At 66.6% G+C, this 56,220-nt stretch carries 53 protein-coding genes and 1 tRNA gene (2 of these 54 running past the window's edge); 22 read left to right on the forward strand and 32 right to left on the reverse strand.

Features of this window, described 5'->3' with window-relative positions; translation table 11 throughout:
• Positions 1-673 carry the 5' portion of an NAD(P)/FAD-dependent oxidoreductase gene (locus SH591_RS10885; RefSeq protein ID WP_324749142.1) on the reverse strand. It extends 662 nt beyond the left edge of the window, so 673 of the gene's 1,335 nt are visible here — the first part of the coding sequence; the start codon lies at positions 671-673; its stop codon lies beyond the left edge, outside the window.
• Positions 674-871: 198 nt separating this feature from the next.
• Here SH591_RS10885 and SH591_RS10890 point away from each other — a divergent pair, with 198 nt between their 5' ends.
• Positions 872-1,057 (forward strand): hypothetical protein, encoded by a 186-nt coding sequence (locus SH591_RS10890; protein ID WP_324749144.1) that lies wholly within the window; start codon positions 872-874, stop codon positions 1,055-1,057.
• 290 nt (positions 1,058-1,347) lie between these two features.
• Here SH591_RS10890 and SH591_RS10895 read toward each other — a convergent pair.
• The 12 genes from SH591_RS10895 to SH591_RS10950 form a co-directional block, all read right to left on the reverse strand.
• Positions 1,348-1,423 (reverse strand) — tRNA-Phe (locus tag SH591_RS10895).
• Between the two features lie 39 nt (positions 1,424-1,462).
• Entirely contained in the window at positions 1,463-1,669 is a 207-nt protein-coding gene (gene yacG, locus SH591_RS10900; RefSeq protein ID WP_322831533.1) for a DNA gyrase inhibitor YacG, read from the reverse strand.
• On the reverse strand, positions 1,647-2,639 hold the full coding sequence (locus tag SH591_RS10905) for a ribonuclease (protein WP_324749145.1): 993 nt from the start codon (positions 2,637-2,639) through the stop codon (positions 1,647-1,649). The genes yacG and SH591_RS10905 overlap by 23 nt, the downstream gene beginning before the upstream one ends.
• Complete coding sequence (locus SH591_RS10910; RefSeq protein ID WP_324749146.1) at positions 2,632-3,207, reverse strand: Maf family protein; 576 nt, start codon at positions 3,205-3,207, stop codon at positions 2,632-2,634. Before SH591_RS10910 ends, SH591_RS10905 begins: the two co-directional genes overlap by 8 nt.
• A 14-nt stretch (positions 3,208-3,221) precedes the next feature.
• The gene (infA, locus tag SH591_RS10915) at positions 3,222-3,440 is read right to left on the reverse strand and encodes a translation initiation factor IF-1 (protein ID WP_010162480.1); all 219 of its coding nucleotides are present in this window, start codon (positions 3,438-3,440) and stop codon (positions 3,222-3,224) included.
• 111 nt (positions 3,441-3,551) lie between these two features.
• A complete protein-coding gene (locus SH591_RS10920) occupies positions 3,552-5,726 on the reverse strand; it encodes a sodium-translocating pyrophosphatase (protein WP_322831536.1) in 2,175 nt (724 codons plus the stop codon).
• A 129-nt stretch (positions 5,727-5,855) separates the two neighbouring features.
• Positions 5,856-6,776 (reverse strand): thiamine-phosphate kinase, encoded by a 921-nt coding sequence (gene thiL / locus SH591_RS10925; RefSeq protein ID WP_324749147.1) that lies wholly within the window; start codon positions 6,774-6,776, stop codon positions 5,856-5,858.
• Positions 6,777-6,819: 43 nt separating this feature from the next.
• Positions 6,820-7,275: a transcription antitermination factor NusB gene (gene nusB, locus SH591_RS10930; RefSeq protein ID WP_324749148.1), complete on the reverse strand. Its 456-nt coding sequence runs from the start codon at positions 7,273-7,275 to the stop codon at positions 6,820-6,822.
• Between the two features lie 29 nt (positions 7,276-7,304).
• Complete coding sequence (locus SH591_RS10935) at positions 7,305-8,210, reverse strand: alpha/beta fold hydrolase (RefSeq protein WP_324749149.1); 906 nt, start codon at positions 8,208-8,210, stop codon at positions 7,305-7,307.
• Positions 8,207-9,106 (reverse strand): pirin family protein, encoded by a 900-nt coding sequence (locus SH591_RS10940; RefSeq protein WP_324749150.1) that lies wholly within the window; start codon positions 9,104-9,106, stop codon positions 8,207-8,209. Before SH591_RS10940 ends, SH591_RS10935 begins: the two co-directional genes overlap by 4 nt.
• 118 nt (positions 9,107-9,224) lie before the next feature.
• Complete coding sequence (locus SH591_RS10945; RefSeq protein ID WP_322831540.1) at positions 9,225-9,749, reverse strand: hypothetical protein; 525 nt, start codon at positions 9,747-9,749, stop codon at positions 9,225-9,227.
• Positions 9,746-10,027: a hypothetical protein gene (locus SH591_RS10950; RefSeq protein WP_324749151.1), complete on the reverse strand. Its 282-nt coding sequence runs from the start codon at positions 10,025-10,027 to the stop codon at positions 9,746-9,748. The genes SH591_RS10945 and SH591_RS10950 overlap by 4 nt, the downstream gene beginning before the upstream one ends.
• Positions 10,028-10,113: 86 nt before the next feature.
• Here SH591_RS10950 and SH591_RS10955 point away from each other — a divergent pair, with 86 nt between their 5' ends.
• Complete coding sequence (locus SH591_RS10955; RefSeq protein ID WP_324749152.1) at positions 10,114-10,746, forward strand: TetR/AcrR family transcriptional regulator; 633 nt, start codon at positions 10,114-10,116, stop codon at positions 10,744-10,746.
• Positions 10,747-10,773: 27 nt separating this feature from the next.
• Here the strand turns inward: SH591_RS10955 and SH591_RS10960 are convergent, their stop codons facing one another.
• On the reverse strand, positions 10,774-11,058 hold the full coding sequence (locus SH591_RS10960; protein ID WP_324749153.1) for a BolA family protein: 285 nt from the start codon (positions 11,056-11,058) through the stop codon (positions 10,774-10,776).
• A gap of 40 nt (positions 11,059-11,098) precedes the next feature.
• Here SH591_RS10960 and SH591_RS10965 point away from each other — a divergent pair, with 40 nt between their 5' ends.
• The 3 genes from SH591_RS10965 to cobT are packed head-to-tail and all read left to right on the forward strand — an operon-like array spanning position 11,099 to position 14,556.
• Positions 11,099-11,692 carry a J domain-containing protein gene (locus SH591_RS10965; RefSeq protein WP_324749154.1) on the forward strand — a complete coding sequence of 198 codons (594 nt, stop codon included), beginning with the start codon at positions 11,099-11,101 and terminating at the stop codon, positions 11,690-11,692.
• A 14-nt stretch (positions 11,693-11,706) separates the two neighbouring features.
• Positions 11,707-12,714, forward strand: coding sequence for a cobaltochelatase subunit CobS (gene cobS / locus SH591_RS10970; RefSeq protein ID WP_324751366.1), 1,008 nt, complete (start codon positions 11,707-11,709; stop codon positions 12,712-12,714).
• 12 nt (positions 12,715-12,726) lie between these two features.
• Complete coding sequence (gene cobT / locus SH591_RS10975; RefSeq protein WP_324749155.1) at positions 12,727-14,556, forward strand: cobaltochelatase subunit CobT; 1,830 nt, start codon at positions 12,727-12,729, stop codon at positions 14,554-14,556.
• A 69-nt stretch (positions 14,557-14,625) separates the two neighbouring features.
• Here the strand turns inward: cobT and SH591_RS10980 are convergent, their stop codons facing one another.
• Positions 14,626-15,060: a glycine zipper 2TM domain-containing protein gene (locus SH591_RS10980; protein WP_324749156.1), complete on the reverse strand. Its 435-nt coding sequence runs from the start codon at positions 15,058-15,060 to the stop codon at positions 14,626-14,628.
• Positions 15,061-15,242: 182 nt separating this feature from the next.
• Between SH591_RS10980 and SH591_RS10985 the strand changes: the two genes are divergently transcribed.
• Entirely contained in the window at positions 15,243-16,244 is a 1,002-nt protein-coding gene (locus SH591_RS10985) for an esterase-like activity of phytase family protein (protein ID WP_324749157.1), read from the forward strand.
• 46 nt (positions 16,245-16,290) lie between these two features.
• Here SH591_RS10985 and rpmB read toward each other — a convergent pair whose 3' ends face one another.
• On the reverse strand, positions 16,291-16,584 hold the full coding sequence (gene rpmB / locus SH591_RS10990) for a 50S ribosomal protein L28 (protein ID WP_322831548.1): 294 nt from the start codon (positions 16,582-16,584) through the stop codon (positions 16,291-16,293).
• A 188-nt stretch (positions 16,585-16,772) separates the two neighbouring features.
• Here rpmB and SH591_RS10995 point away from each other — a divergent pair, with 188 nt between their 5' ends.
• From SH591_RS10995 to SH591_RS11005, 3 genes are read left to right on the forward strand one after another with little or no spacing between them, the layout of a single operon-like run.
• Positions 16,773-17,045, forward strand: coding sequence for a hypothetical protein (locus SH591_RS10995; RefSeq protein WP_322831549.1), 273 nt, complete (start codon positions 16,773-16,775; stop codon positions 17,043-17,045).
• Between the two features lie 17 nt (positions 17,046-17,062).
• Positions 17,063-17,242: a YqaE/Pmp3 family membrane protein gene (locus SH591_RS11000; protein WP_324749158.1), complete on the forward strand. Its 180-nt coding sequence runs from the start codon at positions 17,063-17,065 to the stop codon at positions 17,240-17,242.
• Between the two features lie 32 nt (positions 17,243-17,274).
• Entirely contained in the window at positions 17,275-17,730 is a 456-nt protein-coding gene (locus SH591_RS11005; protein WP_324749159.1) for a nucleoside deaminase, read from the forward strand.
• A 48-nt stretch (positions 17,731-17,778) separates the two neighbouring features.
• On the opposite strand, the gene SH591_RS11010 is transcribed toward SH591_RS11005, so the two are convergent.
• Positions 17,779-18,444, reverse strand: coding sequence for a YiaD family glycine zipper/OmpA-like lipoprotein (locus tag SH591_RS11010; protein WP_322831639.1), 666 nt, complete (start codon positions 18,442-18,444; stop codon positions 17,779-17,781).
• Positions 18,445-18,586: 142 nt separating this feature from the next.
• Between SH591_RS11010 and SH591_RS11015 the strand changes: the two genes are divergently transcribed.
• Positions 18,587-19,906 (forward strand): hemolysin family protein, encoded by a 1,320-nt coding sequence (locus SH591_RS11015; RefSeq protein ID WP_324749160.1) that lies wholly within the window; start codon positions 18,587-18,589, stop codon positions 19,904-19,906.
• A 19-nt stretch (positions 19,907-19,925) separates the two neighbouring features.
• Here SH591_RS11015 and SH591_RS11020 read toward each other — a convergent pair whose 3' ends face one another.
• The 3 genes from SH591_RS11020 to purD all read right to left on the reverse strand — a co-directional run bounded on the left by SH591_RS11020 (position 19,926) and on the right by purD (position 22,272).
• The gene (locus tag SH591_RS11020) at positions 19,926-20,489 is read right to left on the reverse strand and encodes a hypothetical protein (RefSeq protein WP_324749161.1); all 564 of its coding nucleotides are present in this window, start codon (positions 20,487-20,489) and stop codon (positions 19,926-19,928) included.
• A 16-nt stretch (positions 20,490-20,505) separates the two neighbouring features.
• A complete protein-coding gene (locus SH591_RS11025; protein ID WP_322831554.1) occupies positions 20,506-20,931 on the reverse strand; it encodes a hypothetical protein in 426 nt (141 codons plus the stop codon).
• A gap of 72 nt (positions 20,932-21,003) precedes the next feature.
• Positions 21,004-22,272 (reverse strand): phosphoribosylamine--glycine ligase, encoded by a 1,269-nt coding sequence (purD, locus tag SH591_RS11030; RefSeq protein ID WP_324749162.1) that lies wholly within the window; start codon positions 22,270-22,272, stop codon positions 21,004-21,006.
• Here purD and xseA point away from each other — a divergent pair.
• From xseA to SH591_RS11045, 3 genes are read left to right on the forward strand one after another with little or no spacing between them, the layout of a single operon-like run.
• The gene (gene xseA / locus SH591_RS11035; protein ID WP_324749163.1) at positions 22,271-23,713 is read left to right on the forward strand and encodes an exodeoxyribonuclease VII large subunit; all 1,443 of its coding nucleotides are present in this window, start codon (positions 22,271-22,273) and stop codon (positions 23,711-23,713) included. The genes purD and xseA overlap by 2 nt on opposite strands.
• A gap of 11 nt (positions 23,714-23,724) precedes the next feature.
• Positions 23,725-23,925, forward strand: a complete 201-nt coding sequence (locus SH591_RS11040) for a DUF2093 domain-containing protein (protein WP_324749164.1) — start codon at positions 23,725-23,727, stop codon at positions 23,923-23,925.
• Positions 23,926-23,982: 57 nt separating this feature from the next.
• Positions 23,983-25,227, forward strand: coding sequence for an aspartyl/asparaginyl beta-hydroxylase domain-containing protein (locus tag SH591_RS11045; protein ID WP_324749165.1), 1,245 nt, complete (start codon positions 23,983-23,985; stop codon positions 25,225-25,227).
• Between the two features lie 11 nt (positions 25,228-25,238).
• On the opposite strand, the gene SH591_RS11050 is transcribed toward SH591_RS11045, so the two are convergent.
• Positions 25,239-25,733: a hypothetical protein gene (locus tag SH591_RS11050; protein WP_324749166.1), complete on the reverse strand. Its 495-nt coding sequence runs from the start codon at positions 25,731-25,733 to the stop codon at positions 25,239-25,241.
• 168 nt (positions 25,734-25,901) lie between these two features.
• Here SH591_RS11050 and SH591_RS11055 point away from each other — a divergent pair, with 168 nt between their 5' ends.
• The 4 genes from SH591_RS11055 to SH591_RS11070 all read left to right on the forward strand — a co-directional run bounded on the left by SH591_RS11055 (position 25,902) and on the right by SH591_RS11070 (position 31,815).
• A complete protein-coding gene (locus SH591_RS11055) occupies positions 25,902-26,933 on the forward strand; it encodes a hypothetical protein (protein ID WP_324749167.1) in 1,032 nt (343 codons plus the stop codon).
• A 62-nt stretch (positions 26,934-26,995) separates the two neighbouring features.
• Entirely contained in the window at positions 26,996-30,136 is a 3,141-nt protein-coding gene (locus SH591_RS11060) for a TonB-dependent receptor domain-containing protein (RefSeq protein WP_324749168.1), read from the forward strand.
• 119 nt (positions 30,137-30,255) lie between these two features.
• On the forward strand, positions 30,256-30,990 hold the full coding sequence (locus SH591_RS11065) for a 2OG-Fe(II) oxygenase (RefSeq protein WP_324749169.1): 735 nt from the start codon (positions 30,256-30,258) through the stop codon (positions 30,988-30,990).
• Positions 30,991-31,077: 87 nt separating this feature from the next.
• The gene (locus SH591_RS11070; protein WP_324749170.1) at positions 31,078-31,815 is read left to right on the forward strand and encodes a 2OG-Fe(II) oxygenase; all 738 of its coding nucleotides are present in this window, start codon (positions 31,078-31,080) and stop codon (positions 31,813-31,815) included.
• Here SH591_RS11070 and SH591_RS11075 read toward each other — a convergent pair.
• Entirely contained in the window at positions 31,790-32,731 is a 942-nt protein-coding gene (locus SH591_RS11075; RefSeq protein WP_324749171.1) for a class I SAM-dependent methyltransferase, read from the reverse strand. The two genes, SH591_RS11070 and SH591_RS11075, sit on opposite strands and share 26 nt — an antisense overlap.
• Positions 32,728-34,491, reverse strand: a complete 1,764-nt coding sequence (locus SH591_RS11080; protein ID WP_324749172.1) for a tetratricopeptide repeat protein — start codon at positions 34,489-34,491, stop codon at positions 32,728-32,730. The genes SH591_RS11075 and SH591_RS11080 overlap by 4 nt, the downstream gene beginning before the upstream one ends.
• A 568-nt stretch (positions 34,492-35,059) precedes the next feature.
• Here SH591_RS11080 and SH591_RS11085 point away from each other — a divergent pair.
• The gene (locus tag SH591_RS11085; RefSeq protein WP_324749173.1) at positions 35,060-37,948 is read left to right on the forward strand and encodes a TonB-dependent receptor domain-containing protein; all 2,889 of its coding nucleotides are present in this window, start codon (positions 35,060-35,062) and stop codon (positions 37,946-37,948) included.
• Between the two features lie 90 nt (positions 37,949-38,038).
• On the opposite strand, the gene clpB is transcribed toward SH591_RS11085, so the two are convergent.
• The 4 genes from clpB to SH591_RS11105 all read right to left on the reverse strand — a co-directional run bounded on the left by clpB (position 38,039) and on the right by SH591_RS11105 (position 47,070).
• Positions 38,039-40,615 (reverse strand): ATP-dependent chaperone ClpB, encoded by a 2,577-nt coding sequence (gene clpB / locus SH591_RS11090; RefSeq protein ID WP_324749174.1) that lies wholly within the window; start codon positions 40,613-40,615, stop codon positions 38,039-38,041.
• 114 nt (positions 40,616-40,729) lie between these two features.
• On the reverse strand, positions 40,730-42,937 hold the full coding sequence (locus SH591_RS11095) for an acylase (RefSeq protein ID WP_324749175.1): 2,208 nt from the start codon (positions 42,935-42,937) through the stop codon (positions 40,730-40,732).
• Between the two features lie 145 nt (positions 42,938-43,082).
• Positions 43,083-45,251, reverse strand: coding sequence for a YggT family protein (locus tag SH591_RS11100; protein ID WP_324749176.1), 2,169 nt, complete (start codon positions 45,249-45,251; stop codon positions 43,083-43,085).
• 205 nt (positions 45,252-45,456) lie between these two features.
• Positions 45,457-47,070 carry a M28 family metallopeptidase gene (locus tag SH591_RS11105; protein WP_324749177.1) on the reverse strand — a complete coding sequence of 538 codons (1,614 nt, stop codon included), beginning with the start codon at positions 47,068-47,070 and terminating at the stop codon, positions 45,457-45,459.
• A gap of 125 nt (positions 47,071-47,195) precedes the next feature.
• Between SH591_RS11105 and SH591_RS11110 the strand changes: the two genes are divergently transcribed.
• Positions 47,196-50,096 (forward strand): M16 family metallopeptidase, encoded by a 2,901-nt coding sequence (locus SH591_RS11110; RefSeq protein WP_324749178.1) that lies wholly within the window; start codon positions 47,196-47,198, stop codon positions 50,094-50,096.
• Between the two features lie 45 nt (positions 50,097-50,141).
• Here the strand turns inward: SH591_RS11110 and SH591_RS11115 are convergent, their stop codons facing one another.
• Positions 50,142-51,212 carry a 5-(carboxyamino)imidazole ribonucleotide synthase gene (locus SH591_RS11115; protein ID WP_324749179.1) on the reverse strand — a complete coding sequence of 357 codons (1,071 nt, stop codon included), beginning with the start codon at positions 51,210-51,212 and terminating at the stop codon, positions 50,142-50,144.
• A complete protein-coding gene (gene purE, locus SH591_RS11120; protein WP_324751367.1) occupies positions 51,209-51,664 on the reverse strand; it encodes a 5-(carboxyamino)imidazole ribonucleotide mutase in 456 nt (151 codons plus the stop codon). The genes SH591_RS11115 and purE overlap by 4 nt, the downstream gene beginning before the upstream one ends.
• A gap of 168 nt (positions 51,665-51,832) precedes the next feature.
• Here purE and SH591_RS11125 point away from each other — a divergent pair, with 168 nt between their 5' ends.
• Positions 51,833-52,414, forward strand: coding sequence for a GGDEF domain-containing protein (locus SH591_RS11125; protein ID WP_324749180.1), 582 nt, complete (start codon positions 51,833-51,835; stop codon positions 52,412-52,414).
• Here the strand turns inward: SH591_RS11125 and gpmA are convergent.
• Genes gpmA through SH591_RS11140 form a run of 3 tightly spaced genes read right to left on the reverse strand, consistent with a single transcriptional unit; the run spans position 52,411 to position 54,837 of the window.
• Positions 52,411-53,097, reverse strand: a complete 687-nt coding sequence (gene gpmA / locus SH591_RS11130) for a 2,3-diphosphoglycerate-dependent phosphoglycerate mutase (RefSeq protein WP_324749181.1) — start codon at positions 53,095-53,097, stop codon at positions 52,411-52,413. The two genes, SH591_RS11125 and gpmA, sit on opposite strands and share 4 nt — an antisense overlap.
• Before the next feature lies 1 nt (position 53,098).
• Entirely contained in the window at positions 53,099-54,232 is a 1,134-nt protein-coding gene (locus tag SH591_RS11135) for a M14 family metallopeptidase (protein WP_324749182.1), read from the reverse strand.
• On the reverse strand, positions 54,229-54,837 hold the full coding sequence (locus SH591_RS11140; protein ID WP_322831574.1) for a DUF4136 domain-containing protein: 609 nt from the start codon (positions 54,835-54,837) through the stop codon (positions 54,229-54,231). Before SH591_RS11140 ends, SH591_RS11135 begins: the two co-directional genes overlap by 4 nt.
• 90 nt (positions 54,838-54,927) lie before the next feature.
• Between SH591_RS11140 and galE the strand changes: the two genes are divergently transcribed.
• Positions 54,928-55,950, forward strand: a complete 1,023-nt coding sequence (galE, locus tag SH591_RS11145; protein ID WP_324749183.1) for a UDP-glucose 4-epimerase GalE — start codon at positions 54,928-54,930, stop codon at positions 55,948-55,950.
• Between the two features lie 37 nt (positions 55,951-55,987).
• Positions 55,988-56,220 carry the 5' portion of an aspartyl/asparaginyl beta-hydroxylase domain-containing protein gene (locus tag SH591_RS11150; protein WP_324749184.1) on the forward strand. The gene runs 946 nt beyond the window's last position, so 233 of the gene's 1,179 nt are visible here — the first part of the coding sequence; it begins with the start codon at positions 55,988-55,990; its stop codon lies beyond the right edge, outside the window.

Below are 56,220 nucleotides of genomic sequence, written 5' to 3' on the forward strand. Positions count from 1 at the left end.
CCGTCAGAACTTCGACCCCCCGGCCTTCGAGTGCATTCTTGGCATAGACGCTCAGGGCTTCAGGGAAGGCAGCCAGCACTCGAGGCCCTGCCTCCACAAGAAGAACGCGCGCTCGCGCGGGGTCCACATTGCGAAAGTCGTGGGGCAGGGCTTCGCGCGCCATGTCGGCCATCGCGCCCGCCATCTCCACGCCTGTCGGCCCGCCGCCCACGACGATGAAGGTGGTGAGCGCGTCCCTTTGCGCGGCCTCATCGGCTAGTTCCGCGCGCTCGAATGCGGTGAGCACTCGCCGCCTGATTTCCGTCGCGTCCTCAATGCGTTTGAGTCCAGGGGCATAGGGTGCCCACTCCTCGTGCCCGAAATAGGCATGGGTGGCGCCGGTCGCGATTACGAGCTGGTCGTATCCGAAGTCGCCGGCATCGGTCCGCACCAAGCGTCGCTCCATTTCGATGGCGTTGACACTGGCCATAAGAACCCTGGCATTGGCCTGCCTGGAGAGGATGCCCCGGATGGGCCACGCCACGTCGGCCGGGCTAAGCGTCGCGGTAGCCACCTGGTACAGCAGCGGCTGGAAGCAGTGGTGGTTCTGGCGGTCGATGAGCGTAATGTCGACGCGGCCGCGCGCGAGCGCCTTCGCCGTTTCCAGGCCGCCAAAGCCGCCGCCGATGATCAAGACGCGACAAGCGACCAGGGCTCTGTTCCAGTTGATGCGTCGCAGAGCAACGGCACCTGCAGTGAGATGTTCCAGATCTACGAATTGGCAGCCGCGCTGCTGACCTGGATTAAATAGATTTTCAAACAGGTTAACTGAGTTAAATGCGCTTGCAGAGCCGTTGGAAGATTATGTTCTCAGAACCTCGGGGAGAGCGCTGTGTACGACGATCAGGACGACATCGAGTATCACTCGAAGCGTGCGATCTCGGAGCTGGACAGGGGCTTGATCAGCCAGTCCATGGAAGCCGCCCGTGCGCACCTGCAGCTCTCTTCGCTCCATTTCGAACGGGCGCGCGAACTTTCAGGCACGCATTGCAGCAGCAGGCCACCGCTCAGTATGTGAGCGCGCCTGGGGCGCGGCGCGGCAACACCGATCTCGCTCGAGCTGTCGCAGTCTTGGAGCGAATCCATAAGCTGCCGTTCGTTCAGCCAATGGATCGTGTACTTCCGGCAGAATACTGATTTCGAGATAGTTGGAGCTGGAGGTGGGAGGCCCAATTCGGACGCGAGTCTGCGTGCAGGGCATTGTCGCTCTTTTGATTCGGATGCAAAAACATGCGCGTACCGGGAAGCGCGCGGCTTATCGCTGCGGCACTATCGCGTTTCCGCCCGGACACCTTAGGCTCTCAGCGATGGTGCCCAGGGACGGGATCGAACCGCCGACACTGCGATTTTCAGTCGCATGCTCTACCAACTGAGCTACCTGGGCATGATCCGGCGAATGCGGACGCCGCGCCTATAAAGGGCCCTAGCGCTCGCTGTCCAGCCCGTCCGATCCAAAATCGGCGTTTTCGTCCGCCACGGGGCCCGGAACGCGATAATTGTCGCCGAGCCAGTTCAAGAGGTCGCGGTCTTTGCAACCCTGGCTGCAGAACGGGGCGTGGACCGCGTCTTCCGGTTTGCCGCAGAGCGGACAGCCTTTGCGGCGTTTATCAGGCGAAGCGGGCATGGACATGTCCGGCCGATATGGCGAGGCCGGCCTCGGCCCGCAAGCCGATGGGGGCGCCGATCCGCTGCGTCAGCACCGAAAGCCAGTCGGGCGCAGCCTTGATGCGGGCGATGACCGGCGGCGCGGCGACGATCGTGCGTTCGCCGGCGCCGGGCGACCGCTCCGCCAGCCGAAGCAACGCCCGGGCCGCCGCACCGACGCGGTCGCCCTGCAGCAGCTCGGGCAGAGAGGGCCGCGTGCGCCGACGGACGATCTGGAGGAAGCCGAAGCCGTTGACCGCGGTGCGCTCGAAAGGCTGCGGCAGACTATCGTCGATCGCCGCGGCTGCCGCCTGGCGCTCGTCCTTGGAGGCGAGCGTGGGCAGATCGATTCCGATCGAGCCGCCGATGCCGAACAGGCGGATGGCTCGGCCGGCTGCCGCCGCGCCCGCGACCGCCAAAGCCGCGGGAGGCAGCGCGCCGTCGACGTCGAACAGGGTCATGGCCGGGGTGAGGCTCAACCGAAGCGCCCCGCCTTCAAACGCGATCTCGCCGGTCAGCGCCTGCTCCAGCATCTCCGACCAGCCGGCCCGCTCGAGCCGGTCGGGTCCGAAGGCGGAAAGCGCGACGACCGGGTGAGGGGAGGCGGCGATTCGATCCATGAGGCTCGGCCCGTCCGCCGGCCCGGCGTCGGTGATCCGGCCCTTGGGAAGCTTGGCGCGCCCGGCTTCGGGAATGGCCTCGCGGACGATCTCGACCCGGATCGCCGCACCTTCTGTGAGCCTGGCCGGAAGCGGCTCGATCAGCGCCTCACCGCAGTCCTGGAGGGCGGCAATGCCCCGGCGGCCGGGAATGAGGATCGTGGCGAGGCGGCCCGGCACGACGCTTCCGGCGCGCAGCGATCCCGGGAGCTCGATCCCGGCTTCGACAATGGAGTCCCCTTCGACGAGGGCGGCGCGGTTCTCGCCGATCCCCTCCTCGTAGAGCCACTCAGCCAAGGGGATGGCCGGCGGCGCGCAGCAGCGCGCGCGTTTCGAACAATGGCAGGCCGACCACGCCGGAATGGCTGCCCGAGATCATCCGTACCAAAGCCTCGGCCCGGCCCTGGATGGCGTAGCCGCCGGCCTTGCCCTGCCATTCGCCGCTGGCGAGATAGGCGTCGAGCTCGTCGTCGCTAAAGCGCTTGAAGGCGACGATGGTGGTGGAGAGGCGGTGGCGGGCGGTGCCGGCTCCGTCGATCAGGGTGACGGCGGAGTGGACCCGGTGCCTGCGGCCCGAGAGGAGCGACAGCGCCGCGCGCGCTTCGTCCGCACTCTCGGTCTTGGGAAGGATGCGCCGCCCCGCGGCCACGACCGTATCGGCCGCGAGCACGAGCGCGCCGGCTTCCGACGCATGGACCGCGGCGGCCTTCTCGGCGGCCATGCGCCGCGCATAGGGGATCGGAAGCTCGCCCTTGAGGGGTGTTTCGTCGATCTCGGCAGGGCGCACGGCGTCGGGCTCGACGCCGATGCGGGCGAGCAGGTCGAGCCGGCGAGGACTGGCGGAAGCGAGGACGAGCCGCGTCACGGCGCTATCCTCGATTACTTGAAGCGGTAAGTGATGCGACCCTTGGTCAGATCATAAGGAGTCAGTTCGACGAGCACTTCGTCGCCGACCAGGACACGAATGCGGTTCTTGCGCATCTTGCCCGCAGTGTGGCCGAGAATTTCGTGATCATTCTCGAGTTTTACACGGAACATGGCGTTGGGCAGCAGTTCGACCACCTGCCCGCGCATTTCCAGAAGTTCTTCTTTGGCCAAACCTTGCCTCTATTCGATGTCGGAAAAAATCGCGCTGCCATAGCGTTTGAACTGGAAAAAGGGAACCCCGCCCGAATCGCTCCGGACGGGGTTCTCGTAGAGCTTCGAAGATCAGCCGACCGCACCGCCGCCTGCCAGTGCTGCAAGCAGCAGCAGGGCGACGATATTGGTGATCTTGATCATCGGGTTCACGGCCGGGCCGGCCGTGTCCTTGTAGGGATCGCCGACGGTGTCGCCGGTCACGGCCGCCTTGTGGGCTTCCGAACCCTTGCCGCCGTGATTGCCGTCCTCGATGAACTTCTTGGCATTGTCCCAGGCGCCGCCGCCGGAGGTCATCGAGATGGCGACGAACAGGCCGCCGACGATGACGCCGAGCAGGAGCGCACCGAGCGCGGCGAAGCCCTGCTCGCGGCCGGCGATCGCGGCGATCACGAAATAGACGACGATCGGCGCCAGCACCGGCAGCAGGCTGGGCACGATCATCTCCTTGATCGCTGCGCGGGTGACCATGTCGACGGTGCGGGCGTAATCGGGCCGCGAGGTCCCGTCCATGATGCCGCTGTTAGTGCGGAACTGCTCGCGCACGTCGAGCACGACATCGCCGGCCGCGCGGCCGACGGCGGTCATGCCCATCGCCCCGAACAGATAGGGCAGCAACGCGCCGAGCAGCAGGCCGACGACGACATAGGGGTTGGAGAGCGAGAAATCGACGCCGGCCGGGCCGATGCCGAGTTCCGTGGCATAATGCTGGAGGTCGGTCGTATAGGCGCCGAACAGGACGAGGGCACCCAGTGCGGCCGAACCGATCGCATAGCCCTTGGTCACCGCCTTGGTGGTGTTGCCGACCGCGTCGAGCGCGTCGGTGCGGTGGCGAACGTCGTCATCCATTCCGGCCATTTCGGCAATGCCGCCGGCATTGTCGGTGACGGGTCCGTAAGCGTCGAGCGCGACCACCATCCCGGCCAGAGCGAGCATCGCCGTCGCCGCGAAGGCGATGCCGATGAGGCCGGCCAGCTGGTAGCTGACGATGATGCCGACGCAGATGACCACCGTCGGCATGGCGGTCGATTCCAGGCTGACGGCGAGGCCCTGAATGACGTTGGTGCCGTGGCCGGTTTCGGACGCCTTGGCGATCGAGCGGACCGGGCGGTAGTTCGTGCCGGTATAATATTCGGTGATCCAGACCAGCAGCGCCGTGACGCCGAGGCCAACGAGCATGCACCAGAACAGGTCCATGCCGGTGAAGCCGTCGCTGACCGCCGTCCGCGCGACCTGGGCTTCGACGTCTAGGCCGGCCGCTTCCCGGGCGCCGCCGATCACGGCGTTCATGTCGCCCAAAGTCTGGGCGGTGACGTAGTAGAGCGCCGGGATCGAGAGGAGCGCGGTCGTCCAGAAGCCCTTGTAGAGCGCCCCCATGATCGACTGCTTGGCGCCGAGGCGAACGAAATAGGTGCCGATGATCGAGGTGAGGATGCAGACGCCGCCGATGATCAGAGGCAGGCTCATCAGGCTCAGCAATTGCGCGTCGCTGCCCTGGACCAGCAGGGCCACCAGCACCATCGTCGCGCCGACGGTGACGACATAGGTCTCGAACAGATCGGCGGCCATGCCGGCGCAATCGCCGACATTGTCGCCGACATTGTCGGCGATCACGGCCGGGTTGCGGGGGTCGTCCTCGGGAATGCCGGCTTCGACCTTGCCGACGAGGTCGGCGCCGACGTCGGCGGCCTTGGTGAAGATGCCGCCGCCGAGGCGGGCGAAGATCGAGATCAAGGAAGCGCCGAACGCGAGCGCGACCAAAGCGTCGATGACCTCGCGGTCGGCCGGGGCGCGGCCCATCACGTCGACGAGGACGTAGAAGAAGACCGAGATGGCGAGCAAGGCGAGGCCCGCCACCAGCATGCCGGTGATCGCGCCGGCCCGGAAAGCGACGGTGAGGCCGCGCTGCAGGCTAGTGCGCGCGGCTTCCGCGGTGCGGACGTTGGCACGGACCGAGATGTTCATGCCGATATAGCCGGCCGCACCCGAAAGAAACGCGCCGATGACGAAGCCGATCGCTTCAATCGGGCCGAGAAAGATGAAGACCAAGACGGCAACGACCACGCCGACCATCGCGATCGTGCGATATTGGCGGCCGAGATAGGCCTTGGCGCCCTCCTGGATCGCGCTCGCGATATCGATCATTCTTTCGGAGCCGGCCGAACACGCAAGTACCTGGCGACTTGTCACAAAACCATAGAGCACCGCGGCAAGGCCGCAGGCTATGGCAATCAGTACAACGGTCATGAAACATCCTTCCCCTGTAAGGTCCGGGCAGGGTTGTTTCGCCCAGTTGCAATGTACCCGGACGGGAAGGTGTTAGGCAGGAATTAGAGAGCGTTCAAGTCGAGCTCTATTCTCGACTGAAACGGGACTCTAGCGCGTCTCGCCATGTTCGTAGCCGAGCCGCGACGGCAAAGGCACGGCGCCAGCCGCGTCCTCGAGCGAAAGGCCGGCGCCGGCGGCGAAGCGGCCTATGCAGGTCGCGGCGACGCCGTCCGGAAGGACCGGCGCGGCGAACAGCAGTTCATAATCGTCCCCGGCCTGCGCGGCGCGGAGACGCGCCTCGCGGTCCTTGCCGACCAGGCGAGTCAGAGCGTCCGACAGCGGAATAAGGTCGAGATCGATCACCACGGCGAGCCCCGAAGCCTCGGCCATCCGGCTCGCATCGATCAGCAGCCCGTCCGATATGTCCATCATCGCATGGACGTGGGGCGCGAGCCGGCGCCCTTCTTCGAGCCGCGGCTGGGGGCGGCGATAGGCTGCGAGCAGTTCGGCCGGCCCGTCGCGGCGGCCGGCGGCGATCTCCAGGCCCGGCCCGGCATCGCCGATGGTGCCGGTCACGAACAGGCCGTCGCCTTCCGCCGCGCCGCTGCGCGAGGGCACGACGCCCGCAGTGCCGAGCGCGGTCAGCGAGAAAGTGCGCGCCGCGCCGGATGGTGCGGCCACCGTGTCGCCGCCCAGCAACGGCACGGCAAAGGCGGCGAGCGCGTCGCGCAGACCGTCGAGAAAGGCGGCGTCCCAGTCCGCGTGCCCGAGCGAATAGCCGAGCAGGGCGCCGACCGGCGTCGCGCCCTTGGCGGCGAGGTCCGACAGGTTCACCGCGAGCAATTTCCAGGCGACGTCCGCCGGCGGGTCGGTGGCGAGGAAATGGACGCCCTCGACGATCATGTCGTGGGTGAGGACGAGGCCAGTGCCGCCGATCTCCATCACGGCGGCATCGTCGCGCAGGCCGCGCGCGGCCGGATCGGTCGCCAGCGCGCGCAGGGCGGAAATGAAGTCGGATTCGCGGCTCATGTGCCGAAACTAGCCCAGTTCCGCGCGGGGCGCGAAGCGGGGCCTACTTGCGGACGTCCTTGGCGACGGCGTCGAGCAGTCCGTTGACGAAATTGGCCTCGCGCTTGTCGTAGAAGGCCTTGGCGACGTCGACATATTCGGAAATGACGCTGCCGGTCGGAACGTCGATCCGCGCAACCAGTTCGTAGGCGCCGGCGCGCAGGATCTGCCGCATCGGCTTGTCGAGCCGCTCGATCGACCAGTCCTTGGCGAGGCGGGCCGCGATCAGGGCATCCAGCTCGACGCGGCGGGCATCGACGCCGCGGACGATGTCGTCGAAGAAATCGACCTCGGCGTTGGCATATTCGACGCCCTCGATCGTCGCGCCGAGCCGGTGCTGGTGGAATTCGTGGAGCAGGGTCGGGAGCGGGGTCTTCTCCATCTCCTGCTGGTACAGCGCCTGCACGGCGGCAAGCCGCGCGGCGGAACGCGAACGGGATCGGGCGGGAGTCTGCTGCATCGCGCGGGCCATAGCCAAAGCGGAGGGCGTTAGTCGAGCGGAGTCTCGGCGATGAAGTCGCGGATCGCCTCGGTGACGACCTCGGGCTGCTCCCAGGGCAGGAAGTGGCCCGCATCCTCGGCGATGACGATACGGAGATCGTCCACCAGCTCTTCCAGCCCGGCGAGTTGGATCGGCAGCAAGGCCTTGTCCTTCAGGCCCCAGACGACGAGCGTCGGCATCGTCACGTGCGGGAAGGGCGCGCGCGTCCAGAGCGGATGGTGCGCCGCCTCGCCCGGCTCGGGGACGAGGATGCGCGAGGCGCGGTACCAGTTGAGCATCGCCGTCAGCGCGCCTTCCTGCGCCCAGTCATGGAGATAGGCCTCGCGCTCGCCAGACGGGATCCGGCGCAGGTCGACATGGGCGCCGAAGCTCTTCTCGAAGAAGGTCTCCAGCCCCATGGCGCGTATCCCTTGCTCCATCCGCGGCTCGCGGAACCGGTTCATATATTGCGAGGCGGCGCGTTGGGCCTCGTCGTCGATCAGGCTGTTCTGGAAGAGCAGGGGGTGGGGTGCGTTGACGATCACCAGCCGCGCCACGCGCTCGGGATGGCGCAGCGCCGCCAGCCACGCCGCCGCGCCGCCCCAATCGTGGCCGACCAAAGTGAAGCGACCGAGGCCGAGCGCGTCGGCGAGCGCGACCAGATCCTCGACCACCCGCTCGGTCTGATAGGCCTCGGTCTCCTGCGGCTTGTCGGAGCCGCCGAAGCCGCGCTGGTCTGGGGCGACGACGCGAAAGTCGGCGGCCAATGCCTGCATCTGGAAGCGCCAGGTGCGGTGCGATTCCGGGAAGCCGTGGAGGAAGACGATCGGCTCGGCCTCCTCCGCGCCACCGAGCTGGACGGTGAGCGTCACGCCGGTCGGCAGGCCGATGCGGGTGGTGCGAGGCTCGCTCATGGGTAGCTGACCGTTATCGGGACGTCGGGAAGCGGGATTCGCTCGACGGCATCGTCGGGCACGAGCGGGAAACGCTGCGCATTCCAGTCGGCCTTGGCCTCCTCGATCCGGTCGCGGCGCGAGGAGACGAAGTTCCACCAGACATGGCGCGTGCCATCCATCGGCGCGCCGCCGCAGAGCATGACGTGGCCGCCGCCGAACGAGCGCAGGGTGGCGCGGATGCCGGGGCGGAGGACGTAGAGCACCATCGGCTCGAGCGGCAGGCCGTCGAGATCGGCATCGCCCTCCGCGACGTAGAGCGCGCGCTCCTCGGCCGCCGGATCGATGGGCAGCGCGCCGCCCGGCCGCAGCGCGAGATCGGCATAGATCGTCTCGCTGTGGCAGGTGACCGGGGAGGTGGCGCCCCAGAGAGTGCCCATGATCACCCGCGCCGTCGCGTCCCGGGACTCGATCACCGGCAGCGCTTCGCGTGCGACATGCTCGAAGGCCGGCGTCATCTCTTCCTTGGCCTGCGGCATGGCCAGCCAGGTCTGGATCCCGCTCAGTTCCGGCCCGTCCGGGCGCAGCTCGGCGGGCGACCGCTCGGAATGGACGATGCCGCGCCCGGCCGTCATCAGATTGACCGCGCCCGGCTCGATCCGCTGGACGGTGCCGAGCGAATCGCGATGGTCGATCGCACCCGCGAACAGATAGGTGACGGTCGCGAGGTTGATATGCGGGTGGGGCCGTACGTCCATGCCCGTCCCGGCCGGCAGGTGCGCCGGTCCCATCTGGTCGAAGAAGATGAAGGGGCCGACCATGGTCCGCGCCTTGTGCGGCAGCGTGCGATGGACCTTGAAGCCGCCAAGATCGTGGCTGACGGGATGGAGGACCTGCAGGAATGGATCGTCGGTCATCGGGCCATGCTCTCCCAGGTTGCGCCCCAGCGCGGGCACGTGCCGGACTCAGGCGATCACAGTGGCACGGGCGGCATTCAATTGCGATGGCTTCGGGCATCATCCGAAGCGCGGCGCGTCAGGGGAAGCGCGGCCTGATGCGCGGCTGGAAATGCTGGACGCACGACCAGAAATAGGAGGCGAGCACTTCCGCCAGGCGGGCTACGGCCTGGGGCGGGATGCGGGCGTGGCCGATCCGGCGCAGGAACAGCTTCGCGCCCGACGGCGTGACCGGGAGGATCGGCAGCTCCGCTCCTCTTTTGTGGTAGAGAAAGATGTTGGGGGTGGTCGCCAGCGCCTCGCGGCACCTCTGTTCGTAACAGGCAACCAGATCGAGCGGCGAGTTGCCGTCGCCCAGCGCGGCCGAGGCGCGGCGAAGCTGGCGATGGAGCGCGACGCGGGCCAGCCACCGGTCCAGCGCGGAGGTCTGCGCGTTGACGATCCCGACATGGACCGACCAGTAGATGAAGATGACGCATTCGCGCGCAAGCTGCTCGCCGGCGAAGGGGAGCAGATCCTTCAGGTCCCGCTCGAGCGATGCGGTGGCGTCCTCGACCAGCTCCCGAACGTGACGGCGCCTGCGGGCAAGCGCCAGCCAGCTCATACGCGGATTTCCGCGCGCTTGCCCTGCGCACCTTGCGGCATGGGGGGCGCCTCCTCGACCGCGAGCCGGAAGAAGCCGTTGCGCGACCATATTGCCGCTCCCACCATGAAGCGGCCGGTAGTCCGGTCCAGCAGCACGAAATCGTCGGGGCGGCCCAAAGCCTCCGCGATCATCTTCCCGCCGGTCGCGTAGGCGGCGTCGAGATCGGGCGCGTCGAACGCAAGCAGCCGCGGAGCCTGCCCGGCATGCATCCAGTAGCTCAGGCGGAAGGAGTGCAAGGCTTGTCTCTCGGAATCATTAGTCAACAACTGTTGATTAAATGCTCGTTCTGGGCCAGTCAATGGGGATGGAGGAGGGGATTGCGATGGAGGTCCAGACGAATGCGGCGAAGCGCAAGCGGGGGAGGCCGAAGCGCGAGCATGCACCCGATCCGGCGGCGATCCTCGCGGCCGCGCTCGGCCGGTTCGCGCACAACGGCTTTCACGGCACCAACCTTCGCGACATCGCCGCCGATGCCGAGGTCGACGTCGCCCTCGTAGCGCGCCAGTTCGGATCGAAAATGGGCCTGTGGAAGGCGGTGGTCGACGAAATCGCGGTGCGGATGGCCGATGCGCAGGCCGATATCGCCGCCCTCCAGGACGACCCGATGCCGCTGGGTGAGCGCATAGGCCGCGCGCTCGATCGTTTCGTCGCCTTCAATGCCGCCCACCGCGAGCTCGGGCAGTTCTTCGTCAACGAGGTCACTCGTCCCGGAGAGCGGCACGATTATGTGCTCGAGCGGCTATGGCTTCCCAATCGCCGCGCCCTCCTGCCGCTTCTCGCGGACGGGATCGATGCAGGCATCGTCGCCGCCAGCGACCCCGAACTCGCTTTGCTGATGCTGGTCGGGGCGGTGGCGCTGCCGCTGATTACGGGCGAAATGGTCTCGGAGGATCTCGGGCGGGACATGGAGACGCGCCTGTCGCAAGGCGTGAAGGCGCTGCTGGTCAGGGCCTGAGGCCGCGTCCGGCCGCCAAGCCTGGGCTCATTCTCCCGGGGCTCTGGCCTTGATCGCCAGCGCGTGGACGCGCTCGGCGAGCAGATCGCCGAGCGCCGTGTTGACCGCGCGCTGGCGTGCGACGCGGCTCATGCCGGCGAACTGCTCGGCCACGATCTCGACGGTGAAATGGCTCTCGCCGCGTCCGTCATGGCCGGCATGGCCGCGATGCATCTCGCTGTCGTCCCGAACGACGAGATGCGTCGGAGCGAGGCTCTGCTGGAGACGTTTTGTGATTTCGGCCGCGACCGGTCCGGTTAAATGCTGGGTCATCGGGTCTTATATAGCGGCTCGGACTGCGAAAGGGAGATGAGTGGCGAGTTCGGGGAAGAAGCAGACGCGATTTCATGGCCGCGTCGAGGGAGAGCGCCATTGCTCCCAGCCGGGCTGCGTCGAGCCGGGCGAATTCCGCGCGCCCGCGGCCGGCCGCCGACCCAATTTCGACGGGCCGGGTGACTGGCGCTGGCTGTGCCTCGACCATGTCCGTGAATTCAACTCCGGCTACAATTTCTTCAACGGCATGAGTCCCGACGAAATCGAGGCGGCGCAGACCCCCTATGGCGGCTGGGACCGGGAGACGCGGGCGTTCGCCGCCAACGGCTCCTCGCCGCCGAAATGGGCCGATTTCGTCGACCCGCTCGACGCGATCGGCGCCCGCTTCCAGCGTGCGGCCGGCCAGGGGCCGCAGCGCGCAGACGGGCGCGTGCTGAGCGAGCAGGACCGCAAATCGCTGAAGACGCTGGGGCTTGGAACCGACACCGACCGGCGCGCGCTTAGACGGCGATACGCCGAGCTGCTGCGCCGCTATCATCCCGATCATAATGGCGGCGACCGCGGCCATGAGAAAGCGTTGCAGGCCGTCATCGGGGCCTATACGCAGCTCAAATCACGTCCCGCTTTCGCTTGAACCTGGAAAGAATGATGGCCGAACTTGCCAATGTGAACCTCGACAGCCGTGCCGCCACGGTGATGGACGCGCCCGACAAGATCGTGAAGGTGCGCGACCTCTTCGGGGTCGACAGCGACATGGAAGTTCCGGCTTTCTCGGAGGCCGACGAGCGGGTGCCGGACCTCGATCCGGCCTATGTCTTCGATCCGGACACCACGCTCGCCATCTGCGCCGGCTTCGCGCGCAACCGTCGCGTCATGGTCCAGGGCTATCACGGCACCGGCAAGTCGACCCATATCGAGCAGGTCGCCGCGCGCCTCAATTGGCCGCTGATCCGCATCAACCTCGACGCCCATATCAGCCGCATCGACCTCATCGGCCGCGACGCGATCGTGCTCCGCGACGGCCAGCAGGTCACCGAATTCCGCGAGGGCCTGCTGCCGTGGGCGCTGCAGACGCCGACTGCGCTCGTGTTCGATGAATATGATGCCGGCCGTCCGGACGTGATGTTCGTCATCCAGCGCGTGCTGGAGGCGGAGGGCAAGCTGACCCTGCTCGACCAGAACCGGGTGATCCGCCCCAATCCCTTCTTCCGCCTGTTCGCCACGACCAACACGATCGGGCTGGGCGACACGACCGGCCTCTATCACGGCACCCAGCAGATCAACCAGGGCCAGATGGACCGCTGGAACATCGTCGTCACGCTCAATTACCTGCCGGCGGCGACCGAGGCGCGCATCGTCCTCGCCAAGTCGGGCGAGTATGACCATGAGGGCGGCCGCGCCGAGGTCGAGAAGATGATCAAGGTCGCCGATTTGACCCGCCAAGGCTTCATCAACGGCGACATCTCGACCGTGATGAGCCCGCGCTCGGTGATCAGCTGGGCGCAGAATGCGCTGATCTTCAACGATATCGGCTTCGCCTTCCGCCTCTCGTTCCTGAACAAGTGCGACGAAGCCGAGCGCGCGCTGATCGCGGAATATTATCAGCGCGTCTTCGGCAAGGACCTGCCGGAGAGCGTCGTCGGCCGGGTCGGCTGAGCCCGCAGGGCCATGCCGCAGAGCGAAAATCCACTCGAGACTTTCCGCCAGGTCCTGACCGGCGCGTCGCGCGCGATCGCGGCCGAGCCCGAGCTCGAGCTCGGCTTCACCGCCGACGTGCCGACCGCATCGGGCAAGAGCGTCAAGGTGCCGATGCCGGGGCGGACGCTGCCGGAGCGCGAGGTTGCCGAGGCGCGCGGATTCGCCGACGCCGCGGCGCTGAAGCTGCGCCACCACGATCCCGTTTTGCACGCCCGCAACGCGCCGGCCGACGACGTCGCCCGCGCCGTATTCTCCGCCGCCGAGCAGGCGCGGGTCGAGGCGCTCGGCGCGCGGGCGATGGCCGGCGTGCGGGCGAACCTCAATCGCGTCACCGAGATGCGGATGCGCACCGATCCGATCACGCGCGCGCGCAACCGCGAAGAAGTGCCGCTGCAGACCGCCATCTCGCTGATGGTGCGCGAGCGGCTGACCGGCGAGGCGCCGCCCGAGGCGGCCCGCGCCGGCATCCACCTGGTCTCGGACTGGATCGAGGAGAAAGCCGGCGCCGATCTCGATGCGCTCGGCCTCGCGCTCGACGACCAGGCGGCGTTCGCCGCGCTCACCACCAAGGTCCTCCAGGATCTCGAACTGGTCGAGAAGGACCGCCCGCCCGAGCAGGACCCCGACGAGGGCGACGAAGGCGAGGGCGACGACCAGGACGAGGGCGGCGATTCCGAGAGCGATTCGGACGACGAGGCCGGCGGCGAAGGCGAGGCCGACATCCGCGTCGAGCAGGGCGATTCCGGCGAGGACCAGGACGAGAGCGACTATGCCGAGGACGATCTGTCCGAGGGCGACGAGGGCATGGGCGAGGAAGGCGAGGAGGGGATGCTCCCCGTCCGCCCGAACCGCCCGCTTTCGGACCTGTCGCCGCATTTCGACTATCGCGTGTTCACCGACCGCTTCGACGAGACCGTCGAGGCCGGCGAATTGTGCGACGAAGAGGAACTGGGGCGGCTGCGCTCCTATCTCGACCAGCAGCTCACCCACCTGCAGGGCGCCGTGACCAAGCTTGCCAACCGGCTCCAGCGGCGGCTGATGGCGCAGCAGAGCCGGAGCTGGGATTTCGACCAGGAGGAAGGCCTGCTCGATGCGGCGCGGCTGGCGCGCGTGGTCGTCAATCCCGCCCAGTCGCTGAGCTACAAGGTCGAGAAGGAAGCCGATTTCCGCGACACGGTAGTGAGCCTGCTGATCGACAATAGCGGGTCCATGCGCGGCAGGCCGATTTCGATCGCGGCGATCAGCGCCGACATCATGGCGCGGACGCTGGAGCGGTGCGGCGTGAAGGTCGAGATACTCGGCTTCACGACGCGCGCGTGGAAGGGCGGGCAATCACGCGAGCGCTGGCTGACCGAAGGCCGGCCGCCGCACCCGGGACGCCTCAACGACCTGCGTCACATCGTCTACAAGAGGGCGGACGAGCCCTGGCGCCGGGCGCGCAAGAATCTCGGGCTGATGATGCGCGAGGGGCTGCTCAAGGAGAATATCGACGGCGAGGCCTTGCTGTGGGCGCACCAGCGGCTGGTCAACCGCCCCGAGGAGCGGCGCATCCTGATGGTGATCTCGGACGGCGCGCCGGTCGACGATTCGACGCTGTCGGTGAACAGCGGCACCTATCTCGAGCGCCACCTGCGCCAGGTGATCGGCTGGATCGAGAGCCGTTCGCCGGTCGAACTGATCGCGATCGGCATCGGCCACGACGTCACGCGCTACTATCAGAAGGCGGTGACGATCATGGACGCCGAGCAATTGGGCGGCACCATGGTCGAACAGCTCGCGGCCCTGTTCGACGCCGAATGAAGTAGGGCCCGACACTCCGTGGAGTGCCGGGCCCCGCCCTCGTTACGCTACAGGAGGGATTAGGCTCGCTCAGCAATCGGCCTTGTCGATCGCGCGGCCGGCGAGGGCGCCGATCGCGCCGCCGATGATGGCGCCGGTGGTGCCGCTGTCGCGGCGGCCGTAGCGGCTGTTGCCGCCGCGATCGACTTCGCGGCCGAGCAGGGCGCCGGCGACGCCGCCGACGATGGTGCCGGTCGTGCCCGAGCAGCTGCGGCGGTAGCGGTCGTCATAGCCGCGGCGATTGTAATAGCCGGCATTGGAGTTGCGGCCATAATAGCCGTTGTTCCGGTACGAGCGGTTGTTCCCGTAATAGCCGTTGTTCCGGTAGCCGCGGTCGCTGCGATAGCTGCGCTCGTAGCGGCCCGAATCGTAATAGCCGTCGCGGTTGCGCGCTTCCGCGGCGGCCGGCAACGCGGTCAGCGACGTTGCGGCGACGGCGGCGGCGAGCATGATCTTCTTAAGCATGACAAATCTCCTTGTTCTACTGGGCGGCGGTCCGCCGAACCGACACTGAAGTCGCCTTGGGCCTTCGTCCTTGGTGCCCCTTATCGGGCGATTCGCTTGAGCCCTGTCTGAATGCGGTCGTCAGCCGCGGTTCATCGAGATTAACCATGCGACGCCGCCCTCGCGCGGCTATCAGGGGGGCGATGCGTGCCCTCCTCGCCCTGATCGCCTGGCCGCTGCTGGCGACCTTTGCGCCGACCAATTTGTTCCGGCCCGCGCCGATCCCGGCCAGGACAACGATCGCGTTCGAGCCGGTGCCGCTCGACGCCAGCGATCCCGCCCGCCGCCGCATCGGCGACTTCTTCTATCTGGGCGGCTGGGCGATCCGCAGCAACGATCCCCGTTTCGGCGGGATTTCCTCGATGCATGTGCGGGACGGGGCCGTCATCGCGCTCAGCGACGCCGGGCAGCTCCTCCGCTTCCATGTTCCCCGCACGGGCCGCCAGGGACTTAGCATCGCCGCGCTGCCCGACGGGCCCGGCACAACCGACCGCAAGAAGGAACGCGATTCGGAGGCGATGACGGTGCACGGCGACCACGCCTGGGTGGCGTTCGAGCGGCACAATGCGGTCTGGCGCTATCGGCTCGGCGATTGGCGGAGCGATTCGGCGGCCCAGCCGGAGGTGATGCGCGGCTGGCGCTCCAATTCCGGCGGAGAGGGCCTATTGCGGCTACCGGACGGCCGATTCCTGGTCTTCGCCGAGGCCCGGAAGCAGCCGGACGGCGTCGGCGAAGTGGCCTTGTTCGACGGCGATCCGGCGGTGGAGGCGACGCCCTCGCGCCGGATCTTCTACCGGCCGCCGGAGGGATACCGCCTCACCGATGCCGCCCTGCTGCCGGACGGGCGGATGCTGCTGCTCAACCGGCGCTTCACGCCGCTCGAAGGCGTGTCGGCAAAGCTCACCGTCGCCCCGATCGCACCTTGGCAGGAGGGGGCCGTGATCGAGCCGCGCGAGATCGCCCATTTCCAGGCGCCCGTGACGGTCGACAATCTGGAGGCGCTGAGCGTCAGTCGCGAAGGCGGCCGCACGATCGTCTGGATCGCGTCGGACGACAATTTTAGCGGATTGCAGCGGACCTTGCTGCTGAAGCTCGCGCTGGCGCCGGACGCACGAAAAGAAGCCGGGAAAATCCCGGCTCCTTGATTCGTTCGAGAAAGGACGCTCCCGCAGTTGCGGGAGCGACAGCCGTTTAGGCGGCCGCCGTCGCCTGCTTCTTGACGATCTCGCGCTTCAGGCGCTGGACGTTCAGGCTCAGCTTCTCGTCCGAAGTCTTGGCGAGCCAATTGTCGAGGCCGCCGACATGCTCGACCGAGCGCAGGCCAGCCATCGAGACGCGCAGCTTCACGCCGCGGCCGAGAGCGTCCGACATCAAGGTGACGTTCTGCAGGTTGGGCAGGAAGGTCCGCTTGGTCTTGTTGTTGGCGTGGGAAACATTGTTACCCACCAGCCGGCCCTTGCCGGTCAGTTCGCAAATCCGCGACATTTCATCTCGTCCTGGAATGGGGAACATGTCCCCGGAAAGTGGGCGCACCTAACCACGATGACGGCTTTCGTCAACCGTTTACGCGGTTGGCGTCGGAGGCCGGTCCGGCAGATCGTTGCGCTAGTGCAACCGATTCAGACAAGCTGCGTTGTCCCTCCAACTACACAGGTTCTGAAGGAGGAATTTCTATGTCTCGCAAGGTTCTCGGATTGCTCGCGGTCGTCGTCGTCATTGTGATCATCCTGTTCGCCACCGGCTTCTGGAGTGCGGACGTCAAGGAAGGCGCGCTGCCGGACGTCGACGTCACCGCCGAGGGCGGCGAAATGCCCGCGGTCGACGTCGATTCGAAGGAAGTCGTGGTCGGCACGACCGAGACCAACATCGAAGTTCCGACCGTCGACACCAAGACCGAAACGGTCGACGTGCCGGTCATCGGCGTCAAGGACAATAACGAGCAGTAAGGATTGGAGGCCGCGGGGTGACTGTCACGCTCGTCCTCGCGGCCCTCTTCCTGCCGCCGCTGGCGGTCTTCCTGGCCGAAGGCGTTTCCAGAAACTTCTGGATCGCCTTCGGCCTTACTTGTCTGGGCTATCTGCCCGGCGTCGTTTTCGCCTTCCTGATCCTGCTGAGAAGGCGCCCGCCGGCATCGCCGGCATAGCGCTCGCCGCTCCCGGCCGCTAACCGTCGGCCATGGCCTTTCCGCTTCCCGAACCGATGCGCCTCGCGCTCGACGCCGCCCGCAGCGCCGCCGACGATGGCGAAGTGCCGGTCGGCGCCGTGGTCGTACGCGGGACCGAGATCGTCGCGGTGACGGCCAATGCGATGCGCGCCGGCCATGATCCTACCGCCCATGCCGAGATGGTGGCGCTGCGCGCGGCGGCGCAGGCGCTCGGCACCTCCCGGCTCGACGAATGCGACCTCTGGGTGACGCTGGAGCCGTGCGCGATGTGCGCCGGCGCGATCGCGCTGGCGCGAATCGGGCGGCTCTATTTCGCTGCGGCGGATCCCAAGGGAGGGGCGGTGCTGCACGGCCCGCGACTGTTCGCTCAGCCGACCTGCCATCACGCCCCCGAAATCTACGCCGGCATCGGCGAGGAGCAGGCGGCGGAGATATTGCGCGACTTCTTCCGCGAGCGCCGCGCATAGAAAAGGCGCCGGGGACGTGTCCCCGGCGCCTGTTTCACGAGCCGTGCGTCAGGCAGCTACCGGCACGATCCGGATCTCGACGCGGCGGTTGGCGGAGCGACCCGCCTCGGTGCCGTTGTCGGCGATCGGACGGCTGGAGCCGAACCCCTGGGTCGCGATGCGCGCCTGATTGACGCCGCGCTGGGCGAGGTAGGACGCGACCGACTGCGCGCGATTCTGCGACAGCGGGATATTGATGCCGTCGCCGCCCGACGGGTCGGTGTGGCCGTAGACGTCGATCATCGTCGACGGATAGGAAGCCAGCGTCCGCGCGACATCGTCCAGGGTCGACTGGAATTGCGGCTGGATCTGGTAGCTGTTGATGGGGAAGGTGATTCCCGCGGGCATGCGCAGGGCGATCTCGTCGCCTTCGCGGATGACGTCGACGCCGGTGCCGGCCGTCTCGCGGCGCAGTTCCTGCTCCTGCTTGTCCATATAGGCGCCGATCGCGCCGCCGGCGATGCCGCCGATGCCGGCGCCGATGATCTTCTCGGTACGATCGCCCTTGCCGCCGATCAGGTCGCCGGCGAGATAGCCGCCGACGACGCCGAGGCCCGCGCCGATCGCGGCGCGGGAGACCCGGCGCTCGCCGGTATTGGGGTCGGTGACGCAGGCGGTGGTGGCCAGCAACGCGGTTGCTGCGGCCGCCAGCGTGATACGCTTGGATATGGGCATACTCATTCCTTTCCCTGTGAAGGGGACATGTTGAACGCAGGTCCAACCGCCACCGGGCGGGCTTGTTCCTCCGGCGCGGACGCCGCCGTCACGAACCAGTTGTCGTTGCCGGAGGTTCACGGCTAAAGAGGGCGGGCAGACCATGTCGCCCGCACATCCCCCCCTATCGCCATTCCCGTGGTTTGACGTTGTCGTCATCCTGCTTCTCATCGCGCTCAACGGCGTCTTCGCCATGTCCGAGCTGGCGATCGTATCGGCACGGGAGGCGCGGCTGAAGGCGATGGCCAAGGCCGGCCGGCGCGGCGCCCGCATCGCGCTCGATCTCGCCGCCGATCCCGGCCGCTTCCTGTCGACCGTCCAGATCGGAATCACCCTTATCGGCATTCTGGCCGGCGCCTATTCGGGCGCCAGCCTCGGCGGGCCCGTCGCGGAGCGGCTGATGCCGTTCGGCGTCGAAAAGGAGCTGGCGGGGACGCTCGGCTTCACCATCGTGATCGCGCTCACCACCTACGCCTCTTTGATCATCGGCGAGCTGGTGCCCAAGCAGTTCGCCCTGCGCGCGCCGGAGCCGATCGCCGTCTTCATGGCGCCGATCATGCTGTGGATGGCCAAGGTCACCGCCCCGTTCGTGTGGCTGCTCGACCGGTCGAGCGCGCTCGTCTTCCGTATCCTCGGCATGCAGCGCGAATCGGACAGCAAGGTCACTGCCGAGGAACTTCACCTCGTCGTCGCCGAGGCGACCCATGCCGGCGTGCTCGAGGAGAATGAGCGGGCGATCATCTCCGGCGTGGTGCGCCTCGCCGACCGTCCGACCCGCGAGGTAATGACGCCGCGCACCGACGTCGACTGGATCGATGTCGACGCCAGCCCGCAGGATATACGGGCGTTCCTGATCGAAACGCCGCACAGCCGCTTCCCGGTGGCCGAAGGATCGGTCGACCGGCTACTGGGCGTGGTGCAATTGCGCGACATCGTCGCCTCGCAGATCGAGGGCGAGCCGCTCAACCTGCGCGGACTGGTGCGCGAGGCGCCGGTGGTGCCCGACCAGATGGACGCGATGGACGCGCTCGCCGTGTTGCGCTCGGCCGAAGTGCCGGTCGCCTTCGTCCACGACGAATATGGCCATTTCGACGGAATCCTCACGCCCGCCGACCTGCTCGCCGCTCTGGCCGGGGTGTTCGCGTCCGACCGCGGCGACGACCGCGATCCGCCGCTGGTCGAGCGCGAGGACGGGAGTTGGCTGATTTCCGGCTCGCTGTCCGCCGATGGCATGGCCGACGCGCTGGGTTTCGGCCTGCCCGACGACCGCGACTATGCGACCGCGGCCGGCTTTGCCTTGTCAGTGCTCAAGCATTTGCCGGAGACGGGAGAGGCGTTCCGCTTCGCCGGCTGGCGCTTCGAGATCGTCGACATGGACGGCCACAAGATCGACAAGTTGCTCGCCACCCACATGCGCGGCTGACGCGCCGGCCGCCGGCGCCTCAGCCGCCGAGGGCGCCGAAGCGGGCTTCGAAGCCGTCGCGGTCGTCGCGGGCGAGGTAGAAGGCCTGTTCGACGACGCGGTCGCGGGTCAGGCGGCCCTTGAAGGGCCCGAGCTTGTCCTCGAGGATCGCGACCTCATTCTCGGTCAAGGCGGCGAGCTGCTCGAAACGGATGATGCCGTTCTCGTTGAGGCGCGCGGCGAGCTTCGGGCCGACGCCCTTCAGCATCTGGAGGTTGTCGGGCGGGCCCTCGGCGCCGGGCAGTTCCGAATGGACCTCTGCGCCGATGATCTGGCCGGCGACGTCCGCGGTTGCGGCCGCTGCCGAATCGGCGAGGCCGTGGCCTTCACGCGCCTGGCGCGCTGCAGCAGGGGCGGGGGCTGGCGCTGGTACGGGTGCGGCGGGTCGGACATAGGGGCGCTCGAGCGGCGCGGCGGGATCGGCTTCCCGGCTGAGGCGCGGCGTCCCGGCGGAGCGGCGCGAGAAGGCCCACCAGGCGATCGCCAGGCCGATTACCAAAGCGATGATGATGGGGATCAGATAGGCTTCGATCACAGTCGTCATGATGAGTGTCGTTCCTTCACAGATAGCCTTCGCGCTTCGGGCGCCCGAACAGCAGGCGACCGAGCGCGAGCCCGATAAGATAAGCGAGCAGGATGAAAGCGAGCGCCTCCGCGAGCAGCGGTATTGCGGTCTCGGCCTGGCCGGTGTCCGCCCAGCGGATCGAGGAGATGCCCTCGATCGCGTCGACGCGGTCGTTGAGGCCGGGGAATTCGCCCATGCCTTCGCGCTGGAAGGCGTTGGCGGGGCCGGAGAGGGTCGCGGCGCGCGTCAGCGGGTCGTGGCCGAGCCGCGCCTGGACGCCCGGCACTTCGGCGACCGCCTGCTGCGCCTGCGCTTCCAGCGCGCCCACGAACGCTTCGCCCTGGCCGAGCGGACCGTGATAGGCCCAGCCCATCAGCATCACCGCAACAAAACCGATCAGAATCTTAACCGCGGGCGACATGTCCCAACTCCCCTGTCCATCAGCATGAACAATGTTTCGTGCCCGTAAAATATCCCGTTCGGCGCCGTGCGGCTAGCCGAGCCGTTCGATCTCGCGCCAGCCGATGTCTCGGCGATAGAATCCGGTCGGAAAGTCGATCGCCCCGGCTGCCGCATAAGCGGCGTCGCGCGCGGCGCGGACATCCGGCCCGCGCGCGGTCACGTTGAGCACGCGGCCACCGCTGGCAACCAAGCTGCCTTCGTGAAGCGCCGTCCCGGCATGGAAGACCTTGGCGCCCCGGACCTCGCCGACGCCGTCGATGCGGCCGCCTTTCTCGGGCGTTGCCGGATAGCCGTTGGCCGCCATAACGATGGTGAGGGCGGCGTCGTCGCTAAAGCGCGGCGGCTCCGCGTCCGCCAGCGTCCCCTTGGCGGTGGCGTACAACAGCTCGAGCAGGTCGGTCTCGAGGCGCGTCATCAGCACCTGGCATTCGGGGTCGCCGAAGCGCGCATTATATTCGATCAGGGAAGGACCCTCGGCAGTCAGCATCAGCCCGGCGAAGAGGACGCCCGAATAAGGCGTCCCGCTCTCGGCCATCGCGCGGACCGTCGGACGGACGATCTCCTCCATCACCCGCTCCTCGAGCGCCGGCGTCAGGACCGCGGCCGGACTGTAGGCGCCCATGCCGCCGGTATTGGGGCCGGTATCGCCGTCGCCGACGCGCTTGTGGTCCTGCGCCGATCCGAACGGCACGACATGGGTGCCGTCGGTGATCGCGAAGAAGCTCGCTTCCTCACCGGTCAGGAACTGCTCGATCACGACCGAGGCGCCGGCAGCGCCGAAGCCGCCCTCGAACATCACGTCCAGCGCGGCCTGCGCCTCCTCGGCCGTTTCGGCGATGATCACGCCCTTGCCCGCGGCGAGGCCGTCGGCCTTGATCACGACCGGCAGGCCGAAATCGGACAGCGCGGCTTCGGCGGCGAGCTTGTCGCCGGCCTTCACGTAGCGCGCGGTGGGGATGCCGTGGCGGGCGCACAGATCCTTGGTGAAGCTCTTCGACCCTTCGAGCTGGGCCGGAATGCGGTTGGGCCCGAACACGGCGAAGCCCATCGTTCGCAGGTTGTCGCCGAGGCCGTCGACGAGCGGCGCCTCCGGCCCGACCACGACCAGCTCGACCGAATTGCGGCGGCAGAAATCGACCACCGCGCGGTGATCGGCGGCATCGAGGTCGACAAGCTGGGCATGCTCTGCGATGCCCGGATTGCCGGGCGCCGCGAACAGCTTGCCGAGCCTGGGCGATTGCGCCAGCTTCCACGCCAGCGCATGCTCGCGCCCGCCCGAGCCGATCAACAGGACATTCATGGACGACTTCCCTTCAACTGATGGCGGGCTCCTAGCAACCGAAGCCCCCGGCGACAACGCACCGGCGCAGACCGTCTCCGAACTGTCGATGCGACTGAAGCGCACGGTCGAGGACGCCTTCGGCTTCGTGCGGGTCCGCGGCGAGATTTCGGGCTGGAAGCGCGCGGCGTCGGGCCATTGCTATCTCTGCCTGAAGGACGACAAGGCGGTGATCGACGGCGTGCTGTGGAAGGCGACCGCCGGCGCGCTGCGCTTCCGCCCGGAGGACGGCATCGAGGTCGTCGCCACGGGCAAGCTCACCACCTATCCCGGGCGCTCGCGCTATCAGATCGTGATCGACCGGCTCGAGCTGGCCGGGCAGGGCGCGCTGATGGCGCTGCTCGACAAGCGCCGCCGCGCGCTCGCGGCCGAGGGGCTGTTCGACGAGCAGCGCAAAAAGCGCCTGCCGTTCCTGCCGCGCGTGATCGGCGTCGTCACCTCGCCGACCGGGGCGGTGATCCGCGACATCCTCCACCGCCTCGCCGACCGCTGCCCGAGCCACGTGATCGTCTGGCCGGTGCCGGTCCAGGGCGACGGCGCGGCCCCCCAGATCGCCGCCGCGATACGCGGCTTCGACGCGCTCGGCACGGGCGGCCCCGTGCCGCGCCCGGACCTGGTGATCGTCGCGCGCGGCGGCGGCTCGATCGAGGATCTGTGGGCGTTCAACGAGGAGGAGGTGGTGCGCGCCGTCGCCGACTGCTCGATCCCCATCATCTCCGCGGTCGGGCACGAGACCGATACATCCCTGTGCGACTTCGCCGCGGACATCCGCGCGCCCACACCGACCGCCGCCGCCGAGATCGCGGTGCCGGTCCGGTCGGACCTGCTGGCCCAGCTCGGCGAACTCGGCGCGCGTACCGCGCGCTGCGCCGCCCGCGCCCGCGAGCGCGCCGCCGAGCAGCTCGAGAACAGCGCGCGCCGCCTGCCTGCGCCGGCGGACCTTCTCGCGCCGCAGCGCCAGCGGCTGGACGATCTCGCCGAGCGGCTGCCGCGCGCGCTGCGCGGGTCGATCAGCCATGCGCGGGCCGACCTCGGTCATGCCGGCGGCGCGCTGCGGCCGTCCTTGCTGTCGGCGGCGGTACGGCGGAGCAGCGAGCGGCTGGCCGCGATCCGCCTCGACAAGGCCTTGGTGCAGCGCCGCATCCTCGAGGGGCAGCGGCTGGTCGACGGCCTGTGGCGCATCGCGGCTCAAGCCCATCCGGACAAGCCGCTCGCGAAGGGCTATGTGCGGGTCGAGGACCGTTCCGGCCACGCTTTGGTCGCGGCGGAGGCGGCACGGAAGGCGGGGAAAATCACGCTGGTCTTCGGCGACGGCCGCGTCGATGCGCAGGTCGACGGGGTTGAGCGCGGGCGCCGCGCGCCTTACGTGGCAGCCAAGCCAGACCAACCCAAATTGCTGTAACGGAACTGCCCATGCTGATGTCGAACAACGGTCGCCCCGCCAAGCTCCATTATATGGCCGGCACCTTCCGCATGCTGAGCTCGGGTGACCACGTCGTCTGCGCCGTCACCGGCCAGAAGATCCCGCTCGACGAGCTCCGCTACTGGAGCATCGCGCGCCAGGAAGCCTATGCCGACGCCGAGGCGTCGGTGAAGGCGGAGTCGGGCGGCTGAGCAGAAAGGATCCCGCCGAGCTTGTCAGCGGGTGATCTCGGTGATTGTATCGCGCGGATGAGCGACACCAGCATATTAGCCAGGGAACTGACGGCGCGCGCCGCGCGCGCCCGCAAGGAGGGTCGGCCGGCAGACGCGGTGAGCGCCGCGCAGGAGGCTGTTGCGGTGGACCCGCAGTCGGCGCCCGCATGGAACATGCTGGGGCTGCTGCAGATGGAGACCGGCGATCCGAAGGCCGCGGCTGCGAGCTTCAGGCTTGCCTTGAGCCACGATCCCCAGCCGCCGGCCGTCTGGTATAATCTCGCGTGCAGCCTCGGTATCTGCGGCGAATTCGCTGCCCAATTGGAAAGCCTCGAAGAGGTGCTCTCGCGGGACAATTTCTTCCTTCCAGCCATTCTCTCCAAGGGCGTGGTGCTGAAGAAACTCGGCCGCGGAGAAGAGGCCTACCAACTGTGCAAATCGGTTCTGGCCGGGGTCGGAGACGACGCCGCTTTCCCCCCGTCCGTTCGCGCCCAGATCCACGAGGCTCGGGAGATCGTCCGGACCTTCGGCGGGGCCCGCCACCGTCACTATGATGCGGTCCTTGCCGAGGTCGCCTCTGCATATCCGCAGGTGGACCTTTCCCGTGTGCGCGGCTTCGCCGAGCAGCGCGCCGGACAACGCAAGGTCTATGTGCAGCAACCCACCGCCGGTCACTTCCCCTATCTGCCGGCGATCGAGTTTTTCGATCGGGCGCTCTTTCCCTGGTTCGAGAATTTGGAGGCGGGAACGGCGGAGATCCGGGCCGAGCTCTTGTCCCTGCTCGTCGATGAGGATCCGAATTTCCGGCCCTACGTGACATATGCGCCCGGCACGCCGCTCAACCAGTGGGAGGAACTCAACCATTCGCCGCGCTGGAGCGCCTGGTTCTTGTGGGAGAATGGCCAAAGGAACCACGCCAATTGCGCCCGTTGCCCCCGAACCGCGGCGATCGTCGAGGCGCTACCGATGCTGGACATGCCGGGCAAGGCGCCCACGGTCATGTTCTCCATCCTTCGGCCGGAAACCAAAATACCCCCTCACACGGGGTCGACCAACGTCCGGACTACCGTTCACCTGCCGCTGATCGTTCCCGAAGGCTGCGGGTTCCGGGTGGGAGCCGAAACACGGACATGGCGCGAAGGGGAGGCCTGGGCCTTCGACGACACGATCGAGCACGAGGCGTGGAACGACAGCGCCAAGCCGCGGGCGATCCTCATCCTCGATGCCTGGAATCCGCTACTGAGCGAGGCCGAGCGCGCGGCCGTAAGATTGGTGGGCTGAGCCTGCCCTGATCAGTTGATCCTGCGCACGCGGAGGGCGGTTTGGCCGTTGACGTTGGCGAGATAAGATCCAAGCGCGGCGCGCCGGATCACGATTTTGTGCCCCGGCTTTGGATCGATGGGCAAATCCCGGCTGTCGATCTGCAGCCACCTTGCGCCATCTGCCAGCGTGATCACCCACTTTCCACTTGGGCCGTTGTTGACGGAGCGCACGGTGCTTTCGACCTGCGCGACGGCTGCATCCTCGTCCTTATCCCCGAATATGCCGAGGTCGGGGAGGGCGAAGCCGAACAGTGACGATCTCGTCTTGCGGATCTGCTGCCGATCCATGACGACGAGATCTTCCCGTTGCACGGCCGCGTCCATAGCTCCCGTTTCCCGGTCGAAGCAGGCGAGGCGCTCTTCCGCCGAGGCGATGGCGCGGCAATCCAGCAGCCGCGACAGCGCGGCCGGCTGGTCGCGTGGCGGTTGTTGAGCCGCGGCCGCGGCCGGCGCAGTGCAAAGCATCAGAGTGGCGATAAGGGTTGAGCGCATGCGCATAAGGACCTCGCTGGACGGACGGGGGATCGTACGGTTGGTCGGCCTATGCATGCAAGCCTCCGTCCGCGGTGCGCTCTTCGGTTAGACGGACGCGAGGCGATTGACCTTCGTCGCAGGTCGCGTCAGGCGCGCCCGATGAGCGACAGTTCCGAATTCGAAGAGCGGGCGATGTGGTTTCTTCATCGCGTCGATCCCGTAGGTCGCAAGCTCCGTTATGTGCATGCCATACCTTCCGCCCTCCGCGCTGCCACATTTCTGGACGGGCGAACGACCTTCTGGGAGGGTACGGAAAGGGTCGTCGATTTCGCCCAGGCTCAGCCGAGCGGTACAGGCGGAGGCTCGATCCGCTACATCTTCCACGTGTCGTTCTGCGGGTCGACCCTGCTCGCGTCCGTCCTGGACGAAGCTTGCGAGGCGTTCGTGCTTAAGGAACCCCAGTGTCTCGTCGACCTGGCCGACTGGAAAAAGACACTGCGACAACATCACGCGACCGATCCGGCCTTCGGAGGAATTCTGGATGTGGTGCAAGAAGCTCTTCTGATTCCCGGTCAGGCCACCGTGGTGAAGCCGAGTAATTGGGCGAATAACATCGTAGCCGATCTTTGCAGCTCCCGTCGGTCCGCCGAGCGCCTCTTCCTCACGATGGACGCGGAGTCATTCCTCCGCGCCGTCTTTCGCGGAGGGCGCGATCGGATCGCGTTCACCGCGCGGGTGGCCGGTCATCTCGCAAGTGCCTTTGGCGGAGGACAGGGGCTGGTTGCGCAGGCCATTTCCGAGACCGCCGATCCGCTCGGACGCGCCGCTAATCTGTGTGCTCTGACGCACTATCTTCAACTGTCTCTGTTCGAAGCCGCCTGTCCCGACTGGAAGGACTCGGGAAGTCACCTTGATTTTGCCGAGATCAGTGGCGATCTCGAAGGCGCCGTTCGGAAGGCCGCTGCGGCGCTCGGCCTCACCCTCTCCGATGCTTTGCTGTTGCGGGCGCTTGACCGGTGGCAAGAGCGAAACGCCAAGCAGCATCAAGCCGTCTTTTCGAAAGCGGCCCACGCCGAAGCCGACATGATGATCGGGCGCGTTCACGGCAAACATATTGCGGACGCCCTCCGATGGGCCGATGGGCTTCAACTGCCAGCCGCGCAGCCCCCGCTGGACCATTTGCCTGTGTGACCTTTTTACTACAGGCGAGTGATAACCCTATAGTGATTTCACTGGATCGATTGCGTTGCGCCTTGCTGCTGCCCTACCAACCGAACGAAGGCGGCGCTGAAGCTGCTTTTACCGGCGAAGCGTCGTCGCTCATGGATGAGAACGGCATTTCGCAAAGGGATCGGGTGGGCAGCCGCCCTTACTTTAGGGGACACGCAATGAGATCAACTTTCCGTCAGCGCCTTTTGGCGTCGACCCTGATTATCGGGGCGTCCGCGTTCGCGGCGCCTGCCTATGCGCAGGACGACCAGAGCGAAACTCCGGTGCAGAGCCAGACCGAAGCCGATGCGGCCGGTTCGGGCGAGGGCATCGTCATCACCGGTTCGCGCATTCCGCGGCGCGATCTCACCTCCTCCAGCCCGCTCACGGTCGTGCAGGACGAAGAGTTCACGCTCTCCGGCGCCGTCAACGTCGAGCAGGTCATCAACACCCTCCCGCAGGTCGTTCCCGGCGCCACGGCGTTCTCGAACAACCCAGGCGGCGGCGTGGCGACGCTCAATCTTCGCGGTCTCGGCTCGCAGCGCAACCTCGTCTTGGTCAACGGCCGTCGTTACATCTTCTATGATGCCAACCAGGTCACCGATCTCAACACGATTCCGCAGTTCCTGATCGAAAGCATCGACGTCGTGACCGGCGGCGCCTCGGCCGTGTACGGTTCCGACGCACTCGCCGGCGTGACCAACTTCCGTCTTCGCGGCGATCTCGATGGCCTGATGGCCGGCGGTCAGTACAGCATCACCGGTGAAGGCGACGGTCGCCGCTACAATGCCTATATGGCGCTCGGCACGCAGTTTGCCGACGGCCGCGGGCATCTTGCGGTGTACGGCGAATATTATAATCGCGGCGACGTTTTCCAGGGCGCTCGCGACTTCTCGCGCTTCGCACTGGCTGACGGCGACACCAGCCTCATTCCGGGCGGCTCGGCCGGCGTTCCCCAAGGACGCTTCGTCGCTCCGGGCACGATCACGGTCGGCGCTCCCGGCTCGATCGGTGGCGCCAACCCGAGCTGCGGCGGCACCGGCAATCCGCCCCGGAACGCGGGCTGCTTCGACATCGGCGCCGGGACGGCGTTCCCGGGTGGCGGCGCCTTCTTCGGCACGCCGGGCGTGGCTCGGCCCTACAATGGCGCTACCGACGCATTCAACTACGCGCCCGACAACTACCTGATGGTCCCGCAGGAGCGCTGGACGATCGGCGGCTACGGCGAATATGAAGTGTCCGAAGGCATCACCGCTTATGGTGAGGTCGTCTTCATCAACAACCGCGTCGAGAACGAGCTTGCCGCGACGCCAATCACGCAGAACGTCAACTTCAACCTCAATGCGGCCTGCGCCAACGTTAACGCCGCGACCTGCACCCAGCTCCGGACGATCGCTGCAAATCAGCAGGCTGCGATCGCCGCCGCTGCTGCCGGTGGTGTGGCGAACCCGTTCCCTGGCTTCACGGCCGGCGCCGGGACCTTCGGCGCCCTCCAGCCGACCGAAGTCCGGTTGCAGCTCAACACCCGCGTGAGCCAGATCTCCAACCGTAACGTCGCCGACGACCGGAATGCTTTCCGGACGCTCATCGGTGTTCGCGGCGATCTGACCGAGTCGCTGACCTACGATGCTTATTATTCGTATGCTCGCACTCGTAATGCCTCGATCCAGGCGGGCAACGTGTCGCGTTCCAACCTGACCAGGCTGGCCGCGGACGGTACCTGCAACTTCTTCGGCGCGAACCAGCTGAGCGCCGATTGTATCGACGGCATCTCGATCCTCGCGCAGAATACCGACATTTCCCAGCTCCAGGTTGCGCAGGCCAGCCTTGCCGGCTCGCTCTTCCAGACCCCTTGGGCGACGGATTCGATCGGCTTCGCGGCCGGCGTCGAGTGGCGCAGCATGGGCGGCCAGTTCATTCCCGACACCGCTCTGGCCTCGGGCGACGTTGCTGGCTTCAACGCCGGCGATCCGACCGAAGGCAAATATGACGTCAAGGAAGTGTTCGGCGAGCTTCGTCTTCCGCTCGTCCAGGACAACTTCATCCACCGGCTCGAGTTGAGCGCAGCAGCGCGCTACTCGGACTACTCGCTTGAGAACGTCGGTGGTGTCTGGGCCTACGCGGCAGGTGCCGAATTCGCTCCGGTCAGCGACATCACGTTCCGCGCTCAGTATCAGCGTGCGGTCCGTGCACCGAACGTCCAGGAACTGTTCGGCGGTCAGTCGGTCGGCTTCCCGGCGGCGACCGATCCGTGCGCACTGGCGTCGGCGGCAACGAACGCGACTGTTCGCGCTCTCTGCGTCGCCACGGGCGTTCCGTCCTCGAACGTCGGTCAGTCCTTCCTTCAGCCTAACCCGCAGATCGAAGGCACCTTCGGCGGCAATCCGCTGCTGCAGGAAGAAGTCTCGGACACCTACACCGCTGGTGTGGTCCTCCGTCCGCGCTTCATTCCGCGCCTCAACATCGCAGTCGATTGGTACGATATCACGGTCGACAACGCGATCGCGGCGGCCGGCGGCGGCGTCGGCGGCGTCCTGAACCTCTGCTACAACGTCATTCAGGACGCGACGAGCCCGCTCTGTCAGGCGATCACGCGCGACCAGCAGGGCTCGATCTCGGGCGGCGGTCAGTTCATCGTCCAGGCGAACAACGCGAACCTCGCGCAGCTCTCCACGGAAGGCGTCGACTTCCAGATCGATTACAGCCTCCCGCTGGCCTTCGGCCTCGCCGGAGCCGATGAATCGAAGCTGAGCTTCTACTTCCTCGGCAACTACACCCGGTCGAACAACTTCGTGCCGACCGTCGGTGTCGACGAAGTGATCGAGTGTGGCGGCCGCTTCGGCAACCAGTGCGGAAACCCGACGCCGAAGTGGAAGTTCGCGAGCCGCGTGTCCTGGCTCGACGGCCCAGTCACTTCGACTGTCCGCTGGCGCTATGTCGGCAAGACTCGGGACGACGATGATGATACGGATTACATCGTCGAGAACCTGAAGTCCTACAACCTGTTCGACCTGGCGTTCTCGTTCAACGTGGGTGACCACCTGACGCTGAACACCGGCGTGAACAACATCTTCAACAAGAAGCCGCAGCTGATTGGCGACAATCAGGAGCAGGCCAATACCTATCCGAGCGTGTACGACGTGCTTGGGCGTGACTTCTTCGTCTCGGCCTCACTTCGCTTCTAACGCGACGACTATCGAAGGGCGGCAGACATTGTCTGCCGCCCTTTTTTTTGTGCGCCGTTCATGGCAGGGCCTCGGGGAGGCACGAGGGCCAGGATCGCGATGGAAGGCGCATTGCCGAGATGAGTAGTCAGTCGTATCGGCTGAACCCGAAGCTGGATGCCGACGCTCTGCGCACGGCTTTTGCGAGCACTTCGCGGCTTCATGTTCCCGAGTTTCTCGAAGCCGCCGACGCCGAGCGCCTTTATGCGTTCCTGCGGGGCAGCGCCGCCTGGCGCCTGGTGATCAACCAGGAGAGCAAGCTGTTCGAGCTCGATCGCGCAGCGCAGGCGGCAATGACGCCCGAAGCCCGCCAGGAGCTCGACCGCGCGATCCATGCGTCGGCCCGGCACAATTTCCAATATTGCTACGAAACGATCCGTGTCCCGGACTCGGAGGAGGAGCGCGGCGCGCAGGCAGACGAGTTGAGCCGCTTCGCCTCCTTCATGTCTTCGCCCGAGGTCGCGGGCTTCCTGCGCCAGGTGACGGGCCGCAACGAGATCGCATTCGCCGACGCGCAGGCGACCGCTTACGGTCTGGGTCATTTCCTGACCGCGCATGACGACGAAGTCGCCGGCAAGCAGCGTATCGCCGCTTACGTGTTCAACCTCACGCCGAAATGGCGGATTGACTGGGGTGGGCTGCTGGCCTTCCACGATGCGCGCGGTCATGTCGCGGAGGCGTACACCCCGTCCTTCAACGCGCTGAACCTGTTCAGCGTGCCGCAGCCCCACAGCGTCACCATGGTAGCCCCGTTCGCCGCGTCGCGACGTTATTCGGTCACCGGGTGGCTCCGTAGCCGGCAGGGACAGGCCTGAGCCGCCAAGCGGGATCGCCCTGTCTCTCCCACACCGGCGAATTTGCTGCTAATCCTGCCCAGACCAAGCCTTGAGGAGCGCATAGCGTTGTCGGAAGTCATTCCCCTGTTTGAGCTGAACCCCGCGCTTGATGTCGCGGCGGCGGCGAGCAGGTTCACCCGCGACGGCCGGACACAATTGCGCGACTTCCTCGATCCGCGCGCCGCGCGAACGATCCAGCATGTCCTCGCTGCGGAAACTCCGTGGGGTCTCGCCTGGCGGGCAGGAGACGATGGCCCGCACATGCTTCGCCGCCAGGAGCTCGCGCAGACCAGCGCGGAACAGAAAAGCGAATTATGGCGGCGGATTTCCGGAGCCGTGAGCGGCCAGGACTATGCCTTTCTCTATTCGCAATATCCGATGCTCAACGCCTATCTGGAGCGCTGGGGCGAGCATCCGGCGCTGGATCTGCTGGTCGAGCATATTAATGCCGAACCGCTTCTCTCGCTCGTCCGCGAAATCACCGGCATGCCTCAACTCGTGAAGGCCGATGCCCAGGCGACGCTCTACGCGCCGAACCAGTTCCTGTCCCTGCACGACGACAGTCACGTCGCGGAAGGATGGCAGGTCGCCTATGTGATGAACTTCTGCTCCGAGGACTGGAGGCCGGATTGGGGCGGCTATCTGATGTTCTACGACGAGGAGGGCGACGTCATCGGGGGTTTCAAGCCACGCTTTAATTCCCTGAATATGTTCCGCGTGCCGCAGAAACACAACGTAACCTACGTGCCGCCCTTCGCTCCGGTCGGGCGCTTTGCGATTACCGGCTGGTTCCGGGACCGCTGACCGCGCCGTCGAGAACGCCGCGCAGGAGCCAGGCAAGCGGCTGTCCCGTCGACCGTTCCGGAACGGTGGATATTACGATCTCGCCAAATCCGGCCTGAACCAGCTGCCGCGCGGTCTCTTCGATGCGGGATCGGTCGTGCGCTGCGCGGCCGAGCAACGCGATCCGCTCTGCTTCGCCGCGCGCGCTCCGCTCGAGTTGGTCGAGCAAGGCGCCGGCACCGCCCGGCGTCCGTTGGCCGCTCTCGAGCCGCTGCAGGATGCCCGTCACGATCTCGGCCGCGACGCTCTGGGCCGGATAACGCTGTCGGGCTTCGTCGATGCCGGCACGGAACGAAGCCGGGATCGGCAGGCCCAGTGCCATTCCGTGGGTCGCGAATGTCTTCGCCCGCTCCAGATACCCGCCCGGCATTAGCGGCCACAGCAATGCCTCTCGCCTCGCCAGATTGTGCGAGACAATCGGACTTGCGCTGTGGTGAATCAAGAAAAGCAGGTGGCCTCCGGGCTTCACCACCCGGGCAATCTCGATGCTGGTCGCTTCGGCATCGCCATATTCATATCCGAACTGGCTAACCGCGGCTTCGAAGCGGTGCGCCGGAAAAGGCAGCTTCCGCATGTCGATTCCCGACAGCAATTTCGTGCCTTTTGGCGACGGAGGCAGGGACGGCGCTGAATCGATGCCGGTCAGCTTCAGGTCGCTGCGCGTCCCCGCCATCCACGCCAATACGATCCCGCCGCCCGTCCCGACATCGAGCACGCTCGCGCCTGTGGGGAGCTTCCGGGCAAAGCCTTCCCAAACGGCCCGCTGCGCCGCGTCCACCACATCGCTTCGTTGCGGCAGGCATCCGGCACCTTTCCGTCCGCCGCCGTCGGTCCAAAAATGCTGCCACGCATTAGGCTTCTCTCGCTCGCGGCTCATAGGGCGATATCGAAGGCTGCGGTCAGCCGCTCGCCGGCGGCGAACGGCCGCGTGCCGTGGTAGAGATAGCTCGGGAACAGCGCCAAATGACCCGGCACAGGCCGGATACGGGACAGCGGCTCCAACGTCAGATCAAGATTGGCGGGCGGGCCGCCCACCTCCAGCCAGCCTTCGAGAGGCTGCGCTTCTGCAGGCACCACGAGGTAGCAGGCCGAGGAAAGCAGACCGTTCGGGTGAAAATGCGAGACGTGGAAGCCGCCGCCAATCAGCCGAACCGACCAGGAGCCGGCGAAACGCGGCGTCTGCCCGCAATGCCGGCGGAGCGGGTGTAGCGGGTCGCGGGGGGCCAGCCGTTCCCAATATTGCCCCACCGACTCCGTGACAGCCTTTTTCAGCATCAGGATTTCGGGCTCTTCGCGTGCGAAGAGGCTGCCGCGCGTCTGGGTGCCGCCCCGAACGGACTGGCCGATCGGGTGCGATCGGGTGCGGTGAAGGCTGCGCAAGCGGTCCGCGATCGCATCGACTTGCGCCGCGTCGAGCGCGAGAGGCGTCGCGGTCACGAGTTCGCTGGCGTTCAGCCAATCTGCCCGAGAATCGCCGACCAACCGCCACACCAGTCCGGTCACGGCCCAGGCGCCGATATCAGCGGGATTCTCTTCGCGCGCCTGGTCGGCGAAACGGGCCGCTCCCTCATAGTCGCCGATACGCAGTCGGTGCCGCGCCTCCAGCGCGCTTCGCCCCGGGAGGGTGTCGGGGAGTCTATCGAAAAGCTGTGTCGCACGCTCGATCTGGCCGGCTTCCGATGCCTGAAACGCCTCCAGCAACGACAGTTCGTCGTCTGCTGCCAATATGGATCGCGCTTTCAAGGCGGCATCGGCTGCTTCCGCGGGAAGATCCGCCGCTGCAAGCGTGCCGGCAAGGGTCGTCCACAAGGCGCGATTGTGGGGATTGGAGGCTAAGGCCTGCTCCATATCGCGGGTAAAATCGCGGCCCTCGCCGGCTTCCCAGCGCATGCGCGCCAGAGTCGAATGGCCTATAGACCACGTCGGATTCGCTCGCACCGCGGCGGCGAGCAGCGCGATCCCCTCCGGATCGCCTTCTGCCTCGAGCGCCTGCGCAAGACCAAGCAGAATCTCGTCATCTTCCGGGCGCAGCGCCCGGGCCCGGCGGTAGAAGGTGACGGCGTCTTCCTCGCCCCGCTCCAGCGCAACGCGTGCCCGCCCATGGAGAGCCGAAAGGCGCGCGGGTTCCACCGCCAGCGCCGCGTCATAGGCCGCGGCGGCTTCCGCCCGCCGATCGAGCGCGCGCAAGACGCTCCCCCGCGCGGCCAGGAATCTAGCTTCGCGCCGACTCGCCAGCAAATGGTCGAGGTCGGCAAGCGCTTCGTCGAGGCGACCGAGCTTCTGAAGCACCAGGGCCCGGTTGTAGCGCGCCTCCGTGAAATGGGGTTGGGCTGCAAGCGCCCGCTCATAATGCGCGACGGCATCGTCGAGGCGGCCGATATCTCCGAGCAGGTTCGCCAGGTTGTTGTTGATCTGCGGATCGGCCGGAGCGAGCCGGTGCGCCCGCTCCAGGCTCGCCTTCGCAGCGTCGATCACCCCGCGCTTCTTCTCGACGAGGCCGAGCAGATGAAGAATGGCCGGATGGTCGCCGGCGAGCCGCTGTACCTGGACGAGGTCGGCTCGAGCCGTTTCTAACTGGCCGGCCGCGAATGCGCGCTCGGCCCGCGCGAAGAGTGCGTTGATGTCGATTCCGCCCATGCGTCGTGAATGGCCGGTGCCCGGTCGCCTGTCCAGCCGCGGCGCCCGGCGGATCGCTCGTCGCCTGGCGCACTCTCGGATTTGCAGCATGTCGCCCCCCGCCTTTTCCTTCGCCCGAGCTTGCCGGTCGGCCGCGGACCTTGATGGTCCGTGCGCAGGGAAGACCGACGGAAAGCTCTGCTCGATCCCGGCGAATCTGCTCCCCGGTCAGCCAATCGGACGATGCTTGGAAGGCGGCGTCCCGGGTGAGCAGCCGCTACGCGCCGCGAGCCCCAACGGCACTCCCCAAAAAAGTCACTCTGCTCGGTGCGACGGATGCCCGGCGATTTGAGTCCCATATGGCTGTAAGTATTTGCTTCATCGGGGCAATTTCGAGTCAACCTGACGAAACCCACATTATCGAAAACTGTGGCAAAGGGGCCACATGTAACTTTCGTTATATGACATGTCGGTTACCCGCAGATTGCTGCGGCTCCGCGGCGCGGCCTAGGCCTTGCCCCGTCGCGCGATCATCGAGCCGGCCCGGCTGGGGCGCGCGTGAGCAAGTGTCATAAGGAAACTTAAGTACATGACTATCCGCGTCCGTCAGCAGTTGCTGGCGTCCACTCTTCTGCTCGGCATGGCCGCCTATGGCGCGCCGGCCTTCGCCCAGGCAGAAACCGAAGCCCCCGCCGCCGAGGCGAATGAAGAAATCGTCGTCACGGGTTCGCGCATTGCGCGTCCGGACATCGACTCCAACGTCCCCGTTGCTGTCATCGGCGCCGCCGAGCTGCAGCAGGACGCCGCAGTCAACATCCAGGACACGCTCAACGAACTGCCTCAGGTCGGCGTCGGCAACAGCCGCACCAACTCGAACTTCCTCACGTCGGGAACCGGCGTTTCCACGATCAACCTGCGCAACCTGGGTTCGAGCCGCACGCTCACCCTGGTAAACGGCCGCCGCTTCATCGCGGGCTTCGCGGGCGATTCCGCGGTCGACGTAAACAACATCCCGACCGATTTCATCGAGCGCGTCGAGATCGTCACCGGCGGTGCCTCGGCCGTCTACGGTTCGGAAGCCATTGCCGGCGTCGTCAACTTCATCATGAAGGACAAGTTCGAAGGCATCCAGCTCCGCAGCCAGTACAACATCACCGAAAAGGGCGATAACGCGCGCTACTTCGGGAGCCTGACTGCCGGCACCACCTTCGGCGCCGACGACCGCGGGTCGTTCCTCGGCAACATCTCGTACGACAAGGACGAGGGCCTCTATTCGCGCGATCGCGCCATGTCGTCGCAGGATTGCGGCGTCATCAGCGGCCGCGTCACCTGCGGCCCGGCCGCTTACAGCGCATTCTCGCCGCAGGGCCAGTTCATCCTGACCCGTCCCGACGGCACGCTCGACGAGGCCGGCGGCACCTACACGTTCGACCGCAATAACAACCTGGTCACCGGCTATCCGGCTGGCTCGGGCTTCAACCGTAACGCGGTCCGCCGCATCGCGGTGCCGGTCGAGCGCATCCTCGTCAGCACGATCGCCAAGTACGAACTGACGGACAATATCGAACTGTTCGCCGAAGGCACCTATGCCAACGTCAAGTCGAACGCTGCTCTCGAAGCGTCCGCTCTTGGCTTCGGTCGCGTCTCGAATCCCGACGGTCCGGCCTACAGCCTCGACAACCCGTTCGTCCCGGCCGCCCTGCGCGCGGTCATCGACGCTCGCAATAGCGACGCGGACGCGACCAACGATGTCACGAGCATCAGCGCGCGCCGCCGCTTCAACGAAGTGTTCGACCGCAGCAACAAGGCCGAGCGCAATACCTACCGTATCGCGACGGGTATCCGCGGCGACATCGCGAACGACTGGGATTACGAGCTCAGCTACGTCTACGGTTACATGAAGGACTCGAACTCGTCCGAGACCATCGACAAGAACCGGCTCGCCAACGCGATGGACGCGGAAGTCGCCCCGGACGGCACGATCCGCTGCCGCAGCGCCGCGGCCCGCGCCGAAGGCTGCGCTCCGATCAACCTGTTCGGCTTCAACACCGCCAGCCCTGAGGCCTCGGCCTACGTTCAGGCGGTGGTACCGAAGAGCCAGGTCATCACGAACGAGCAGCAGATCCTCTCGGCTTCGGTGTCTAACAGCAGCCTGTTCTCGCTCCCGGGCGGGGATGTCGGCGTCGCTTTCGGCGCTGAATACCGCAAGGAAAAGAGCGTCGATGACCTCGACATCCTGACCAACACGGGCGGAAATACCGGCAACCTGATTCCGGACACCCGCGGTCAGTTCGATGTCTGGGAAGTCTTTGCTGAAACCAATGTGCCGCTGCTCAGCGACATGCGTTTCGTCAATTATCTCGGCCTCACCGGTGCGGTCCGTTATTCGGACTATTCGACCATCGGCAGCGTCGTCAGCTGGAACGCTGGCGCCGAGTATGAGCCGTTCAAGGGCCTTCGCTTCCGCGGTGTCTATGCCCAGGCCAACCGTGCTCCGAACATCTCCGAGCTCTTCTCGGCGCCGTCGGAGACCTTCGCGTCGGTCAGCGATCCCTGCAACGGCGTGACTGCCGCCAGCACCGGCGTCTATGACGCAGCTTGCCGGAGCATCCCGCAGGTTGCCGCCGCGATCGCGGCAAACGGTTCGTTCGCTTACACGTTGGGCCAGACTCAGGGCATCAACGGCTTTGTGGGCGGCAACCAGAACCTGAAGGAAGAAACCGCGAAGACGCTCACCCTTGGTGCTGTCTTCACGCCTCGCTTCCTGCCGGGCTTCAGCCTGTCGGCCGACTATTTCGACATCACGGTCGACGACGCGATCAACACTATGGGCCGTCAGCTCTCGATCCAGCAGTGCCTGCTGACTTCCAGTCCGATCTTCTGCGACCAGATCCTCCGGAATTCGCAGACCGGCCTGATCGAGACGGTGAACGGGCAGCTGATCAACGTCGCTCAGATGAAGACCAAGGGCGTCGACTTCGCGCTCCGCTACCAGCGTCCGCTGGGGCTGATGGAGGACGATCGTCTCGGTCTGACCCTAAACTACACCTACCTGATCGACCACAAGACGCAGGCTAACCCGTCGGCTCCTGTGATCGATTACGCCGGTGAAGCCGGCCTGTCGGAGCACAAGGCAACTGGCCGCGTGACCTACAAGACCGGAGCCTTCACCGGCAGCTGGCAGGTCAACTACATGAGCGATGCGGTTTCGAGCGCGATCTTCACGCACGCAAACCCGGACATCGTGGCGATGAACAAGATCGACTCGTACTTCTACCACGATCTCCAGTTCCGCTGGGACGTGGGCGAAGACCGTCGCTTCGGCTTCTATGCCGGCGTCGACAACGTCTTCGACAAGAAGCCGCCGTTCCTGCCGAGCCCGCCCTTCAACAACTCGGTGACCGGTACGGAAACGCAGGCAGACGTCTACGATCCGTTCGGCCGCCGCTTCTATGCGGGTGTGCAGGTCCGCTTCTAAGCGGTCCGGCCACGGCCAAAGAAAGAGGGGCAGAGCTTCGGCTCTGCCCCTTTCTTTTTGTGCTCGCGATGCGGTCCGCGAGAAGCCGGATCAGCCGGCCTTGAGCAGCAAGGCGCCGTCGCCTTCTTCGACGCTGACGGTGGTGCCGTCGGGCACCTCGCCGCGCAGGATCATGTCGGCGAGCGGGTCCTGCAGATATTTCTGCACCGCGCGCTTCAGCGGCCGCGCGCCGTAGACCGGATCGTAGCCGACGCGGCCGAGCCAGTCGCGCGCGCCGTCGGTCAGCGCCAGCGTCACCTTGCGGTCGGCGAGCAGCGCCTGGACGCGGCTGACCTGGATGTCGACGATCGGGCCCATGTGGCTCTGGCCGAGCCGGTGGAACAGGATGATTTCGTCCAGCCGGTTCAGGAATTCGGGGCGGAAATGCGCCCGCACCACGTCCATCACCTGGGGCTCGACTTCCTCCACCTTCTGCCCGTCCGTCATCGACGAGAGATATTGGCTGCCGAGGTTCGAGGTGAGGATGATGATCGTGTTCGCGAAATCCACGGTGCGGCCCTGGCCGTCGGTCAACCGGCCGTCGTCGAGCACCTGGAGAAGGATGTTGAACACATCCGAATGCGCCTTCTCGACCTCGTCGAACAGGATGACCTGATAGGGCCGGCGCCGCACCGCCTCGGTCAGCACGCCGCCTTCCTCATAGCCAACATAGCCCGGCGGCGCGCCGATCAGCCGCGCGACGCTGTGCTTCTCCATATATTCCGACATGTCGATCCGCACCATTGCGTGGGGATCGTCGAACAGGAAATCGGCCAGCGCCTTGGTGAGCTCGGTCTTGCCGACGCCGGTGGGGCCGAGGAAGAGGAACGAGCCCAGCGGCCGGTTTGGATCCTGCAGGCCGGCGCGCGAGCGGCGCACCGCCTTGGCGACTGCGCGGACGGCATCCTCCTGGCCGATCACGCGCTTGCCCAGTTCCTCTTCCATCTGCAGCAGCTTGGCGCGCTCGCCCTCCAGCATCCGCTCCATCGGAATGCCGGTCCAGCGGGCGACGACCGAGGCGATGTCCTCGGGAGTGACTTCCTCGCGCAGCATCGCGCTCTCTGTCGCAGCCTCGGCATCGGCAAGGGTTTTCTCGAGCCGCGGGATGGTGCCGTAGGCAAGCTCGCCGGCCTTGGCGAGGTCGCCGGCGCGCTGCGCTTGCTCCAGCTCGGTACGGGCCTTGTCGAGCTCGTCCTTGATCCTGGCCTCGCCCTGCAGCTTGTCCTTCTCGCCCTGCCAGCGCGCGGTAAGCGTGGCCGACTGCTGCTCGAGATTGGCGAGCTCCTCCTCGAGCGCGGCGAGCCGGTCCTGCGAAGCCCGATCCTTCTCCTTCTTCAGCGCCTCGCGCTCGATCTTCAATTGGATGATGCGCCGGTCGAGATTCTCGATCTCCTCGGGCTTCGATTCCACCTCCATGCGCAGCCGCGACGCAGCCTCGTCCATCAGGTCGATCGCCTTGTCGGGGAGGAAGCGGTCGGTGATGTAGCGGTTCGAAAGCGTCGCGGCGGCGACGATCGCGCCGTCGGTGATGCGCACGCCATGGTGCAGCTCGTACTTCTCCTTCAGCCCGCGCAGGATCGAGACCGTGTCCTCGACGGTGGGCTCGCCGACGAACACCGGCTGGAAGCGCCGCTGCAGCGCCGGGTCCTTCTCGACATGCTTGCGATATTCGTCGAGCGTGGTCGCGCCGATGCAGTGCAGTTCGCCGCGGGCAAGCGCCGGCTTCAGAAGGTTCGACGCGTCCATCGCGCCTTCGCCCTTGCCGGCACCGATCAGCGTATGCATCTCGTCGATGAACAGGACGACCTCGCCCTCGGCGCCCTTCACCTCGTCGAGCACGCCCTTGAGGCGCTCCTCGAATTCGCCGCGATATTTGGCGCCGGCGATCAGCGCGCCCATGTCGAGCGCCATGACGCGGCGGTCCTTGAGCGTGTCGGGAACGTCGCCATTGGCGATGCGCAGCGCCAGCCCTTCGGCGATCGCGGTCTTGCCGACGCCGGGCTCGCCGATCAGCACCGGATTGTTCTTGGTGCGCCGCGCCAGCACCTGGATGGTGCGGCGGATTTCCTCGTCGCGGCCGATCACGGGATCGAGCTTGCCGTCGCGTGCCGCCTGGGTGAGGTCGCGCGCGAACTTCTTCAGCGCGTCATAGCGGTCCTCGGCCGATTGGGTGTCGGCGGTGCGGCCGCCGCGCAGTTCGTTGATCGCCGCATTGAGGGCATCGGGCTTGAGCCCGGCATCCTGCAGCGCCTTGCCGGCATCGCTCTTGGACATGGCGAGCGCGAGCAGGAGCCGCTCGACAGTGACGTAGCTGTCGCCGGCCTTCTGGGCGATCTGCTCGGCCTGGTCGAGGACGCGGATGCTCTCGCCGTCGAGCGCCGGCGCCGCGCTGGCGCCGCTGCCGGAGACGGCGGGGATCTTGGCGAGCGCTTCGTCGGTCTCGCGCAGCGCCGCTGGAGCGCTGCCGCCGGCGCGGGCGATTAGGCCCGAAGCCATGCCCTGCTCGTCCTCGAGCAGAGCTTTCAGAAGGTGGGAGGGTGCGATGCGCTGGTGGTTCATCCGCAGCGCCACGGTCTGTGCCGCCTGCAGGAAACCACGGGCCCGGTCGGTAAACTTCTCGAGGTTCATAGCTGCCCCTGTTGCTGTTCAGGCACCATGTAGTGTTGCTGTTGGGCAACACAAGATGGCCTCACATATCGCCCCCCCAGTAACATCGGACGCGTGGGCGATGATCCCTGCGTTTCAGCGGCCGGGCCGGTATTTTCGTTCGGTCCGCCCCTCCAGTTCGTCCGGGTAGAAATAGACTTCGCGCAATCCGCCCTTCGCGTAGATCTCGGCCTGGTCGTTGAAATGGGGCGATTGGGGATCGCCGCTTTCGCCGCCGGCGGAGACCGCCTTGGCTTTCACCTTGTCGCCGAACTCGACCACCGCGACGAAGCTGTTGCCGAGCGTGCCGTAATAGCGCTTGGTGCCGGGTTGGCGGCGGGCGCCGAACGAGGCGAGCGAGCCCCATTGCGCCGAGGTGAAGCCGACCGGGAGGCTCGGCGCCTTGTCGTCGAACGGGTGGACGATGTCGCCGGTCAGGCGCTGGAAGCGGTTAATCTCGCCCCAGGGCGTGCGCCAGCTACCGAAATCCTGCTCCAGCCGGTCGGAAGCGGCGGCGAGCGCCTGCAGCTTCTGCGCGTCGGTGGTGCGATCCGCGACGTAATCGTAGACGTTGACGCCCAGCCTTTTGGCTTCCGGTCCGGCATCGACCCACATCGCTTCGCCCCAGAAGACGGCAAGCGAGGTCGGTTCGGACTGGACCGACCAGCGATAGTCCCAGCCGCGCAGCAAAGCGATCCGGTCCCTGAGCTTCGCCTTGAGCGGGTCGGACGCGGGCGCCCGGTCCCAGGCCTCGATCAGGATCGGGATCAGCCGCGCGAAAGCGGGGAGATAGGGATCGTAGGCCGCGTCGATCAGGCCCTGGAGGGTGAAGTCCTTCTTGCCCTCGAGCACGCGGATGGCGTGGAGCCCACGCGGATTTTCGCCGAACATGTCCATGTAGCGCGGAAAGGCGGCCTGCTTCGGGCTGTTGGGCCCGGCCGCCGAATAGGGCCAGTTGTTGGTGTTCATGATCCAACCGGTGCCCGGGTTGAGCAGCCGCGGCGCTTCGTCGAGCGCGTGGAGGCCTCTCCAGTCGGTGGCCGGGTCGCTGCCGTCGACGGGCTTGGTGTAGTCGAAGCGATTGTCGCGGACGGGGATGAACTGCGGGTGCAAATAGGCAATGTTGCCGTCCGCGTCCGCGAAGATCGTGTTGTTGGACGAATTGGCTTTGAGCTCGGCGACCTTGAGGAAGGAGCGATAGTCCTTCGCCTTGGTACGCAGAAAGGATTGGCTCAGCGCCTCGACCGGCTTGTGCATCAGCGCCATGCTGACCCATTTCCCGCCGTCCTCGCGGACGATCGGGCCGCGATGGGTGCGGTAGACGGTGAAGCTGCGACTCGCCATCGTGCCGTCGGCGGTGTGGTACGGCACCGTCACCGTCGATGTCGTGATTGGGCGCAGCTCCTGGCCGTAACGATAATGGGGGCGGCCATCCTTCTCGGCGATCGTCTCGAGGAACTCGTCGACCACGTCGACGCCGCTCGACGTGTGCATCCAGCCGGTGCGCTCGTTGAAGCCCTGGTAGATGAAGAACTGGCCCCAGGTCGACGCGCCATAGGCGTTCAGGCCTTCGTCGCTGGTCACCTGCTGCTCGGCGCGGAAGAAGAAGCTCGTGTGCGGATTGATCAGCAGCAGCGCGTTGCCGCCGGTCGTGTTGGACGGCGCAATCGCGAAGCCGTTCGAACCCGAGGGCTCGCGGAAGCGCGCGCCGGTCTCGTCGGCGGTGAGGGCGACCGGACGCTTGTCGTAAAACGCCTCCAGCTGGCTGAGCGAGACCTTCTCGATGTCGCCGCCGATGCTGCCCTCGCTGAAGCTCAAAGCCATCCACGGCTCGAAGCGGGTGATGACGCGGGGCTTCACCTCAGGATGCGTCGCCAGATAGTAATTGAGCCCGTCCGCCCAGGCGGTCATCAGCGACTTCAGCCAGGCGGGGCTCCTGGCATAGCGCGCCTTCAGGTCGTCGGGCTGGATGAAGAGCTTCATCCGCAGGTCCTGCCAGATCGCCTTCTCGCCCTCGGCCTCGGCGAGGCGGCCCATGGCGTTTATGAAGTTGGTCTCGACGCGGTTGAAGTCGTCCTCGGCCTGGGCATAGACCATGCCGAACACCGCATCGGCGTCACTCTTTCCCTTGATATGGGCGATGCCCCAATTGTCGCGGGTGATCGTCACCCGCTCCGCCTGCCGTTCCCACCGCTGCGTGTCCGCCTTCGAAGGGACGGCCGCCGCGGCCGGAACCGAGACGAGCAACAGGACGAGCAGGACGAGACGGCGCAGCGACGTCGACGCGACGGGCGGGAAGGGCATTGAACAGGGCTCCTGCAGGACATGGCGCCGGACGGCGGCGCGACGTTGCCATGGCAGGCCCGCCCAAGTCGAGCCTCAGGGTTGCTTCGGCGGGAAACGGGGCAGCCGTGAAGAGATGAACTCTCCTCACGGCGCTCCGCGTCGCTCATTCGGGATGCGGCGGCGAACCGAGGCAGAAGCCGACCGAATCCTTGTTGTAATTGTTGCCCTGGCCGCTGTTGACGTTGGTGCGGTCCGAGGCGTGCAGCACCAGGGCGTAGCCGCACGGCGACATGCCCGCGGTATCGAGCGCGAAGCCCGTGCTGATGCCCGGATCGGGGATCGCCCCGGCCAGGTAGAGGCTGCGTCCCGACGCGGGCGCAGGAAGCACGCCGGCGGCCGGCCCGGGCGGCAGGATTTCGAAGCTGAATGCGCCGAAATGCGGGTCGGTGACGCTGAACGTGCCGTTGAACACCGTATTCTCGTCGAAATGCGCGCAATCGCCGCCGACCAGCGTGAACGCGAGCGTTACGGCTGGCGCCTCGTTGTCGATCTCAACGGTGACGACATTGCTCTGGATGTCGACGAACGGGTTGGACGGATCCTTGATGTCGACGCGCAGCTCGTAGACGTTGCCATGCTCGCCGGCTCCGGTCCGCCACACCGCCAGGATGTTGCTCTCCACATAGTGGTTCGCCGAATAGTCCTGGTAGTCGTAATAGCCGTCCGGCGCGGCGTGCTGCGTCGTGGACGTGATGACCGGTCCCGGCGTTACGATCGTCATCGGGATGCCGTTGGGTTCCAGGTTGAGCGGCAGGAAGGCGCCTCCGCCTTGTGGGCGGATCATGACGCGGTATCGCGTGCCGGCATTGCCGTTGACGATCTTGCCGGCCAGATTGATGCGGCCGCCGAATGGCGCCTGGTTGAAATAGGCGCCGGTCGAAATGGCGACCGCGTCCTGCGCCAGCCCGGCGCTGTCGATCTTGCTGACCGGGATGCTGCCGACCGACGAGAGCAATGGCTCCGCCTTGTCGCCGACCTCGCGGCCGGGCGCGACATGGATGACCGTTTCCAGCCGGTTGCCCCAGACCGGCGTCTTGTCGGGCGAGCTGCAGGGTATCTTCACCTGCCACGACAGGATGGCCCGGATCGGGATCAGTCGCGGGCCCTTTTGACACGGTATTCGGTAGCGGATCAGGTTGACCGGCAGGTGGACCGCGAACTCGAGCCCCGTGCGGGGGAATCTCGCGATGTCGTAGACGCGGACCTCGGCCGTGCCGAGACAGGTTTCGAAGGTGCCGTTATTGTTGAGGTCGGCCCAGAAGGTGACATATTCGCGGCTGCCCGATGTGCACGGGCCGCCCGAGAAACCGGTCGGCCGTTTGACGCGGACGACGCCGACCATGCTGTCGTCTTCCGGGTCATAGCCGATGCACTCCAGTTCCTCATAGGTCGTGTTGCCATCGCCCGGGTCGAGCAAGGCAACCAGGTCCGGGAGGTTGGCGTCGATCGCCCCGAGCGTGAACGGCTGCTTCGACAGGGGCGAGCCCGGCGGCAGCCCGGCGGTTATCGCGCCGTGGCTGAGCAGGCTGTGCAGTTGCGGCAGCGCGTAGCGCTTGGGAGGGACGTCGCTCCCTTTGTAGAGCTTCTGCAGAGCCTCGACCGACAGCGCCTTGGGCTGCACGGCGACCGAGGACTCGAGGTCGAGCGCCTCGATCAGCTCCGGCGCCGGCTGGACCTTGGTGACCTCGAAGAGATCGTGGATCCGCCACCGCCGCAGCGGCTCGACCAGGATGTTGGTTTCATGGACGTTGCCCCAGAAAGGCGGCCAGTCCGGCATGTTGGCCGGCGGCGGCACGCTCCAGGAGAGGATCGCGCGGATGATGACGATCTGCGGCCGCAGGCAAATGCGCCGCCGGAAATCGGTGCGCCGCGTCGCCGCATATTCGAGCCGCGCGCGACCTTCGGTGCCCTCGGGAATGTCCCATACGGTGAAGGCCGAGAGGCCGAGATCGGTCCACGTCCCCCCATCGTCCCACGACGCGTAGAAACGCACGAACTCCTGGGACCCGTCGGTGCATAGTTGCCCGCCATAGCCGCTCGGCTCGTTGATGTAGACGACCGCTTCGAGCCGCTCTGTCTGGGGCTGGTAGCCGACGCAGCCGAGCTTTTCGAAGGTGGTGTTGCCTTGCAGAGAGACCCCGCCCTCGAACGCGCGCTTCGACTGGTCGTGCAGGAAATGCGGGTCGCTCAGGATCTGGGCGCGGAAGCGGCGGCGCAGGTCGATCAACCGCTTGATGTCCGACGGTCCGGCGGAGGGTGTCTTGGTAGCCATGGCGATCTCCCGTCGTGCCGAAGCACGGCTCATGACGAGTGGAGTAATCGCCCCCTAAGGCCCCAAATTTTACGCCTCGGCCGGAATCGAGTCGAGGAACAAGAACATCCGATTTAGTCGGTTCTTGGCGCGAGAGAGCGCGGCATAAACGCACCGGCCGCGCCCGGCCCCTGCACGTTCGGGCAAGGGCGGGGCGTCGCCGGGCTTAGCGCCCAGCCTTGGGCTGGCCGGCGGCGAAGGTGTCGCCGAAGAAGTTCTTGGCATACCAACGCGGCGCCTCGTCGGCGTCGGCGATCTCGCGGGCGATCAGATAGTTGATGCGCGCGAATTTGGCGCCGGCCTGCCAGTCGATCGGCTGCTTCAGATCGTCGCTGACCTTGTGATAGTTGGTCGACAGGAAGCCGGTGAACTGCTTGTCGCCGCCATTGCCGAAGCCGGTCATCAGGAACACCGACGGCACGCCCTCCTGGACGAAGCGGTAATGATCGGAGCGGACGAACAGATTCTCCTGCGGCAGCGGATCGGCGGCGAGCGCCACGTTCATCTGCGCGCCGGCGCGCTTCACGATCGGGCCCAGCGTCGAATGTTCGGCGCCGAAGGCGATCACGTCGGTGAAGTCGTAGAGCAAGACCGGCATGTCGAGATTGACGACGCCGACCAGCTTGCCGTCGCCGATCACCGGATGCTTGGCGAGATATTGCGAGCCGAGCAGCCCCTTCTCCTCGGCGGTGACGGCGGCGAACAGGATCGAGCGGCGCGGCCGCTCGCCGGTCTCGGCCATGGCGCGGGCGACCTCGAGCATGGTCGAAATGCCCGTCGCATTGTCCATCGCGCCATTATAGATCTTGTCCGCGCCCTCGCGCTTCGGATTGACGCCCTCATGGTCGAGGTGGGCCATCAGCAGCACATATTCGCCGGCGAGCGCCGGGTCCGCCCCGGGCAGGATGGCGACGACGTTCGGGCTGGTCGCCTTGGCGACCACGCTCTGGCGGTCGACCTTGATCGAGCGCTTCAGCGCGAACCCCTTGGGCTTGGCGCCGTCCTTGTCGGCCTTGGCCAGCACGGCCGCGAGCGGCGTCTTGGCCCCGGCGAACAGGGCCTCGGCGGCGGGCGTGTCGAGCGTGAGCGTGGCGCGGATGCCGGGGGCGCTGCTGAACGGCTGGCCGTCGGTGCCGACCCAGGTCATGCTCGCCTCGCGCGACGACTGGGCCATTTCCGTCCAGGGCCGCCGCTTCTGGTCGGCGAGCGTGCGCAGATAGACGACGCCGATCGCGCCGCGCTCCTGCGCCATCCTGGTCTTCTGCGAATTGAGGTGGGCGGCCAGCTCGCTCGGGGTGCCCTTGGGGAAGCCGCTCAGCAGGGCGACGACCTTGCCCCTGACGTCGAGGCCCGCATAATCGTTGAAGCCCTGGGCCGGGGCGTCGATGCCGTAGCCGGCGAAGACCACCGGCGCTTCGAGGCTCTGGCTCGGCTCGCGCGCACTGGCGCCGATCGACAGATGCTTGCCATTCTCGAAGGTCTGGCCGCCGATCGTCACGGTCGCGGGCGTCTCGCCGAGCTTGTAGGTGACGAACGGCACCGGCTGATACCAGCCGTCCGCGCCGGCGGGCTTGAGTCCCAGGCCCTCGAACTGCGTCGCGACGTACCGGGCGGCGATGTCATAGCCGCGCGTGCCGGTCTCGCGGCCTTCGAGCAGATCGTCGGCCAGGAAGGCGACGTGCGAGCGGAATCCGTCGGCCGTGAATTCGGGAGCGGCCTGGGCGAACGACACGGCCGACATCGATACCGCGGCCATTGCCGCCATCAGTTTTAAACGCATGGGATCCTTCGAATAGGGTTCGGGGCGAAACCTATATCTCCAAGGCCCCTTGTCCAGCCCCTTGGCGTATTGCGCCGCTAAAACGGTGGGTTATGGTGGGCGCCGAAGAATCGAAGGGGACCAACATGCGCCATAAGCTGCTGACAATCATCCTGCTTTCGTCGCTGGCGCTTCCCGCCTGCACGACCACGCCCGCCGAACGGACCGCGGCGGTATCGACGGCAGGCAGTTCGGCGCCCGCGCCGGTGGCCGATCTCGTCCGCGCGGTCGACATCCCCTATCAGGAGTTCACGCTCGACAACGGCCTGCGGGTCATCGTCCACGAGGACCGCAAGGCCCCGGTGGTCGCGGCCTCCATCTGGTACAATGTCGGATCGAAGGACGAGCCCAAGGGCAAGACCGGCTTCGCCCATTTGTTCGAGCATCTGATGTTCAACGGATCGGAGAATGCCCCGGGCGACTTCTTCGAACCGCTGCAGCAGATCGGCGCCACCGATTTGAACGGTACCACCTGGTTCGACCGCACCAATTATTTCCAGACGGTGCCCAAGGCGGCGCTGGAAACGATCCTGTTCCTCGAGAGCGACCGCATGGGCCACCTGCTCGGCGCGGTCACCCAGGAGAAGCTCGATAACCAGCGCGGCGTCGTCCAGAACGAGAAGCGGCAGGGCGACAACCAGCCCTACGGCCTGGTCGAATATGCCGAGCTGGAGGCGCTGTTTCCGGAAGGCCACCCCTATCGCCATTCGACGATCGGCTCGATGGCCGACCTCGATTCGGCCAGCCTCGCCGACGTGAAGCAGTGGTTCCGCGACAATTACGGCCCCAACAACGCGGTGCTCGTGCTGGCCGGCGACGTCGATGTCGCGACGGCGAAGACGCTCGTCACCAAATATTTCGGCGACATTCCGCGCGGACCGGTCAACGAGCCGGCCGCGGCCGACGTGTCGACGCTCAAGGCGCCGCTCACGCAGGTGATGAAGGATCGTGTCGCCACGACGCGCATCTACAGGAAATGGGCCGTCCCCGGCATGCTCGATCCGGAAGTCGTGCCGCTCGAAGTCGGCGCCTCGGTGCTCGGCGGCCTCGCCAGCTCGCGGCTCGACAACGAGCTGGTGCGCAAGGACCAGACCGCTGTCCGCGTATCGGCCGATCTTCAGGACTTCCACCGCGTCGGGATCTTCGACGTCCAGGTCGACGTGAAGCCGGGCGCTGACGCCAATGCGGTGGCGCAACGGCTCGATGCGATCATCGCCGATCTCATCCAGAACGGGCCAACCCAGGACGAGGTGCAGCGCGTCGCGATGACGGTCGTCTCGGACCGCATCCGCGGGCTCGAGCAGGTCGGCGGGTTCGGCGGCAAGGCGGTCGCGCTGGCCGAAGGCGAGCTCTACGCCAACGATCCGGAATTCTACCAGAAGCAGCTTCTCGCCGTTTCCCAGCAGACGCCGGCCACCGTCCGCGCCGCGCTGCAGAAGTGGCTGACACGTCCGGTCTATGCGCTGACCGTTATTCCCGGCGAGCGCGATCCCTATGTCGAGGCGGGCGCAAAGAAGGGCGCCGTCGCGTCGCAGCGCCCGCGTTACTATCGCACGCCCGGTGCGGACGAGCAGCCGCTGGCGCCCAAGCCGCAGGCGCATGAGCCGCGCAGCTTCTTCCAGGTCGACCGCTCGAAGCTCCCCGAAGTCGGCCCGATCGCCGACCTCGACTTCCCCGACGTCGAGCGCGCCACTCTGTCCAACGGCATCAAGGTCGCGTTCGCGCGCCGCGCAGCCGTGCCGGTCGTACTCGTGTCGATGCAGTTCGACGCCGGCTATGCTTCGGACCCGAAGACCAAGCTCGGCCTGCAAAGCCTGATGGCGACATTGATGGACGAGGGAACTGCTACCCTCGATTCCCGCGAGCTGGCGGAGGCGCGCGAGCGGCTCGGCGCAGAACTCTCGATCGCGCCGTCGCTCGACCGCACGACCGTGACCTTGTCGGCGCTGAAGCCCAACCTCGCGGCCTCGCTCGATCTGATGGCGGACGTGGTCAAGAATCCCGCCTTCGAGCCGAGCGAGTTCGAACGGCTCCGCTCGCAGCAGCTGACGCGCATCGCCAGCGAGCTCACCCAGCCGACCGGCATCGCGCTGCGGACGCTGCCGCCCCTGCTCTACGGCGACCAGCATCCCTACGGGACGCCGTTCACCGGCTCGGGCCGCGCCGAGACGGTCACCGCGCTCACGCGCGATGACGTCGTCGCAGCCCACCGGAGCTGGATCCGCCCCGAAAATGCTGAAGTGTTTGTCGTGGGCGACACCAGCCTAGCCGAGATCACCCCGATGCTGGAGGCCCGCTTCGGCCATTGGGCACCTCCGGCGGCGCCGCGCGTCGAGAAGAATTTCGACGTGGCCATCGTTGCGCCGAAGCCGCGCATCGTGCTGGTCGATCGGCCGCAATCGCCGCAATCGATGATTCTCGCCGGCGAGATCCTGCCGGGCAAGGGCACCGACGATCTCACGACCCTGCTGGCCGCCAATGACGTGCTCGGCGGGAGCTTCCTGTCGCGCCTCAACATGGACCTGCGCGAGACCAAGGGCTGGGCCTATGGCGTGTCGGGCTTCGTCAACCGAACCGAGCACCAGTCGCCCTATATCGTCTTCGCCCCGGTCCAGGCCGATCGCACCGGCGATTCGATCAAGGCGCTTCAGGAGCAGATGCAGGCGTTCCTGGGCAGCAAGGGCGTTACCCCGGCCGAGCTGACCCGGACGATGAACGGCAATATCCGCGAACTGCCGGGCAGCTTCGAGACTTCGGGCGCGGTGCTCTCTGCGATGCAGGGCAATGCGCTGTTCGACCGGCCCGACAATTACCAGGAGACGCTGGCCAGCCGCTATCGCGCGATGACGGCGGCCGACCTCGACAAGGCGGCGCGGGCGGCCGTCGACCCGGCCAAGTTGGTCTGGGTCGTGGTCGGCGACGCCGCCAAGATCCGCAGCCAGCTCGACAAGCTCGGCATGCCGGTCGAGGTCGCGACTCTGAAGTGAGGGTGCAAGCGATCCGCCCTCCCCGGAGGGCGGATCGGGCTGCGCTCAGGGTTTGCCGACGAGCCGGGTGACGTGGCCCATCTTGCGGCCGGGGCGGGTCGTGCCCTTGCCGTACAGGTGCAGATGGACGGTGCGGTCGGACAATATCTGCGCCCAGTCGCGCACGTCCTCGCCGATCAGGTTCTGCATCTCGACCCGCGGCACAACCAGATCGGGCGCGCCGAGCGGGAGGCCGCAGACGGCGCGGATATGGTTCTCGAACTGCGACGTGAGCGCACCCTCGATCGTCCAGTGGCCGCTATTGTGGACGCGCGGCGCCATCTCGTTGAACACCGCACCCTCGGCTCCGTCGAAGAACTCGAGCGTCAGCAGCCCGACATAATCGAGCGCGTCGGCGACCTTGCGGGCGAGCGCCTCGGCCTCCTTTATGGCCGGGCGCAGGGCCGGGGAGGCGGGCACGGTCGAGCGATCGAGGATGCCGCTTTCGTGCACATTCTCCGGCGCGTCCCAGATCACGATCTCGCCGGAGGGGGTGCGGCACAAAAGGATCGAGAATTCCGCATCGAACGGGACGAAGCCCTCGAGCACGCAGGGCGCGCCCTTCACTGCGTCCCAGGCAGCGTCGGCATCAGCCGGATTCATGATGCGCGCCTGGCCCTTGCCGTCATAACCGAAGCGCCGTGTCTTCAGGATCGCGGGCGTGCCGATTTCGGCAAGCGCCCGGCCGAGCTCCTCGCGGCTGGAGACGGCGGCGAACGGCGCCGGACGCCCGCCGAGGCCGGCGACGAATTCCTTTTCGGAGAGCCGGTCCTGCGCCACTTCGAGCGCGGCCCGGGGCGGATAAACCGGCACCTTCTCGGCGAGCGCCTTCAGGGGGCCCGCGGCGATATTCTCGAATTCGTAGGTGGCGACGTCGACGCTGGCGCCGAAGCGCGCGAGCGCTACCTCGTCGTCATAGGCGCCGCGCGTGAACAAAGCCGCGACCTCGGCCGCCGGCGGCGCCTCGTCGGGCGCGTAGATATGGATCTTGTAGCCGAGCTGGGCCGCCGCCATGGCGAGCATGCGCCCGAGCTGGCCGCCGCCGACGATGCCGATCGTGGAGCCCGGTGCGATCATTCGGGGCGCTCGGCGATTCCGTCGGTCTGGCGCTGGCGCCACGCGTCGAGCCGGCCGGCGAGGGCTTCGTCGTGCGTGGCAAGGATCGCGGCGGCGAGCAGGCCGGCATTGGTCGCTCCGGCCTTGCCGATCGCGAGCGTGCCGACCGGGATGCCGCCGGGCATCTGGACAATGGAGAGGAGGCTGTCCATGCCGGACAGGGCCTTGGATTCCACCGGCACGCCGAGCACGGGAAGGCGGGTCATCGACGCCGCCATGCCGGGAAGGTGGGCGGCGCCGCCAGCGCCCGCGATGATGGCCTTGAGGCCGCGGCCGACGGCGCTCTTGGCATATTCGACGAGCCGGTCGGGGGTGCGGTGCGCCGAGACGATGCGCGTCTCATAGGGCACTTCGAGCACGTCCAGGACGTCGGCGGCGTGGCGCATCGTCTCCCAGTCGGACTGGCTGCCCATGATGATCCCGATCTGCGGAGCTTCGTCTGCCAATTTTCTACCCTTTTGCCCGGCGAAGCGGCACTTCTTAACCACCGACCCCCCGCTAGGCAATTGGGGGCGCCGCCTCTTTTGGCGATGCGTTAACGGATGGCGCGTAGGATCGGGCGTCGAAAGGCGGACGGTCGCATGGCGGAAGACGAAAAAGCACAGGTGCATCTGATCGAGCAGCTGAGCGACGAAAATGCCTTGCTGCGCGCCTCGCTCGCCGAGATGCGCGAGCGCGTGGCGGAGCTGGAGCAGATCGCCGACAGCGACACGCTGACGCCGTTACCCAATCGCCGCCGCTTCCTGCGCGAGCTCGAACGCGTCGTCAGCCATGCCAATCGCCACGGCACGCCAGCGGCGCTGCTCCACATCGATCTCGGTGGGTTGAAGGCGATCAACGACCGCTATGGCCATGTCGCGGGCGACGCCGCGCTGATCCATGTCGCGCGCCTGCTCGCCGAGCTCATCCGCTCGACCGACGTGCTGGCGCGCATCGGCGGCGACGAGTTCGGCCTGATCGTCGACCATCTCGACCATAACAGCGCGATCGAGACCGCAGAGCGGCTCGAACGCTGCATCGCCGCCGATCCGCTCGACGTCGGTGGGGCCTCGGTGTCGCTCGAAGCGGCGATCGGCGTGGCCACCATCCTTCCCGGCGACAGCGCCGACGACGTCATGCTGCGCGCCGACCGCAATCTGCACCGCGCGAAGAGCGGCGACTAGCGGTCCTTCAAATAGTAACGCTCCAGGGCGTTGAGCTGGTCGTCTAGCTCGTAGACGATCGGCTGGCCGGTCGGGATTTCGAGGCCGGTAATCTCATCGTCCGGGATGTTGGAGAGATGCTTGACCAGAGCGCGCAGCGAATTGCCGTGCGCCGAGATGAGCACGCGCTCGCCCCGCTTCAGCGCCGGCGCGATCCGCTCTTCCCAGTAGGGCAGGACGCGCTCGATCGTATCCTTCAGGCTCTCGGTGCGCGGAATGGCGATCCCGGCATAGCGGCGGTCGCCGGCGAGGTCATATTCGCTGTCGGCCTCGAGCTCCGGCGGCGGGATGTCGAACGACCGGCGCCAGATCTTGACCTGCTCCTCGCCGACCTTGGCCGTCATCTCGGCCTTATTGAGGCCGGTAAGGCCGCCATAATGGCGCTCGTTCAGCTGCCAGCTCTTCTCGACCGGAAGCCACAGGCGCAGCATCGGCTCCAACGCCAGGTGCAGCGTCTTAATGGCGCGGGTCTGCAGGCTGGTGAAGCAAATGTCGAAGTCGAGCCCCTTCGACCCCATCAGCTCGCCGGCGAGCCGCGCTTCCTCCACGCCCTTCGGCGTCAGGTCGACGTCCCACCAGCCGGTGAAGCGATTTTCCAGGTTCCACGACGACTGGCCGTGGCGGATCAGCACGAGACGGGGCATTTTAACGGCTCTTCTTCGGCAAGGCGTCGACCATGGCGTAGAGCGCGTCGAGGCACGAGCGACCGAGCATTTGACTGCGCTCGGGCGACCAGCCATGATCGGGATCGGGCAGGTCGTCATTGTCCTTGAACGGCATTTCGAGCGTCATGCTGACGGCGCCGAAACGCTCGGCGAGCTGGGCGGTCGACATGGACAGGTTGGCCTTGCCCGGCGCCGAAACCTCATAGCCCTTGGCAGTCTGGAAATCGGGCGAGATGCGGACCAGCTCCTGGCTGAAGCGATCGTACAAATCCTGCTGCGCCTGGGTCCAGTTCGGGATGCCTTCGAAGCCGGCGAGGAAGTTGGCTGCGATCGCCTCGTCGCCGTGAATGTCCATCGCGAAATCGACGCCGGTGCGGTCCATCGCGTTGCGTACCCACAAAACTTCGGGGCTGCGCTCGGCGGTCGGCTCATGCCACTCGCGGTTGAGGTTGACGCCGGCGGCGTTGGTGCGGAGGTGGCCGCGACGCGAGCCGTCCGGGTTCATGTTCGGGACGACGTGGAAGGTCGCCTTCTCGCGCAGGCGGCGCGAAACCGGGTCGGCGTCGTCGAGCAGTTTCTCGAGCGCGCCTTCCATCCACCATTCGGCCATCGTCTCGCCGGGATGCTGGCGGGCGTAGAGCCAGACCTGCAAGGGGCCGTCGCCGATACGGAAATAGTCGATTTCCTGGCCGTCGAGCGTCTGGCCGAGCGAGCGATATTCGACGTCGGGATAGGCTGCGACCTGGGCGACGAAATCGTGGTGCCGCTCCATCGTGTAGGGCGCGAAATAGGCGAACCAGACGCTGTCCGAAGCCGGCGTGACGCTGATCGTCAGGACGCCATCGTCATAACCGGTCTCGACCTGCTCCCAATATTCGCGGTCGTACGACATGCGGGCGCGATAGCCGGGCCACCCATTGGGATAGGCGGAGCCGGCGCTGTTCAGGATGCGAAGCTGCAGCGGCCTGCCGCCGGCGCCGGTTACCCGGAAGAAAAACCACTGGTAGAAATCGGACTGGTGATCCTTGACGATTTCAAGGTCGACCCGGTTTTCCTCGATGCCGACCAGACGAATATTGCCGCCATCAAAGGCGCTCGTAACGGAGAGATTCATTTGACCCTGATAGTGCGCCCCGACTCTCCGGGGAAGTCCCGAAACAGCGCATCTGCGAGCTTTTCGACCGCCACCGTGCGCTGCGCGGCCTCGCTCGTCGCGGGGGCTTCGGTGGTTGCCCGGCCCTCCCAGAAAACGGTGCCGTCGGAACGGCGCTTGATGCGCACCTCCAGCAATGTGCCGACGATCTCGCCCGATCGGCCACCGCCGAGGCCGAAGCTCACGCCGCCGCCGACGCCGCTGCGCCAGCCGCCGGTGCTGCCGCCGACGCCGATCGTGACCGGCGAGCGCTCGCGCAGCGCCTCGCGGCTGCCTTGCTCGACATCAACCGTGGCGACCTGCTCGGAGCGGCCGACGGTGTTGACGACGGTCCAGCCGAGGCGGCTCAACTGGCGCGCGACCGCATCTTGGTAGGCGCGGAACTCGAGGCTGTTCGCGTCGGCCGGATTGGCCGGCTCGACGGCGATCGGCGCGCGGGCGATCGGCTGGTTCAAATGGAAGCGGGTGACATCGCTCCCCGCGCTGCCATAGCCGCCGCCGGTCGTGCAGGCCGCGAGCGAAGCTGCGAGAAGAAGGGCGCCCGTACGGAGAAAAACAGCTTTCATTCCGGAACCTCGTGCTAAGCGGCAGACTTATACGGACCTGCAACGATCCTGACGCCGTTTTGCTGCAATCCGAAACTGGGGAAAATCGAAATGACGAGTCCAGGCACCAAACCTCCCGTGCTGGTCACCGGCGGTGCTGGCTATATCGGCAGCCACGCCGTGCTGGCGCTGGTCGATGCGGACTGGCCGGTTGTGGTCCTCGACAACCTCACGACCGGCTTCGAATGGGCCGTCGCGAAAGAGGCGACCTTCGTCAAGGGGGACATCGCGGACCAGCCGCTGCTGGCGCGGATCATCGCCGAGCACGGCATCCAGGCGATCATTCATTTCGCCGGATCGATCGTGGTCCCGGAATCGGTCGAGAATCCGCTCAAATATTATGAGAACAATACGGCGAAGAGCCGCTCCCTGATCGAGAGCGCGGTGAACGGCGGCGTCCGCCACTTCATCTTCTCCTCGACCGCGGCGACCTACGGCATTCCGGAGCGCGTGCCGGTGACCGAGGACGCGCGCACCCAGCCGATCAATCCCTATGGCTGGTCGAAGCTGATGACCGAGCGCATGCTGGCCGACACGGCGGCGGCGCACCCGATCAATTTCTGCGCGCTGCGCTATTTCAACGTCGCCGGGGCCGATCCGAAGGGGCGCTCCGGCCAGTCGACCGCGGGGGCGACCCACCTCATCAAGGTCGCGGTCGAGGCGGCGACCGGCAAGCGCAGCCATGTCTCGGTCTACGGCACCGACTATGCCACGCCCGACGGCACCGGTGTGCGCGATTACATCCACGTCAGCGACCTCGCCGCGGCGCATGTCCACGCGCTCGAGAAATTGATCGAGGATCCGGCGTCCAGCCACATCATGAATTGCGGCTACGGCCGCGGCTTTTCGGTGCTCGAAGTGCTCGACGCCGTGGACCGCGTGACCAACATGACGATCGAGCGTCGGATGGAGACGCGCCGCCTCGGCGATCCCGATTCGCTGGTCGCGGACAACGGCCGAATCCTGGCGACGCTCCCCTGGCGCCCCGCGCGCGACGACCTCGACACGATCGTGGCCGATGCGCTGGCGTGGGAGCGCAAGCTCGCCGAGCGCTCCCAGACCTTGCCAAGCTGATCCGAATCGCCTTCTGTCCCCGAACAGCGAGACAGGGATGCAGGGTTCGTCGGTCGAGGAATTGGGACGCGCTGGCATGGAAGCGCTCGAGCGGGGCGATGCGGCCGCGGCGCGTCGCTCGTTCGAGCAGATCGTCGCGTCCGGACAGGCGCCGGCCCCGGCCTGGATCCTACTCGCCCAGGCCTGCCGGCAGGCGGGCGACGCGGAAGCCGAGCGCGAGGCGATCGACCAGGCGCTGGCTGTAGACCCGCGCAATCTGCGCGCCATGAT

It is taken from the genome of Sphingomonas sp. LY54, assembly GCF_035594035.1.
In the GTDB taxonomy this organism is placed as follows: Bacteria; Pseudomonadota; Alphaproteobacteria; order Sphingomonadales; family Sphingomonadaceae; genus Allosphingosinicella.

Coding starts and splice junctions, on each gene's coding strand:
- yacG (WP_322831533.1), bottom strand. CDS start 1,669: ATGTCCATGCCCGCTTCGCCTGATAAACGCCGCAAAGGCTGTCCGCTC.
- SH591_RS10920 (WP_322831536.1), bottom strand. CDS start 5,726: ATGACCGTTGTACTGATTGCCATAGCCTGCGGCCTTGCCGCGGTGCTC.
- thiL (WP_324749147.1), bottom strand. CDS start 6,776: ATGAGCCGCGAATCCGACTTCATTTCCGCCCTGCGCGCGCTGGCGACC.
- nusB (WP_324749148.1), bottom strand. CDS start 7,275: ATGCAGCAGACTCCCGCCCGATCCCGTTCGCGTTCCGCCGCGCGGCTT.
- SH591_RS10935 (WP_324749149.1), bottom strand. CDS start 8,210: ATGAGCGAGCCTCGCACCACCCGCATCGGCCTGCCGACCGGCGTGACG.
- SH591_RS10940 (WP_324749150.1), bottom strand. CDS start 9,106: ATGACCGACGATCCATTCCTGCAGGTCCTCCATCCCGTCAGCCACGAT.
- SH591_RS10945 (WP_322831540.1), bottom strand. CDS start 9,749: ATGAGCTGGCTGGCGCTTGCCCGCAGGCGCCGTCACGTTCGGGAGCTG.
- SH591_RS10955 (WP_324749152.1), top strand. CDS start 10,114: ATGGAGGTCCAGACGAATGCGGCGAAGCGCAAGCGGGGGAGGCCGAAG.
- SH591_RS10960 (WP_324749153.1), bottom strand. CDS start 11,058: ATGACCCAGCATTTAACCGGACCGGTCGCGGCCGAAATCACAAAACGT.
- cobS (WP_324751366.1), top strand. CDS start 11,707: ATGGCCGAACTTGCCAATGTGAACCTCGACAGCCGTGCCGCCACGGTG.
- cobT (WP_324749155.1), top strand. CDS start 12,727: ATGCCGCAGAGCGAAAATCCACTCGAGACTTTCCGCCAGGTCCTGACC.
- SH591_RS10980 (WP_324749156.1), bottom strand. CDS start 15,060: ATGCTTAAGAAGATCATGCTCGCCGCCGCCGTCGCCGCAACGTCGCTG.
- SH591_RS10985 (WP_324749157.1), top strand. CDS start 15,243: ATGCGTGCCCTCCTCGCCCTGATCGCCTGGCCGCTGCTGGCGACCTTT.
- rpmB (WP_322831548.1), bottom strand. CDS start 16,584: ATGTCGCGGATTTGCGAACTGACCGGCAAGGGCCGGCTGGTGGGTAAC.
- SH591_RS10995 (WP_322831549.1), top strand. CDS start 16,773: ATGTCTCGCAAGGTTCTCGGATTGCTCGCGGTCGTCGTCGTCATTGTG.
- SH591_RS11005 (WP_324749159.1), top strand. CDS start 17,275: ATGGCCTTTCCGCTTCCCGAACCGATGCGCCTCGCGCTCGACGCCGCC.
- SH591_RS11010 (WP_322831639.1), bottom strand. CDS start 18,444: ATGCCCATATCCAAGCGTATCACGCTGGCGGCCGCAGCAACCGCGTTG.
- SH591_RS11015 (WP_324749160.1), top strand. CDS start 18,587: ATGTCGCCCGCACATCCCCCCCTATCGCCATTCCCGTGGTTTGACGTT.
- SH591_RS11020 (WP_324749161.1), bottom strand. CDS start 20,489: ATGACGACTGTGATCGAAGCCTATCTGATCCCCATCATCATCGCTTTG.
- SH591_RS11025 (WP_322831554.1), bottom strand. CDS start 20,931: ATGTCGCCCGCGGTTAAGATTCTGATCGGTTTTGTTGCGGTGATGCTG.
- xseA (WP_324749163.1), top strand. CDS start 22,271: ATGGACGACTTCCCTTCAACTGATGGCGGGCTCCTAGCAACCGAAGCC.
- purD (WP_324749162.1), bottom strand. CDS start 22,272: ATGAATGTCCTGTTGATCGGCTCGGGCGGGCGCGAGCATGCGCTGGCG.
- SH591_RS11040 (WP_324749164.1), top strand. CDS start 23,725: ATGCTGATGTCGAACAACGGTCGCCCCGCCAAGCTCCATTATATGGCC.
- SH591_RS11045 (WP_324749165.1), top strand. CDS start 23,983: ATGAGCGACACCAGCATATTAGCCAGGGAACTGACGGCGCGCGCCGCG.
- SH591_RS11050 (WP_324749166.1), bottom strand. CDS start 25,733: ATGCTTTGCACTGCGCCGGCCGCGGCCGCGGCTCAACAACCGCCACGC.
- SH591_RS11055 (WP_324749167.1), top strand. CDS start 25,902: ATGAGCGACAGTTCCGAATTCGAAGAGCGGGCGATGTGGTTTCTTCAT.
- SH591_RS11065 (WP_324749169.1), top strand. CDS start 30,256: ATGAGTAGTCAGTCGTATCGGCTGAACCCGAAGCTGGATGCCGACGCT.
- SH591_RS11075 (WP_324749171.1), bottom strand. CDS start 32,731: ATGAGCCGCGAGCGAGAGAAGCCTAATGCGTGGCAGCATTTTTGGACC.
- SH591_RS11080 (WP_324749172.1), bottom strand. CDS start 34,491: ATGGGCGGAATCGACATCAACGCACTCTTCGCGCGGGCCGAGCGCGCA.
- SH591_RS11085 (WP_324749173.1), top strand. CDS start 35,060: ATGACTATCCGCGTCCGTCAGCAGTTGCTGGCGTCCACTCTTCTGCTC.
- clpB (WP_324749174.1), bottom strand. CDS start 40,615: ATGAACCTCGAGAAGTTTACCGACCGGGCCCGTGGTTTCCTGCAGGCG.
- SH591_RS11095 (WP_324749175.1), bottom strand. CDS start 42,937: ATGCCCTTCCCGCCCGTCGCGTCGACGTCGCTGCGCCGTCTCGTCCTG.
- SH591_RS11100 (WP_324749176.1), bottom strand. CDS start 45,251: ATGGCTACCAAGACACCCTCCGCCGGACCGTCGGACATCAAGCGGTTG.
- SH591_RS11105 (WP_324749177.1), bottom strand. CDS start 47,070: ATGCGTTTAAAACTGATGGCGGCAATGGCCGCGGTATCGATGTCGGCC.
- SH591_RS11110 (WP_324749178.1), top strand. CDS start 47,196: ATGCGCCATAAGCTGCTGACAATCATCCTGCTTTCGTCGCTGGCGCTT.
- SH591_RS11115 (WP_324749179.1), bottom strand. CDS start 51,212: ATGATCGCACCGGGCTCCACGATCGGCATCGTCGGCGGCGGCCAGCTC.
- purE (WP_324751367.1), bottom strand. CDS start 51,664: ATGGGCAGCCAGTCCGACTGGGAGACGATGCGCCACGCCGCCGACGTC.
- SH591_RS11125 (WP_324749180.1), top strand. CDS start 51,833: ATGGCGGAAGACGAAAAAGCACAGGTGCATCTGATCGAGCAGCTGAGC.
- gpmA (WP_324749181.1), bottom strand. CDS start 53,097: ATGCCCCGTCTCGTGCTGATCCGCCACGGCCAGTCGTCGTGGAACCTG.
- SH591_RS11135 (WP_324749182.1), bottom strand. CDS start 54,232: ATGAATCTCTCCGTTACGAGCGCCTTTGATGGCGGCAATATTCGTCTG.
- SH591_RS11140 (WP_322831574.1), bottom strand. CDS start 54,837: ATGAAAGCTGTTTTTCTCCGTACGGGCGCCCTTCTTCTCGCAGCTTCG.
- galE (WP_324749183.1), top strand. CDS start 54,928: ATGACGAGTCCAGGCACCAAACCTCCCGTGCTGGTCACCGGCGGTGCT.